The 57,671-nt window shown below is 57.1% G+C and carries 44 protein-coding genes, 1 tRNA gene and 2 pseudogenes (1 of these 47 running past the window's edge); 32 read left to right on the top strand and 15 right to left on the bottom strand.

The features are described 5' to 3' along the window. A protein-coding gene (locus H8709_RS03705; protein WP_262397035.1) for a DUF3427 domain-containing protein crosses the window boundary here: on the bottom strand, positions 1-1,034 show its 5' portion. The gene continues 202 nt to the left of window position 1, outside the view; only the first 1,034 of its 1,236 coding nucleotides appear in the window; the start codon lies at positions 1,032-1,034; its stop codon lies off the left edge, out of view. A gap of 260 nt (positions 1,035-1,294) precedes the next feature. Continuing rightward, positions 1,295-6,454, bottom strand: a complete 5,160-nt coding sequence (locus tag H8709_RS03700; RefSeq protein WP_262397034.1) for a cadherin-like beta sandwich domain-containing protein — start codon at positions 6,452-6,454, stop codon at positions 1,295-1,297. Positions 6,455-6,901: 447 nt separating this feature from the next. On the opposite strand from H8709_RS03700, the gene H8709_RS03695 reads away from it, so the two are divergent. The 6 genes from H8709_RS03695 (at position 6,902) to H8709_RS03670 (ending at position 15,302) form a co-directional block, all read left to right on the top strand. Further along, positions 6,902-7,096, top strand: a complete 195-nt coding sequence (locus H8709_RS03695) for a hypothetical protein (RefSeq protein WP_262397033.1) — start codon at positions 6,902-6,904, stop codon at positions 7,094-7,096. Between the two features lie 181 nt (positions 7,097-7,277). After that, entirely contained in the window at positions 7,278-9,092 is a 1,815-nt protein-coding gene (kdpA, locus tag H8709_RS03690) for a potassium-transporting ATPase subunit KdpA (protein WP_262397032.1), read from the top strand. An 11-nt stretch (positions 9,093-9,103) separates the two neighbouring features. Then, complete coding sequence (gene kdpB / locus H8709_RS03685; protein ID WP_262397031.1) at positions 9,104-11,179, top strand: potassium-transporting ATPase subunit KdpB; 2,076 nt, start codon at positions 9,104-9,106, stop codon at positions 11,177-11,179. Between the two features lie 13 nt (positions 11,180-11,192). Further along, complete coding sequence (gene kdpC / locus H8709_RS03680) at positions 11,193-11,801, top strand: potassium-transporting ATPase subunit KdpC (RefSeq protein WP_262397030.1); 609 nt, start codon at positions 11,193-11,195, stop codon at positions 11,799-11,801. Positions 11,802-11,917: 116 nt separating this feature from the next. Further along, positions 11,918-14,614: a DUF4118 domain-containing protein gene (locus H8709_RS03675; RefSeq protein WP_392391651.1), complete on the top strand. Its 2,697-nt coding sequence runs from the start codon at positions 11,918-11,920 to the stop codon at positions 14,612-14,614. Beyond that, positions 14,607-15,302: a response regulator gene (locus H8709_RS03670; RefSeq protein ID WP_262397029.1), complete on the top strand. Its 696-nt coding sequence runs from the start codon at positions 14,607-14,609 to the stop codon at positions 15,300-15,302. The genes H8709_RS03675 and H8709_RS03670 overlap by 8 nt, the downstream gene beginning before the upstream one ends. A gap of 97 nt (positions 15,303-15,399) precedes the next feature. Here the strand turns inward: H8709_RS03670 and H8709_RS03665 are convergent. From H8709_RS03665 to H8709_RS03655, 3 genes are all read right to left on the bottom strand, one after another. Beyond that, positions 15,400-15,475, bottom strand: a tRNA-Ala gene (locus tag H8709_RS03665). 106 nt (positions 15,476-15,581) lie between these two features. Beyond that, entirely contained in the window at positions 15,582-17,213 is a 1,632-nt protein-coding gene (locus H8709_RS03660) for a hypothetical protein (RefSeq protein ID WP_262397028.1), read from the bottom strand. After that, entirely contained in the window at positions 17,200-17,928 is a 729-nt protein-coding gene (locus H8709_RS03655; protein ID WP_262397027.1) for an ABC transporter ATP-binding protein, read from the bottom strand. Before H8709_RS03655 ends, H8709_RS03660 begins: the two co-directional genes overlap by 14 nt. 316 nt (positions 17,929-18,244) lie before the next feature. On the opposite strand from H8709_RS03655, the gene H8709_RS03650 reads away from it, so the two are divergent. The 3 genes from H8709_RS03650 to H8709_RS03640 all read left to right on the top strand — a co-directional run bounded on the left by H8709_RS03650 (position 18,245) and on the right by H8709_RS03640 (position 20,745). Next, the gene (locus H8709_RS03650; protein WP_262397026.1) at positions 18,245-18,514 is read left to right on the top strand and encodes a hypothetical protein; all 270 of its coding nucleotides are present in this window, start codon (positions 18,245-18,247) and stop codon (positions 18,512-18,514) included. Positions 18,515-18,643: 129 nt separating this feature from the next. Then, a complete protein-coding gene (locus tag H8709_RS03645; RefSeq protein ID WP_262397312.1) occupies positions 18,644-20,104 on the top strand; it encodes an NADP-dependent glyceraldehyde-3-phosphate dehydrogenase in 1,461 nt (486 codons plus the stop codon). A gap of 248 nt (positions 20,105-20,352) precedes the next feature. Continuing rightward, positions 20,353-20,745, top strand: a complete 393-nt coding sequence (locus H8709_RS03640; RefSeq protein ID WP_262397025.1) for a DUF1622 domain-containing protein — start codon at positions 20,353-20,355, stop codon at positions 20,743-20,745. Positions 20,746-20,958: 213 nt separating this feature from the next. On the opposite strand, the gene H8709_RS03635 is transcribed toward H8709_RS03640, so the two are convergent. Next, positions 20,959-21,759, bottom strand: coding sequence for an HAD-IIA family hydrolase (locus H8709_RS03635; protein ID WP_262397024.1), 801 nt, complete (start codon positions 21,757-21,759; stop codon positions 20,959-20,961). Positions 21,760-22,022: 263 nt separating this feature from the next. On the opposite strand from H8709_RS03635, the gene H8709_RS03630 reads away from it, so the two are divergent. Together H8709_RS03630 and H8709_RS03625 are read left to right on the top strand one after the other, a co-directional pair. After that, positions 22,023-24,128, top strand: a complete 2,106-nt coding sequence (locus H8709_RS03630; RefSeq protein ID WP_262397023.1) for an ATP-dependent helicase — start codon at positions 22,023-22,025, stop codon at positions 24,126-24,128. Positions 24,129-24,148: 20 nt separating this feature from the next. Next, on the top strand, positions 24,149-24,778 hold the full coding sequence (locus H8709_RS03625) for a trimeric intracellular cation channel family protein (RefSeq protein ID WP_262397022.1): 630 nt from the start codon (positions 24,149-24,151) through the stop codon (positions 24,776-24,778). Here H8709_RS03625 and H8709_RS03620 read toward each other — a convergent pair. From H8709_RS03620 to H8709_RS03610, 3 genes are all read right to left on the bottom strand, one after another. Continuing rightward, positions 24,768-25,052, bottom strand: a complete 285-nt coding sequence (locus H8709_RS03620; RefSeq protein WP_262397021.1) for a hypothetical protein — start codon at positions 25,050-25,052, stop codon at positions 24,768-24,770. The genes H8709_RS03625 and H8709_RS03620 overlap by 11 nt on opposite strands. Before the next feature lie 99 nt (positions 25,053-25,151). Continuing rightward, on the bottom strand, positions 25,152-25,766 hold the full coding sequence (locus H8709_RS03615; protein WP_262397020.1) for an ImmA/IrrE family metallo-endopeptidase: 615 nt from the start codon (positions 25,764-25,766) through the stop codon (positions 25,152-25,154). Positions 25,767-25,797: 31 nt separating this feature from the next. Continuing rightward, positions 25,798-26,304, bottom strand: a complete 507-nt coding sequence (locus tag H8709_RS03610; RefSeq protein WP_262397019.1) for a helix-turn-helix domain-containing protein — start codon at positions 26,302-26,304, stop codon at positions 25,798-25,800. 164 nt (positions 26,305-26,468) lie between these two features. On the opposite strand from H8709_RS03610, the gene H8709_RS03605 reads away from it, so the two are divergent. Further along, a complete protein-coding gene (locus H8709_RS03605) occupies positions 26,469-26,699 on the top strand; it encodes a helix-turn-helix domain-containing protein (protein ID WP_262397018.1) in 231 nt (76 codons plus the stop codon). A 107-nt stretch (positions 26,700-26,806) separates the two neighbouring features. Here H8709_RS03605 and H8709_RS03600 read toward each other — a convergent pair whose 3' ends face one another. Both H8709_RS03600 and H8709_RS03595 read right to left on the bottom strand, forming a co-directional pair. After that, positions 26,807-27,082 (bottom strand): hypothetical protein, encoded by a 276-nt coding sequence (locus H8709_RS03600; protein ID WP_262397017.1) that lies wholly within the window; start codon positions 27,080-27,082, stop codon positions 26,807-26,809. Then, positions 27,083-27,628 (bottom strand): glutathione peroxidase, encoded by a 546-nt coding sequence (locus H8709_RS03595; protein ID WP_262397016.1) that lies wholly within the window; start codon positions 27,626-27,628, stop codon positions 27,083-27,085. It abuts the gene before it with no gap. 210 nt (positions 27,629-27,838) lie between these two features. Between H8709_RS03595 and H8709_RS03590 the strand changes: the two genes are divergently transcribed. Further along, complete coding sequence (locus H8709_RS03590) at positions 27,839-29,926, top strand: sodium-translocating pyrophosphatase (protein WP_262397015.1); 2,088 nt, start codon at positions 27,839-27,841, stop codon at positions 29,924-29,926. A 274-nt stretch (positions 29,927-30,200) separates the two neighbouring features. Here the strand turns inward: H8709_RS03590 and H8709_RS03585 are convergent, their stop codons facing one another. Next, positions 30,201-30,653 carry a metal-dependent transcriptional regulator gene (locus tag H8709_RS03585; RefSeq protein ID WP_262397014.1) on the bottom strand — a complete coding sequence of 151 codons (453 nt, stop codon included), beginning with the start codon at positions 30,651-30,653 and terminating at the stop codon, positions 30,201-30,203. A gap of 159 nt (positions 30,654-30,812) precedes the next feature. Here H8709_RS03585 and H8709_RS03580 point away from each other — a divergent pair, with 159 nt between their 5' ends. The 7 genes and pseudogenes from H8709_RS03580 to H8709_RS03550 all read left to right on the top strand — a co-directional run bounded on the left by H8709_RS03580 (position 30,813) and on the right by H8709_RS03550 (position 40,418). Further along, positions 30,813-31,049 carry a FeoA family protein gene (locus tag H8709_RS03580; RefSeq protein ID WP_262397013.1) on the top strand — a complete coding sequence of 79 codons (237 nt, stop codon included), beginning with the start codon at positions 30,813-30,815 and terminating at the stop codon, positions 31,047-31,049. Positions 31,050-31,137: 88 nt separating this feature from the next. Next, positions 31,138-32,439, top strand: a pseudogene (locus H8709_RS03575) (FeoB small GTPase domain-containing protein); the annotation flags it as partial. A gap of 269 nt (positions 32,440-32,708) precedes the next feature. Then, positions 32,709-37,229 carry a fibronectin type III domain-containing protein gene (locus H8709_RS03570; protein WP_262397011.1) on the top strand — a complete coding sequence of 1,507 codons (4,521 nt, stop codon included), beginning with the start codon at positions 32,709-32,711 and terminating at the stop codon, positions 37,227-37,229. 175 nt (positions 37,230-37,404) lie between these two features. Beyond that, positions 37,405-37,545: a hypothetical protein gene (locus H8709_RS03565; RefSeq protein WP_262397010.1), complete on the top strand. Its 141-nt coding sequence runs from the start codon at positions 37,405-37,407 to the stop codon at positions 37,543-37,545. 63 nt (positions 37,546-37,608) lie between these two features. Continuing rightward, positions 37,609-39,198 (top strand): recombinase family protein, encoded by a 1,590-nt coding sequence (locus H8709_RS03560; RefSeq protein ID WP_262397009.1) that lies wholly within the window; start codon positions 37,609-37,611, stop codon positions 39,196-39,198. 101 nt (positions 39,199-39,299) lie between these two features. Next, positions 39,300-40,151, top strand: a pseudogene (locus tag H8709_RS03555) (nucleoside recognition domain-containing protein); the annotation flags it as partial. Between the two features lie 141 nt (positions 40,152-40,292). Further along, entirely contained in the window at positions 40,293-40,418 is a 126-nt protein-coding gene (locus H8709_RS03550; protein ID WP_262397008.1) for a hypothetical protein, read from the top strand. A 1-nt stretch (position 40,419) separates the two neighbouring features. Here H8709_RS03550 and xylB read toward each other — a convergent pair whose 3' ends face one another. Continuing rightward, on the bottom strand, positions 40,420-41,940 hold the full coding sequence (xylB, locus tag H8709_RS03545; RefSeq protein WP_262397007.1) for a xylulokinase: 1,521 nt from the start codon (positions 41,938-41,940) through the stop codon (positions 40,420-40,422). A gap of 19 nt (positions 41,941-41,959) precedes the next feature. Next, positions 41,960-42,664, bottom strand: coding sequence for a deoxyribose-phosphate aldolase (gene deoC, locus H8709_RS03540; RefSeq protein WP_262397006.1), 705 nt, complete (start codon positions 42,662-42,664; stop codon positions 41,960-41,962). 460 nt (positions 42,665-43,124) lie between these two features. Between deoC and H8709_RS03535 the strand changes: the two genes are divergently transcribed. The 11 genes from H8709_RS03535 (at position 43,125) to H8709_RS03485 (ending at position 55,595) form a co-directional block, all read left to right on the top strand. After that, complete coding sequence (locus H8709_RS03535; RefSeq protein ID WP_262397005.1) at positions 43,125-43,880, top strand: GntR family transcriptional regulator; 756 nt, start codon at positions 43,125-43,127, stop codon at positions 43,878-43,880. Positions 43,881-44,386: 506 nt separating this feature from the next. Further along, positions 44,387-45,595 carry a hypothetical protein gene (locus H8709_RS03530; RefSeq protein ID WP_262397004.1) on the top strand — a complete coding sequence of 403 codons (1,209 nt, stop codon included), beginning with the start codon at positions 44,387-44,389 and terminating at the stop codon, positions 45,593-45,595. Between the two features lie 83 nt (positions 45,596-45,678). Then, the gene (locus H8709_RS03525) at positions 45,679-46,542 is read left to right on the top strand and encodes a sugar phosphate isomerase/epimerase family protein (protein ID WP_262397003.1); all 864 of its coding nucleotides are present in this window, start codon (positions 45,679-45,681) and stop codon (positions 46,540-46,542) included. Between the two features lie 248 nt (positions 46,543-46,790). After that, positions 46,791-48,335, top strand: coding sequence for a cardiolipin synthase (gene cls / locus H8709_RS03520; RefSeq protein ID WP_262397002.1), 1,545 nt, complete (start codon positions 46,791-46,793; stop codon positions 48,333-48,335). A 284-nt stretch (positions 48,336-48,619) separates the two neighbouring features. Further along, positions 48,620-50,920 (top strand): ATP-dependent helicase, encoded by a 2,301-nt coding sequence (locus tag H8709_RS03515; protein ID WP_262397311.1) that lies wholly within the window; start codon positions 48,620-48,622, stop codon positions 50,918-50,920. 36 nt (positions 50,921-50,956) lie between these two features. Further along, a complete protein-coding gene (thyX, locus tag H8709_RS03510; protein ID WP_262397001.1) occupies positions 50,957-51,748 on the top strand; it encodes an FAD-dependent thymidylate synthase in 792 nt (263 codons plus the stop codon). Next, positions 51,741-52,415 carry a dTMP kinase gene (locus H8709_RS03505; protein WP_262397000.1) on the top strand — a complete coding sequence of 225 codons (675 nt, stop codon included), beginning with the start codon at positions 51,741-51,743 and terminating at the stop codon, positions 52,413-52,415. Before thyX ends, H8709_RS03505 begins: the two co-directional genes overlap by 8 nt. Next, on the top strand, positions 52,409-53,323 hold the full coding sequence (locus H8709_RS03500; protein ID WP_262396999.1) for a DUF2156 domain-containing protein: 915 nt from the start codon (positions 52,409-52,411) through the stop codon (positions 53,321-53,323). Before H8709_RS03505 ends, H8709_RS03500 begins: the two co-directional genes overlap by 7 nt. Before the next feature lie 150 nt (positions 53,324-53,473). Beyond that, entirely contained in the window at positions 53,474-54,388 is a 915-nt protein-coding gene (locus tag H8709_RS03495) for a GNAT family N-acetyltransferase (protein ID WP_262396998.1), read from the top strand. Positions 54,389-54,444: 56 nt separating this feature from the next. Beyond that, positions 54,445-54,984 (top strand): DJ-1 family glyoxalase III, encoded by a 540-nt coding sequence (locus tag H8709_RS03490; RefSeq protein WP_262396997.1) that lies wholly within the window; start codon positions 54,445-54,447, stop codon positions 54,982-54,984. Further along, positions 54,975-55,595 (top strand): 5-formyltetrahydrofolate cyclo-ligase, encoded by a 621-nt coding sequence (locus H8709_RS03485; RefSeq protein ID WP_262396996.1) that lies wholly within the window; start codon positions 54,975-54,977, stop codon positions 55,593-55,595. The genes H8709_RS03490 and H8709_RS03485 overlap by 10 nt, the downstream gene beginning before the upstream one ends. Positions 55,596-55,704: 109 nt before the next feature. On the opposite strand, the gene H8709_RS03480 is transcribed toward H8709_RS03485, so the two are convergent. Then, a complete protein-coding gene (locus tag H8709_RS03480; RefSeq protein ID WP_262396995.1) occupies positions 55,705-55,836 on the bottom strand; it encodes a hypothetical protein in 132 nt (43 codons plus the stop codon). A 173-nt stretch (positions 55,837-56,009) separates the two neighbouring features. Here H8709_RS03480 and mltG point away from each other — a divergent pair, with 173 nt between their 5' ends. Further along, on the top strand, positions 56,010-57,494 hold the full coding sequence (gene mltG, locus H8709_RS03475) for an endolytic transglycosylase MltG (RefSeq protein ID WP_262396994.1): 1,485 nt from the start codon (positions 56,010-56,012) through the stop codon (positions 57,492-57,494). Positions 57,495-57,671 lie beyond the last annotated feature (177 nt).

Below are 57,671 nucleotides of genomic sequence, written 5' to 3'. Positions count from 1 at the left end.
TATGTTTTTTCAAAATCGAAGCCACACACCGCGCATTTGGTTCCATGAATTTTGATACATGCTTTACGGTTTTTAGGGTCGCGTTCGTACCGCGTCGCATAGGATTTTTTCCCAGCTCCCTCCAGACTAGGAGCGGAGGTGGCATCACTGAAAGTCTCTCCTTCCAGAGCAATATCTGTTTCCAAGTGCTCAAAGCCGAGGAGTGTCAATTCATAAGCATCCTGGCCGCACTTTGAAAATCTGAGGAATGGAAACTGCGCAGGGGTGAAAGAATCACCCTCGGGGCAATAGGCTTGGAGCTTTTGTGCCAAATCGCCATGCCAAAAAAGCCGTGTCCTTCCGTTTTGAAGGCGAACGGTAGCTTTATAGGAAGCATCTTCCCAAAGAAAGAGGAGTTCTTTTTCCTCCTTTCCTTCCCAATGATCTACGCCCCAAAACCACCGAGCTTTTTTGGGAATTCCTGAACCGCGATACCGAAAAACAGACAAATCTGTTAGTTTAATTGCCACCCGATCATTGGGTATCTCCCAGGAGTAGTAATTGCCTTGCCTTTGTGTCTGCTCGGATACAGCCGATGGCAACATACACAGTCGCCGCACCTTTTCCGGCGGATCCCAATGGAGAATTTGCCACTGAAAATTGACGGGGCATTCCTTTTCAGGATCGTGGTTCACATAGGCGAGCTGTCCCAAGTAGAGATAGGAATTTTGTCTAGTATTTTGCCGGAAGAAGAGATAGATATGATTGCGGGCTGCATCGTGTTGGATCAGAGTGCGAATGACGGAGCTGGACAGACTTTGGTGGGGTTGTGATTGCCAGGATAGGATACCATCGGGGGTGATGGTTTCGATAAATTGATGTCCCGCTTGTTTACTGCCCAGAGTGACAAAGAAAACAAAGTCATCGGTACCCTTGATATGAACAATGCCGTGGAGGCCCCAGGTGCCGGATTGCGGTGTAAATTTTTCGCTTGGACAAAAGGTATGGTGCACTTTTTCTCGGGTGTATTTTTGGTATAAGGTAAAAGAGGGCATTCGATCAACTCCTCTCGGGAAACTAGGGAACTATAATTTCATTATATTTTTTTATTGGGTCGAAATTGGTCGTTCCTCAGAGGATTTATGGTAGTTTCCTCGATTTTGGAGGAGAATTGCATCACTTTAGTTAGTGCAGCCCCATGTTTCCGCAATAGAAGGCCGCCGCACCGTCATGTAAGTGACAGTGCGGCGGCCTTTGCACAGAATATTGTGGCAATCTGACCTGTTAAGATTACTTGCCATGGTATAACTGATGGCTATTTCTTCCGCTTTCTGGAGAGGAAGACCGCTGTTCCAGCAGCGCCCGCCATGAGCAGCAGCGCTATCGGCAGCGCCGACGCGTCGCCCGACTGCGGGTTCTCTTTCCCAGTGCCAGGCTTTGCCGTCCCTTCCGGCCACTTCCAGTCGGAGCTGTGTCCGCCCGGGATAGATGGCTTCGTGGTGGTAGGTTTCGTCGTGTCCGCGGGTTTTGCACGGGTGACGACAATCGTATAGATGTTGTCTTTCTCTCCCATGACGAGCTTCACTTCGATGGTGTTCTCTCCCACATCGAGAGCGATGGCCTCGGAGAAGACGCCGCTTTCCACAGCCTTGCCGTTCACAGTGACTGCCATCTCGCCGGAGTAGAAGGGTTTGACCTGGATGGAGTCGGTGGCATTGCCGACAGAGGCGGTGTAGGCGTTGACATCCTTGTCGAAGCTGGGTTTCAGTACGCCCTGAGAGAGTTCCAGGCCATCCAGGAAGGGAGTCTCGGTAACAGGAGGTTTCTTGTCCTCTCTGGTGACCTTGATGGTGTAGGTCTTCTCTCCTGCGACGACGGTGATGGCGTTCTCGCCGACGCTCAGGGAGATACCGGCGGAGTATTCACCGGAAGCCACTTCCGTGCCGTTCACGGTGACGGCCGCATCGCCGGTGTAGGTGGGCAGGACCTTGATGGAATCCACAGAGTTTGCCACAGTGGCGGTGTACTCTGTGACTTCAGTGCTAAAGTTGGGCGCTAAGGTGCCGGTGGAGAGAGCCAAACCTGTAAGCACAGTGGGAACCGGAGCTGGCTCCTCGCGGGTGACCTTGATGGTGTAGGTTTTCTCGCCCGCGACAACGGTGATGGTATTCTCGCCAACGCTCAGGGCAATATCGACGGAGTAAGCGCCGGAAGCCACTTCCGTGCCGTTCACGGTGACGGCCGCGTCGCCGGTATAGGTGGGCAGGACTTTGATGGAGCCCACGGAGTTTGCCACAGTGGCGGTGTACTCGGTCACATCGGCGGAGAAGTTGGGGGTGAGGAGGGCCGAGGACAGGGTCAGGTCGGTGAGAACCGTCGGAACCACAGGATCGGGTACGGTGCGGTCCATGGCCTTCATGGAATAAACGTCCAGATCCAGGGTGGCTGTGCCGTTACTAAAGAACTCCATGCCCGCATTGGAAAGATCGTTATAGAAAAATCCCTGGATGCCGACTTCGCCGTCGTTGCCGTAGACGTCGTAGCAAATCTGGTCTAAGAGCATCCGCAGCTTAATCTTGTTGCCGTCCATGACGGTCATATCCGGCGTATAGACGCCGGCGGCGCCGTCGCCGTCCGAGGTGGTTTTGTCCACATAGAGCTTGCCGTCGTTTTTATTGTAGGTGATCTTGAGCTGACGGCCGCCGCCTACCCGGAGTTTAAAGCCCACTTCGGTGGCGGTGCCCAGGGTGATGGTGGCGTCCATGTCGCAGTTAAAGGACTGGAAGTCCTTGAGCACATTTTCACTGCTCTCATCCACCTGGACGTCCTTGAGGGACAAAATCTTCTCATCCCGCATGGCGTCGACTTCTGCGGCGGGGTAATTGAAGAGCTGGGGCTTGCCGTTTACGGTGCGCAGCGTATTTTCGGTGGGCAGGGACTGGGCGGAATTCCAGATTCTGCCCGGTACATTGCCGCCTCGTTCACGAATCCAGCTCACGCCGATGCGGCGGCCGGAAGGCTCGTCGGAATAGGTCTGGGTGGCGTAGAGCTCCGGCTCCGGGATGCCGGGGAATTGGTCGGCGATGCCGTTGAGGGGACGGATGTTTTCAGTCTCCGGGACAAACATGACGGTGTCTTCGCCGGTCTTCTCCATGTGGCCGACGATGTAGAAGACGCCGCCGCCCCGGAAGACCCACTTGACATTATTCTGATCGCCGTCCAGGGCGAGGGGGTAGAGGTCGGGGCACTCGGAGCCAAAGGCAGCGCCATGGATGTCCATGACCTGTCCGCTGTGCTTCCAATCCTTGAGGTTGTGAGAGGTGAACAGGTGGACATGGGGGCTGCGGTAATCGACGGTGACCATGACCCAGACGCCGCCGTTTTCCATGGAAGCGTCTTCATACCAGAAGACGCAGGGATCGCGCATCTCGGGGCCGTAGACGCCGCCCGGGTTTGCGACGACGGGGTTGTTCGCGTATTTGATGAGGGTGCGGCCGTTGTCTTTGGAGTAGGCCATACTCTGGACAAAACCGTTGGTGTTGGTGTAGAAAAACACCATTCTCGCCCCCGGCGCCGTGTAATCCGGGCTTGTGGGGTCCTCCTCAAAGAGGCCGGAGGTGTTGTTCCAGTCGATGACGCCGGAGCCGGAGAAGATGACGCCCAGCTCGTCGGGGGTGATGGCCAGGGGCAGCTCCTTCCAGTTGACCATGTCCTTGGAGACGGCGTGGCCCCAGGAGGTGGTGCCGCCCACGCCGCTGTCAAAGGAGCGGTTACACTGGAAGAACATGTGATATTCCCCGGTGACGGAGTTGTAGACTAGGCCGTTGGGGTCGTTCATCTGATGGCGGAAGGGAGTAAAGTGGAAGGTGGGACGGTAGTCCTGATTATAAATGGTATCCTCGTCAAACATCTGCTGAATGTTGAGGGTGTAGATGGCGGAAAGTCCGGAATCGACGTCCCGGGCGACGATTTTGATGACATTCATGTCTTCGCCCAGCGCTACATCCAGCGCCTCCCCGCTCTTGGCGCTCTTGCCGCCGATGGTCAGCACCAGGCCCTCCGGGCACTCGGCGGTGATCTTGACGGAAGCAGTCCCATAGGGGACGCTGCCCATGTAGGTGGTCAGGGAGGGGTCGAACTGCTCGTTCATCTGAGCGCCCTCCACTGTGATGCCGATGACTTTGGGCTCTACGGCGGAATAATAGTTGACGTTGTCGAAGGTGGCGGTGGTGTTGTTGGCCACAATCAGGCCAAACTGGCCGCCCTCAAAGGAGGGAAGGGTAAAGGAGTGGTACAGGGTGCCGTTGATATAAAAATTGGCGGTCTGGGAACCCAGATACTCCACCCGCATGTGGTAGATGGTGGCGGCCTTGTCCGCGTCGGTCATGGCCTTGGTGTTGACAAATTCATCCTTGCCGTCCTTGTGAGCGAAGGCGAAGACGCTGCCGCCCCCTCTGACCGCCATCAGGCAGAACAGGTGGTCGGGCTCGCCCCGATCGTTGGTGGGATGGTCCGGATTCATGACGCCGAAGAGGATACCGGCGGCATCCTGGCCGGCTTTGATCTCCACATCCGCCTCATAAATGAAAGTGTCCTCTTTGGTGATGGCGGTATCTTTGGCATAGGCAAAGGTGTCCTTGCCCGCGTGAACGCCTTGATAGCCGTCCGCCACTTCGCTCCAGGTGCCGTTGAGCGGAGTCCATCCGGTCAGATTGCTGGTAAAGCCGGTGGTGGCGCCGTCGATGGTGTAGTTGACCTGATCAAAGGTGGCGGTGGCGTTGCAGGTGATCAGCCCGAAGTAGCCGCCGGCGAATTCCGGCATGTCTTTGGTATAGATGAGCTGACCGTCCAGATAAAAGCTGAGGGGGCCGTCTTTGACTGCCCGCTCCACCTTGAGCTGATAGGTGGTCTTGTTCTTCTGCTCCTGGGTCAGGGCCACGTCATGAATCCAGTCGGCCTTGGCGTTGGTCTCGGAGAAGATACGGGAGACCCCGCCCCGGTCGACGTTGATGCATATCCATTTCCCCGCGGGATTGCCGGGGTCCTTGACGCCAAAGGCGATACCGCCGGCCTGCTGGTCCAGGCCCAGGGTCATCTTTGCCTCATAGGTGAAGGGGTCGGAGCTGTTCACCGCCTTGGTGGACATAGCGAACACATTGCCGGAGCCGGAGCCCTGGTAGCCGCCGGGCACCTCGGTCCAGGCGCCGCTCACACCCCGCCAGCCGGGCAGGTTGGAGGTGAATCCAGTGCCGAAATCCCCTTCGTCGCTGTACCGGACGTCGGAGAAGGTGGACTGGGTGTCATAGGTCATAAAGCCGAGGTGTCCGCCAGTGTAATATTCGGCGAAGGAGGCGGGCACTTTGACGTCCACTTTTTTTCCGTCCACCGAGACGGAGAAGGCTTTGACAGCGTCCACCGAGATTTTTACGGTGTGGGGGGAGTCCAAGCTGACGCCGGAGGCTGCCAAGACGTTTGTAAACATCCACTCGGCGTTGGCGGGCGCCTTCTCACAGAACATGGTGAGATAGAGGTCATACTTGTCCCCATTTTGTCCGGCATAGAGCTCCACGCCGAAGAAGGGGTGGTTCATATCGCCGCCCGCGTTGGGCGCGCCGAAGGTCAACGTACTCTTGTTGGAGCCGCCCGGGGCGATGAGCATCTTCGCCTCATAAGTAAAGGCTTTGACGCTGGTGGAGGAACCGGCAAAGTTATTGCTGTTTGCGATTCTCTCCAATACATAGCCGTCCTGGGCGTTGCCGGTGACGTTATTTCCCGTCACGCCCGCCAACGGCAGGGTGCCGTCTGCGGCGGCAAAAGCGCCCTCGTCGGTGTACTTGACATTTTGAAAGGTGGTCTGGGTGTTATAGGTCATAAAGCCCAGTGTGCCGCCTTTGTAATAATCGGCGAAGTTCGCCTGGAATTTGACGGCTACCGGATTGCCGTTGACCCAGACGGAAAATTCCTTTTTGGGGCTGACGGAAACTTTTAAGGAATGAAGATCGGTGAGACTGACGCCGGTGCCGGCCAGAACATTCATGAACATATAGACCGGGGTCTGGGGGGCCGTCTCGCAGAACATGGTGAGGTAGAGGTCGTATTTTTCCCCATTTTGGCGGGCGGAAAGCTCCAAGCCAAAGAAGGGCTGGGTGATGCCGGCGCCTTCTCCCGCAGCTCCGAACATCAGCGTGCCAATGTTGGAGCCGCCCGGAGAAAAGAGCATCTGTGCTTCATAAGTAAAGGCTTCCACCTTGGTGGAGGAGCCTACGAAGTTGTTGGCGTTTTCCACTCTGGCCACCACGTAGCCGTCCTGGGCGTTACCGGTGACATTGTTGCCGGCAACGCCTTCTAGGTCGGCAGAACCAGCGGCCACGGCGGAGAGAGCGCCCATGGGGAGCAGGGATACCGCCATTATAATCGCCAGCAGCGCCGGCAGGATACGGCGGGATAAAAGTCCTCTGGATGTTTTGGAATGCAAACGCATGGCTTACTCCTTCTTCTCTTTACGTTTTTGTTGTTAGCCCCCGCAAAAGCGGGTGTCATCCGTTTTCTATTCACCTCCTTTTTTAAATGGGAAAAATGAACAAATTTTGAAAGTCCTTTTCATTATAGAAAAAATAACTTACAAACACAATCTTTGTCCTAGCAAATGCAAAAGTTTGTGGAAATAAGCCAGAAGAGCGGGAAAGGAATTGGTGGAAAAAATGAAAGGTTGTACGCAATAACGGAGGGATGGGCCCACACGGGCCCATCCCTCCCTTCCGTTAGGTTACGATTCGATAGCCTATCGCCAAAGGGAAAGCACCGTGGACGGGAGCACGGCGCTATCCTGGAGGCGCTTATGATATCTTAATTTTTCCGCCCCCATCCTTTCACCGCTTTAACCGGGTCGGTGCTAGGATAAAAGCAGGGAGGAGAGAGCGAGATGATGAACATGGCTTTTTCAGTGCGCGACACCCAGCGGAAGATATCCAAAAGGCTGGCGGTGTTTGAACAGAATCACCCGGACCTCTTTTATCTGTCTATGATTTTGGGGATGCCGCTTCTCATTTTGTTGGCCGTTTTCTCTTTGACCGCGGCTGTGATGTTCCCTTTGGGGTGGTTATTCGGATGGCTGTGAATACCTTTATGCCATCTTTATTTGCCCAGCGTCCCACTTACACCATTTTTATAGCCCGGATGCTAAAATCGGTAGTCGTAGGAGGAAGACACATGAATATTCTGCTTGGCTTTATCGGCTCAGTAGCAGCGGCGCTGCTTGTTTATTATGTCTACATTCTCATGAAGGGGGATGCGCAAAAATGAACGCGGTCATCCAGTACATCCTTTATCTGGGCATTCTCATCCTTTTGGCCATCCCGCTGGGGGGCTACATCAAAAAGGTGATGGCGGGGGAAAAGACCTTCCTGTCCAGAATCCTGACGCCTTGTGAAAACGCCGTTTACAAGGTGATGCATATTGACAGCGGCGAACAGATGAACTGGAAAAAGTATGCGGTGAGCGTGTTGATTTTTTCCGGCATCGGGCTCGTTTTTCTGTTTTTGCTTCAATTATTGCAGGGCGTCCTGCCCGGGAATCCCCAGGGGCTGCCCGGCGTCAAATGGGATTTGTCTCTCAATACCGCCATCAGCTTTATCACCAACACCAACTGGCAAGCCTATTCGGGGGAAAGCACCCTGAGCTATCTGACCCAGGCGCTGGGGCTGACGGTGCAGAACTTCGTATCCGCCGCCACCGGCATCGCCGTCCTGTTTGCCCTCATCCGAGGATTTGTGAAAGTGAAGACCGACGGCCTAGGCAGTTTTTGGGTGGACATAACCCGCATTGTCATCCACATCTTGATACCGCTTAACTTAGTGATCGCTTTGGCCCTGGCGGGGGGCGGCGTCATCCAAAACCTGAAGGGCGGGCAGACCGTGCCGCTGCTTGAACCGGTGGCCGTCAACGCGGAGGGTGAAATTATCGAAAACGCTGTCATCGACGTGGAGACGAACACCGTCACCGTGTTCGGCAAAGCGGTGGAGGACGCCGACATCGTCACCGAGCAGTTTGTCCCCATGGGACCGGCGGCCAGCCAGGTCGCCATCAAACAAAGCGGGACTAACGGCGGCGGATATATGGGCGTCAACTCCGCCCACCCGCTTGAAAACCCCAACGCCTTCACCAATCTCATCGAAATGATCTCGCTGCTTCTCATCCCCGCCGCCCTGTGCTTTACTTTCGGTAGGTGTGTGAAAAATAAGCGGCAGGGCGTGGCCCTCTTTATGGCGATGTTCCTGTGCCTCGTCGTAGCGCTGGGTTGCGTGGCGGTCCGGGAGCAGATCGCAACGCCCCAGCTCATACAGGACGGGGCAGTCGACGTCTCCGCCGTCGATCAGGCCGGTGGAAACATGGAGGGCAAGGAGACCCGGTTTGGCATCGCCGCCTCCTCCACCTGGGCGGTCTATACCACGGCGGCCTCCAACGGTTCTGTCAATTCCATGCACGACAGCTTCACCCCCTTGGGTGGCATGGTGCCCATGCTCCTGATGCAGTTGGGAGAAGTGATCTTCGGCGGCACGGGCTGCGGGCTTTACGGCATGCTGGCCTTCGCCATCCTGACGGTGTTCATCGCGGGACTGATGGTGGGGCGGACGCCGGAATTCTTGGGCAAGAAGATTGAGCCCTATGAGATGAAGTGGGCGACGCTGGTCTGCCTGGCCACGCCCATCGCGATTCTCGTGGGCAGCGGCATCGCGGCGGTCTTCCCCGGCATTGAAGCGAGCCTCAACAATGCGGGCGCCCACGGCTTTTCGGAAATCCTCTACGCTTTTTCTTCCGCCGGCGGCAACAACGGCTCGGCCTTTGCGGGTTTTAACGGGAATACCGTCTTCCTCAATCTGTCTCTGGGCCTTGTCATGCTCTTCGTGCGCTTTTTGCCCATCGTCGGCACCCTGGCTATCGCCGGGAGCTTAGCGCGCAAGAAGCTGGTGGCCGTTTCCGCGGGAACGCTGTCCACCCAAAACCCCATGTTCGTGTTCTTACTTATTTTTATCGTCCTGCTGGTCGGCGCTTTGAGCTTCTTCCCCTCGCTGGCGCTGGGCCCGATAGCAGAATTTTTGAGCAGTATCGGTTAGGAGGCACTGTGATGGCAGCAAAAACAAAGAGGGCTTTCGCCGGGCGGCAGATGCTCGGCAGAGCCGTCAAAGATTCCTTTCTCAAACTGAGCCCCAGAGCCCAGATTCAAAATCCCGTCATGTTCTTGGTCTTCGTTTCGGCCATCCTCACCACCCTGCTCTGGGCGGTATCCCTCTTCGGCGTCCGGGACGCGGACGCTTCCAGCGGCTATATTTTGGCCATCGCCGCGGTGCTGTGGCTGACAAGCCTGTTCGCAAACTTCGCCGAGGCCATCTCAGAGGGCCGGGGCAAGGCCCAGGCCGCCGCGCTGCGGGCTTCCCGCAAAGACGTGGACGCCCATAAAATCCCCTCTCCACAGGAGAAGGAACACTTTACCGCCGTTGCCTCGGCACTGCTCAAAAAAGGCGACCTGGTGGTTGTGCGGGCTGGGGAACAGATTCCCGGTGACGGCGATGTCATCGACGGTGCGGCCTCGGTGGACGAGAGCACCATCACCGGCGAGTCCGCCCCGGTCATCCGGGAGGCGGGAGGCGACCGCAGCGCTGTCACCGGCGGCACCACCGTCCTCTCCGACTGGATTGTGGTGCGGGTGACCAGCGAGGCGGGGGAGAGCTTTTTAGACAAGATGATTGCCATGGTGGAAGGGGCGGCCCGCAAAAAGACGCCCAACGAAATCGCCCTGCAAATCTTTTTGGTGGCGCTGTCTATCATCTTTATCCTGGTGACGGTGTCCCTTTATACCTTTTCCGTCTTTTCGGCCAAACAGGCGGGTATCACAAATCCCACCTCGGTGACTACCCTGGTGGCACTGCTGGTATGCCTGGCGCCCACCACCATCGGCGCGCTATTATCCGCCATCGGCATCGCGGGCATGAGCCGTCTCAATGAGGCCAATGTGCTGGCCATGAGCGGCCGGGCCATCGAGGCCGCCGGGGACGTGGACATTCTGATGCTGGATAAAACCGGGACCATCACCCTGGGCAACCGGCAGGCCTGCGCCTTTCTGCCGGTGGACGGGGTGAGCGAGCGGGAGCTGGCCGACGCGGCCCAACTTTCCTCCCTGGCCGACGAGACGCCGGAGGGGCGCAGCGTGGTGATCTTAGCCAAGGAAAAGTTCGGCTTGCGGGAGCGGCAGCTGTCCGGCAGTCAGGTCCGGTTTCTCCCCTTTAGCGCCAAGACCAGGATGAGCGGCGTGGACTATGCCGGCAGCGAAATCCGAAAGGGCGCCGCGGAGGCGGTCTTCGACTATGTGCGGGCGTCGGGCGGCAGCTGCCCCCAGCAGTGCGACACCATCGTCAGATCCATCGCCTCCCAAGGCGGCACACCGCTGGTGGTGGCCAAGGACCGCCGGGTCCTCGGCGTCATCCACCTCAAGGACATCGTCAAGCAGGGGGTCAAGGAGAAGTTCGCGGACCTGAGAAAGATGGGGATCAAGACCATTATGATCACCGGAGACAACCCCATGACCGCGGCGGCCATCGCAGCGGAGGCGGGGGTGGACGACTTCTTGGCGGAGGCGACGCCGGAAGGAAAGCTCCAGCGAATCCGGGAGCTCCAGGCGAAGGGACACATGGTGGCCATGACCGGGGACGGGACCAACGACGCCCCGGCGCTGGCCCAGGCCGACGTGGCGGTGGCCATGAACACCGGGACCCAGGCGGCCAAAGAAGCGGGGAACATGGTGGACCTAGATTCCTCGCCCACCAAGCTCATCGACATCGTGCGCATCGGCAAACAGCTCCTTATGACGAGAGGCAGCCTGACCACCTTCTCCATCGCCAACGACGTGGCCAAATATTTCGCCATCATCCCGGCGCTGTTCGTGGGCCTTTATCCGGGGCTTTCGGCCCTCAACATCATGGGGCTCCACTCCCCGCAGAGCGCGGTGCTCTCGGCCATCATCTATAACGCCCTCATCATCGTGGCCCTCATCCCGCTGGCGCTCAAGGGGGTCAAATACCGGGAGGTATCCTCGGGTAGGCTCCTCTCCCGCAACCTGCTTATTTACGGCCTGGACGGTCTCATCGCGCCGTTTGTCTGTATCAAGCTCATCGATCTGCTCTTAGTTTTCTTCGGATTGGCATAAAGGAGGCTTTCTCATGCAAATTCTCAAAAAGGCGCTGCCCAAGGCGGCCCTCATCTTTCTGATCTTTACCCTGCTTTGCGGCGTTGTCTATACCGCCGTCGTCACGGGGCTTTCCCGGCTGCTTTTCCCCCACCAGGCAAACGGCAGCATCATCGAGGTGGATGGCAAGCAGTACGGCTGCGAACTCCTGGGTCAGCAATACACCGACGACGCCCACCTGTGGGGGCGCATCATGAAGCTGGACGTCTCCACCTATGTGGATGAAGATGGGAAGAGGCTCCTCTACGCCGCCCCGTCCAATTTGAGTCCGGCCAGCGAGGAGTATGAGGCGCTGGTGGCCGAGCGGGTGGAGAAGCTGCGGGCGGCCAATCCCGATCGGGACACTTCCGCCGTGCCGGTGGATCTGATCACCGGCTCGGGCAGCGGCCTCGATCCACACATTTCACCGGCGGCGGCCGAATATCAAGTCCCCCGCATCGCGAAAGCCAGCGGCAGGACACAAGACGAGGTCCGGCAGATCATAGAGAAGTGCACCGAAGGCCGGTTCCTGGGACTGTTTGGGGAGGAGACGGTCCACGTCCTCAAGGTAAATCTGATGCTCGACGGCATCCTAACGGCATAGAAAAAAGAGGGAAGCGTGTTTTCACGCTTCCCTCTTTATGCAATCTTAACGCCGGCATGCCCCTTTCTAATGGAGCGTTAAATCAGAAACTGCTATACTTTTTCATATTGGAGGTGATGGGCGTGGAAGCACCCAGAATGGAGCCGGAAGAATTTCTGCGGCAGCTGAGACAGGAGGAAAGTACGGCGGGCCGGGGATCCCTCAAGATCTTTTTCGGCTATGCGGCGGGGGTGGGGAAGACCTACGCCATGCTCCAGGCGGCCCACGCCGCCAAACGCCGGGGCATCGATGTGGTGGCCGGGTACGTGGAGCCCCACGCCCGTCCCCAGACGGCGGCCCTCCTCAACGGCCTGGAGGAGCTGCCCACCCGGGAAGTGAAGCAAAACGGCGTCACCCTGCGCGAATTTGATCTGGACGCCGCCATCGGGCGCCGCCCCCAGCTCATCTTGGTGGATGAACTGGCCCACACCAATGCCGACGCCTGCCGCCACCGCAAGCGGTACCAGGACATCCACGAGCTTCTCGACCAGGGAATCGACGTCTATACCACTCTCAACGTCCAGCACATCGAAAGCCTCAACGATCTGGTGGCCTCCATCACCGGCATTACGGTGATGGAGCGCGTCCCCGACTCGGTCTTCGACAAGGCCGGCCAGGTGGAGCTGGTGGACATCGAGCCTAGGGATCTCATCGAGCGTCTGAGCGAGGGGAAGGTCTATGGGAAGACCCAGGCGAAGAGAGCGCTGGGCAACTTTTTTACCCTGCAAAACCTGGTGGCTCTACGGGAAATTGCCCTGCGCCGGTGCGCCGACCGGGTCAATCGGATGTCCCATTTGGGCGGAGGACGGATGAGCTCCTTCTTTACCGAGGAGCACATCCTGGTCTGTCTGTCCTCCTCCCCGTCAAACGCCAAGATCATCCGGACCGCCGCCCGGATGGCCGGCGCCTTCAATGGCAGCTTCACCGCCCTGTTTGTGGAGACGCCGGACTTTGCCTCCATCACTGAGGAAAACAAGGAGCGGCTGCGGCAGAATATCCACCTCGCCCAGCAATTGGGGGCGGCCATCGAAACGGTGTATGGGGAGGACATCGCTTTTCAAATTTCGGAGTTCGCGCGGCTTTCCGGTGTCTCCAAAATTGTCCTGGGTCGCAGCAGCACCCGGCGCAGCCTGGTGCCGGGCCGCCCCTCCTTGACCGAGCGCATCACCCAGCTTTCCCCCAACCTGGACATCTACATCATCCCCGACCAGGATGCGCCGTCCTACCGGGCCCGGCGTCCTTCCTCTCGAAAAGCGGGACTGAGCGGAATGGATCTTCTTAAAAGTGCTGCGGTGCTGGTGGCCGCTACGGGCATCGGGTATCTCTTTTTTCTGTTGGGCCTCAGCGAAGCGAATATCATCACCGTCTATATTCTGGGCGTGCTGGTGACGGCGATCCTCACTTCCCAGCGGGTCATGAGTCTGGTAAGCTCCGTCATCAGCGTCATGCTCTTTAATTTCCTCTTCACTGAGCCCCGCTTTACCCTCAACGCCTACGACCCCCAATATCTTGCCACCTTTCCCATCATGCTGTTGGCGGCGTTTCTCACAAGCTCCTTAGCCGTGCGGATTCAGCAGCAGGCCCGGCAGGCCGCTCGGACGGCCTACCGGACCAAAATCCTGTTTGATTCCACTCAGGCCCTGAGCAGTGAGAAGGACCCTGCGGGCATCATCTCCGTCACCTGCCGTCAGCTGACGAAGTTACTCAATCGGGACCTCCTATTTTATAAGGTACAGCAGGGCGCCCTGCTGCCGCCCCTGCTCTTTCCCGTACACAGCGAGCAGAGTATGGAAGGGTACGCCACCGAAAATGAGCGGGCGGTGGCCGCTTGGGTCTATCAAAACAACCGGCACGCCGGTGCCACCACCAACACCCTGGGCAACGCCAAGTGCCTGTATCTCTCGGTGCGGGTGGCCCGGGAGGTTTATGGCGTCGTCGGCATCGCCATTCCCGACGCCCCTCTCGACGCGTTTGAAAACAGCATCATGCTCTCCATCCTAGGGGAGTGCGCCTTGGCGCTGCAAAACGAGCGGGTGTCCCGGGAGCGGGAGGCAGCGGCGCTCCTTGCCAAAAACGAGCAGCTGCGGGCCAATCTGCTGCGTTCCATCTCCCATGATCTCCGCACGCCCTTGACCTCCATTTCCGGCAACGCGGGCATCCTTCTCTCCAGCGGGGACGATATTCCCAAGGAGAAACGACGCCAGCTCTATACCGATATCTACGACGACTCCTTGTGGCTGATTAACTTGGTGGAGAACCTGCTCTCTGTCACCCGCATCAAGGACGGCACCATGAAGCTGCGTCTGACCACCGAGCTACTGGACGAGGTGATCGCGGAGGCGCTGCATCATACCGACCGGCGACGCAACGAGCACCGCATCCAGATGAGGAGTGGGGATACCTTTATTCTGGTCAAGGTGGACGCCCGGCTCATCACTCAGGTCATCATCAACCTGGTGGACAACGCCATCAAATATACGCCTCCGGGCTCCGAAATCGTCATTGAGACGAAACAGGTAGGCTCCCAAGCGGTGGTGACCGTCTCCGACGACGGGGAGGGTATCCCCGACGACGCCAAGACCCACATCTTTGAGATGTTCTACACCGCACAAACCAAGATCGCCGACAGCCGGAGGAGTCTGGGACTGGGCCTTGCCCTGTGTAAGTCCATCGTCACCGCCCACGGGGGATCCATTGCCGTTTCCGATCGTGCGCCCCACGGCGCCGTTTTTACCGTTACCTTACCTGTGGAGGAGGTCCATTTACATGAATAAACCACTGATTTTGGTAGTCGAGGACGATGCCGCCGTGCGCAACTTGATCGCGACCACCTTAGAAACCCATCAATACCGTTTTCACACCGCACCCACGGGGGAGGCCGCCATTTTGGAGGCGGTCTCCCACAACCCGGAGGTCATCCTCTTGGACTTAGGGCTGCCCGATATGGATGGCATCGAGATCATCCGAAAAATCCGCTCTTGGGCCAAGACCCCCATCATCGTCATCAGCGCCCGCAGCGAGGACACCGATAAAATCGACGCCCTGGACGCCGGCGCGGACGACTATCTGACAAAACCCTTCTCGGTGGAAGAACTGCTGGCCCGGCTGCGGGTCACCTTCCGCCGCCTCAACGACGGGGGCGCGGTCCAGATGGCGGCCGCGGTCTTCCAAAACGGGGCGATGAAGATTGACTACGCAGCCGGATGCGTCTACTTGGATGGGAAAGAACTGCATCTGACGCCGATTGAATATAAGCTGCTGTGCCTGCTCGCCAAGAACGCTGGGAAGGTATTGACCCACACTTATATTACCAAGGAAATATGGGGCACGGCCTGGGACAACGACGTGGCGTCCCTGCGGGTCTTTATGGCCACGTTGCGCAAGAAGATTGAGCCGGACCCCTCCAACCCCCAGTATATCCAGACCCACATCGGAGTGGGGTACCGGATGCTCAAAGTGTAAAAGAAAAAGCCTGAAACGACAGTCATCGTTTCAGGCTTTTTTATGGAGCTGAATACGCAAAATCCGAACCCATCTCTGAGTTCGGATTTGCACTGTTTGGTGGAGACGAAGAGGATCGAACTCTCGACCTTACGGATGCGAACCGTACGCTCTCCCAGCTGAGCTACGCCCCCATATTTTTGAGTGCTTTAATATTATACAATATCTTTTTCAAATTGTAAAGAGAAAAATTGACAAAAAAAGCCCCGTGCCAACAGCACGGGGCTTTTCGCTTAAAAGCTATTTAATGCGGAAGGTTTTGGGCGCGAATTTGTAGACGAGCGCCAGGGCTACTACCATATAGGAGAGGGTGGCGCCCAGCACGATAAAAGCGAAATTGGAGGGCACGGTGTGGATCTGTAGGCACATGTAGCACACCATGTACACCACCACATTGATGATGTTAAACAGCGGATTTTTCATGTCGAGCTCAGTGGTGTAGGGCTGGCAGACGTAGTACAAAAACAGATGGTGCACCGAGAAGAAGAGGGATAGAAACAGGATACAGAGCATGAAAAAGATCATGTCTTTGGGGGACCAGGTGACGCCGCTGAGGAAGATAAGCCCTCCCACCGCCAGGCAGATGGCGGCGGCCAAAATCAGGTTGAGTCCCGCGATGCGGGCCAAACGGATCTGGAAGTTGCGCAGGATGGCGCCACGCTCCCGGTAATAGCTGTACCGAAGCAAACTGATGTCGCAGTTATAAAACATGGCCCGGCAGATTCGCTCGCCGATGGAGGCAAAGTACATAACAAAGCAAAAGGCGGGGAGGAGCCGGGAGAGAACCTGGGAGAAGGTGGGGCGAAACTCGGGAAAGAACAGAAGCGCCGCCCCGCATCCCACGAAAAGAACCGCCACAATCAGCAGCCGCCGGTAGAGGGGGAGCACCAGCATCCGCCGGTGGCGCTCAAAAAAGATGGTGTTGAGGTACCGGTAGCCCTTCTGGTTGCCGTGCTTGCCCGCGATGAGTTCCTCGCCGGTAAAATCGGAGTCCCGGAGCTTGACGTCACGGAAGCGGTTTTGCGCCGCCGTTTTCTGGGGGTCGGCGGAGATTTTGTCATGGACCAGCACGTCCTGTGCCGCCGCCCGGTAGCCGGGATAGCGAAGGATATACCGCAGGGACAAAGCGCCGAGAATAAGCGCCGCGAGGACCGCGGGGAAGAAGAACGCCCATCTCCCCACGGCATAAGCGGATCCCGCCGCCAGAGGCGCATAGGCCAGGATGGCGCCCGCCACCAGCAAAATGCTGATGAGGACATAGCTTGTGCTCAGCACCCGTTTGGTGCGCCGGTAGACGATAAGCTGCAAGGCCTCTCCCATCAGACGGTAGCAGGGGAATGCCAGAATGAGGCCGATGAGCTGCCAGGCGTTGCAGCCGGCAATGATGCCGCCGATGAGGAGGCTGGGCAGGAAGTAGAGAAACTCGCTGCCGTGGTAGAAGAGGACCATAGAGCGGGTGTATTCCTCCGGGTCCATCCCCACTAAACGGATACAGATGAATTTGTTGGGCTTTGCTTCCAGCGCCTTGGGGGCCTGGACGGCGCCCGCCAGACAACTGAGGAAGAAAAATATGTGGAGGAACAAGTCCCCCTGCTGGGCGCGGGTAAAGCCGTCCTCCATCGCCAGCAAGAGGGGGAGGAGCACCATGAGTCCCACATACAGCGCCTTGCAGAAGAGGCGGTAAAGGGCGTAGAAGAGAGCCGCCACCACGGCCAGGCCCTGCTTGAGCTCCATCTGGGCGTAGATGCCGTCGGGGACCGCCTTGCCGATGAGGGGGATACGCTTGACAAAGTAGATCAATCGGTTCGCCATCGACGCCGTGCTGATGTGAAAGACGCCGAGGAGGGTGTTTTTCATATTATTGATGTTCATGGCCGTCCTCATCCTTCAAAATCTCGATGATCTTCTCCTCAAATTCCTTGCTGTGGAGCATGGAGCTGTCCACTGGTTCTAACTGCCCGCCGGTGAGTACCACGATTTCGTCGCACAGGTCGGTGGCCAGCTGCAAGATATGGGTGGAAAAGATGATGATGTGGTCCTTCTTGATTTCTCTGAGCAGTTGCTTCATTTCCAGCGCCACCACCACGTCAAAGGAGGTCAGCGGCTCGTCGAGAAGCATAATCGGGGGCCGGGTGATCATATAACAGAGCAGCTGGATTTTGTTCTTCATGCCGTGGGAATAGCCCTTGATGAGGCGGTGCCGGTCCTCCTTCTCAATCTTGACCAGATCAAAGTAGAAGTCGATGGGCTTGGGGTCGGTGATTTTGTCCTTGTTAATGTCCATGTAAAACTTGAGAAACTCATAACCGGTGAGAAAATCGGGGAGAATGGGGGTGGCAAAAACATAACCAATGTCAGAGGGCAGCAACTCCTTGCGCTCGCCGTTTTGCACAAGCCATGCTTTGCCGGCGTCAGGGGTGAGTTCGTCGCTCAGACAGTTGAAGAGGGTGGTCTTACCCGAGCCGTTGCGGCCGAGTAGACCGTAGATGTTGCCCTTTTCAAAGGTAAAAGACGCGCCCTTGAGCACTTCTTTGTCCCCAAAGGACTTCTGGATACCTTCTAAGATGACTTGCGCCTGACCTTCCATGTGTTTTCTCCTTTTCTTGATAAATGGTTAACAAACTAAATTATCGAAATTTTACCATAGTTTACCCTCCGCCGCAAGGCGGAAAAGGGGGCAAAAAGCCGAAATTCTGCCCGGAAAGGGGCGTGGGAGATAAGGGCATCCCCCGCTCCCCTATTTGCGGGACGGGGGATCATCAGGCTTGGGTAGGAAAGGTCTTGCAATCGGGGAAAAGCAGTGACATAATAAAAGAATCAATCCATAGGGAAAAGATACGCCGGGGGCTGGTATGTCCCGAGGCGCAGATGCCGCGATGAAAGCGGGGAAAGTGAGGATCATGATGCCGATTCGCATTATTGGATATGAGCCGGAGGATATCGAGGACCCGAAACCGGACGTGGTCAACGTCTGGTACGACGATTATGTCAACAAATGGACCGTCCAGGTCATCGACGAGGCGGGAGATCAGTTCGGCGATCTGGAATTTATGGTCGACGAGGCCGCCGCATTGCAGCGTAAGCGGGCTCTGGAAGGGGAGATCGTTTTGCAGCGCCACGTCTGGGAGCAAAAGCAGATGATCTACGGCGGCTCCTTTGAAGAGGACGAATAGAGCACAATAACATCATAGAAACAAAGACAGCAGCCTTTTGTACTAAAAAGTTTTTCCGGCTACTATTATTGGGAGTGGGTTCGGAGAATACTAGCAGTAGATTTGTACAGGAAAGGTTGCTGTTTTATGATGTTTGAGTCTATGCACGAAGGCCACCCGGTCTATGGCAATCTCATCGGCGGGGAATGGAAAGTCTCCCAGTCCGGCCAGTTCATCGACATTCATTCGCCGGTGGACGGCTCCCTGGTGGGGAAGATTCCCGCCATGACCCAGGAGGAAGTAAAGGAGGCCATCGCGGGAACCAAGGAAAACCAGGCGGCGTGGGCGGCGCTGCCGGTCTATGAGCGGGCCAACATCCTCCACAAAGCGGCCAGTCTTTTGGAGGAGCGCTCCGAAGAGATCGCCGACATTTTGGTGATGGAGATCGCCAAGGATAAGAAGTCCGCCCTCTCCGAGGTGACCCGGACGGCGGACCTCTTGCGCTATACCGCCGACATCGGCAAGGGGATGGAGGGCCAGGCCGTCAGCGGTGAAAACTTCCCCGGCGGGTCCCCGGACAAAATTTCCTATGTCAATCGGGTGCCGCTGGGCACAGTGCTGGCCATCTCCCCGTTTAATTACCCGATTAACCTCTCGGCCTCCAAGATTGGCCCCGCCCTCATCGGCGGCAACGCGGTCCTCTTAAAGCCCGCCACCCAAGGGGCCATCAGCGCCCTGCACCTGGCGCGAGCGCTCAATGACGCCGGTGTTCCGGCGGGCATTCTCAATACCGTTACCGGCAAGGGCAGCCAGCTGGGCGACTTCATCGTCACCCAGGAGGGCATCGATTTCATCAACTTCACCGGCAGCACCGAGGTGGGCATGCGCATCTCCCAGCTCTCCTGCATGAAGCCGCTGCTCATGGAGCTGGGCGGCAAAGACGCGGCCATCGTTTTGGAGGACGCGGACCTAGATTTTGCCGCTGACAACATCGTCTCAGGCGCCTACGCCTATTCGGGACAGCGGTGTACGGCGGTCAAGCGGATTCTGGCCACCGACAAGGTGGCCGACGCGCTGGCCCAGAAGCTCAAAGAGCGGATCGAGGCGCTCAAAATCGGCGACCCCAGGGAGAATGCGGTCATCACGCCTCTCATTAGCGACAAAGCGGCGGACTTCGCTCAGGAGCTCATCGACGACGCCTTAGAAAAGGGAGCAACCCTGGTCACCGGCGGGGAGCGGGTCAAGAACCTGTTGTCCCCCACCCTTTTAGACCATGTGACCGCCGATATGGAAGTGGCCTGGGAGGAGCCCTTCGCGCCGGTGCTGCCCATCATCCGGGTCAAGGACGTAGACGACGCCATCGCCATCGCCAACCGCTCCGAATACGGGCTGCAATCGTCGGTCTTCACCCACAATATCGACGAAGCCTTCTATGTGGCCAAGCGCCTGGAGGTGGGCACGGTGCAGATCAACAACAAGACCGAGCGGGGCCCCGACCACTTCCCGTTCTTAGGCGTCAAGGCCTCGGGCATGGGGACCCAGGGGGTGCGCTATTCCATCGAGGCCATGACCCGGCCCAAGGTCATCGCCCTCAATCTGCAAAACAGCTGAGACGGCGGGGATGCCCTTCGGGGCATCCCCTTCTTAGGCGGACAAGCTTTGTGGGGTTTCCACAAGAAAACCTGCCGGCCTTTGACGGGTGAGATAAATTCGCAGAGGAAAGCCCGGTGGAAGAAAATAGGGCTTGTTCCCGCCGGGCCCCGCCTGTTATAATAAAAAAATAGACGGCTCTGACGCCGGAGAATCGCCGGACGAGAAAAAGAGAAAGCCCGGCGGGGAGGAACAAGGGGGAAGACAAAATGGAAATGATGCACAGCCTGCTTAACAATATTGTGGACGTGGCCATCGTGTTTTTTGAGTTTATGGGGGTCATCGTCATCATCGTATCGGGCATCCGGGGCATCATCAGCTATGTTCGCCGGGATCCGTTGACGCGGCTCAATTTGGCCAAGGGCATGGCCATGGGACTGGAATTTAAGCTGGGCAGCGAGATTTTGCGCACCGTGGTGGTCCGTCAGTTCTCCGAAATCCTCACGGTGGCCGGCATCATCGCCCTGCGGGCGGCGCTGACCTTCCTCATCCACTGGGAAATCCGCAACGAGGAGGCGGACAACCACCTGGAAACCATCGACCGCAAGTCCTGGAAGGGACGCCACGACAGCGGGGAGGACGAGGAGAAAGCTGAAAAATAGCCACGGCCTACAAGATGGACGGGCTGCGGAAAAATTGTCAACCGGACAGTCTAGGACAAGGTGCGGGTTTACATTGACGATAGCCCCCATGAAAGGGCCGGGTTGGACTGCATCCACAAAAGAAACAGGGTGCGGGAGAATCGTTGTGCGATATAAAAGAAAAGAAGGCGAACCGCCACAAAAGCGGTCCGCCTTTTAGTATGTCAGAGGGATTTAGCGGGGCAGCGGCCCCAGATGTTCCGCAAGCTCCCCCAAATCTTTAAAGATAAAGTTGGGACGAACATCGCTCGTCTTTAGATCCTCCAGCGTCGTCTCTCCCGAGAGGACCAGGATGGAAGTGATACCGGCGTTTTGGCCCATGGCGATGTCGGTATAGAGCCGGTCGCCCACCATGGCGATCTGTTCCCGGGGAAGCCCCACCTTTTGCAGGATGGCGTCGACGATCTCCTTGTGGGGTTTGCCGATGACCTTGGGACGCCGGCCGGTGGAGGCTTCCACAAAGGCGATGGTGGCCCCGATATCGGGCATGTAGCCGGTTTCGATGGGGCAGTTAAAGTCGGGATGGGTGGCGATATAGGGCAGCCCCGCCCGCACAAAGTCGCACAGCTTCCAGAGCTTATCATAGGTGAGGGCCGTGTCGAAGCCCAGGACCACCAGTTCCGGGTCCTCCTCCACTAAGGGAATGCCCGCCTGCTCAAATTCCCGGGTCAGGGAATCGGTGCCCACCAGAAACACCCGTTTGCCGGGAAAGGCATCCTGTAAATAGAGAGTGGTGGCCTCCCCGGACGTAAAGATTCGCTCGGGGGCCACGTCAAAGCCCATCCGCGCCAGCTTCTCCCGGTAGGCGAACCGGTCCTTGGAGGAATTGTTGGTCAAAAACAGAAAATCCCGCCCTGTTTCCTTCATCTTTTCCACAAAGGCGTAGGAGCAGGGGAAAATCTGGTTGCCCAGATAAAAGGTGCCGTCCATATCCAGTAAAAACATGCGGATGTTTTCGAGTGTGTTCAAGTTCATAGGGCCCTCCCTTTGTGCCGCCAAGGTAATGTGAAAACTAAGTGCCGCGCGTCGCCCACGCCTGTACGCGCTCTTGGGGCGCCCACCGTGCTGGAACGCCGGAGCAGGCGGGCGCTTTGACCCGCCTTCGGTGCTGACCGAATGTTTGGCGGCGAATTTGCCTTGTCCATCATACCCCGACCGGACAAAGGCTGTCAACACCCTTTGCAATTGTTACGGGATATGGTAGGATAAAAGAAACAAAGGAAGGGCAGGGGAACCGGATGGAGGAACAGGCGCTGTTTGCGCATTTGAAGGAGCGCTTCGGCATCGTTTTCAGCGCCCAGCAGTACGAGGCCGTAGTGTCTGGGGGAAAGCCCATTTTACTGCTGGCGGTGCCCGGCGCTGGGAAGACCACGGTGCTGGTGACCCACACCGCCCATCTCATCGCTTGCCGGGGCGTGGACCCCACCCAGATCCTTACGCTCACCTTCAACCGGGAGGCGGCCCGGGACATGGAGGCCAGATTTACGCGGCTCTTCGGCGAGCGGATGCCGGCGCCCCGCTTTCAGACCATTCACAGCTTTTGCTACCAGGTGGTGATGAACAAAAGCCGCCGGGACGGCGTAAGACCCCCGAAACTTGTGGAGACGGTGCTGGGCGGCAAGGTCAACCGCCTGTTTTCCGAGCTTTTCCGCAAGTACAATAACCTTTCCCCCTCCCAGGAGGAGATCGAGGAAGCCAAACAGGCCATCGGCTACGCCAAAAACATGATGCTGGAGCCGGAAAAGATCAAAGAGCTAGACGTCTGCGATCACTTTATGGAGATATTCAATGGCTATGAAAGTTATAAGCGGGAGACGGGGCTCATCGACTTTGACGATATGCTCACCCTCGCCTATGAATATCTCTGCTGCGATCCAAAGCTCCTTGCAAGCGTCCAGGACTGCTACCGCTATGTGCAGGTGGACGAGGCACAGGACACCTCCAAAATCCAGCACGCCATCATCAGCGTCCTCGCCATGAAATCCCGGCAGCTCTTTATGGTGGGGGATGAGGACCAGAGCATCTACGGCTTTCGGGGGGCCTTTCCCGAGGCCCTGCTCCGCTTTCAAAAGGACTACCCCGACGGCCGGATCCTCAAGATGGAGCGCAATTTCCGCAGCACCGACGCCATCATCCGGGACGCTTCCACCCTCATTTCCCACAACAAGGACCGCTATGACAAACAGATGCACGGCGTCCGGGGGGAGGGAAGAGCGGTGGAGCACCATCTCGTCACCTCGGTGGGGGAACAGTATAGGTTTGTCTTACAGGAGATGCGCGCCCTCCCGCCCGGGCGGACGCTGGCGGTGCTCTACCGCAACAACGATTCCGCCATCCCCCTCATCGACCTGATGGAGCGGGAGGGGGTGGGTTTCCGTCTGTGGTCGGGGGCCATCAACCCCATGGACAACGCCGTCACCGCCGACGTGATGGCCTTCCTCTCCTTAAGCGCCGACCCCTCCGATCTGGCGGCCTTTGCCCGGGTGTTCTTTAAGACCTCCTGTTTTATCTCCAAGGAAGTCTACGCCTTTGTCAAAGGGAATCACCGCCCCGGCGTCAGCGTCTTTTCACTCATGCAGGACGCGCCCTACAAGGGGCGGTGGGACGATTTAAGGCAGCTCTCCGAGCGGATAGAACGCCTCAAGCTGCTGCGCCCGGCCGACATGATCGACAGCGTGCTGTGGGACATCGGCTACGAGCGGTATCTCAGCCGCACCACCCGCTCGGGCAGTCGGTACGAGGCCATGCTCTACAAGATGGACATGCTTCGGGAGCTGGCCAAAGGCTACCGGGACGTCTACGCCTTCGCCGGGTGCATCGAATCCTTCGGTGCGCTGTGCAAAGAGAAAAACAAGGTCCAAAGCCCAGTGACATTGTCCACCGTCCACGCCAGCAAGGGCCTCGAGTACGACGAAGTCCTTCTCATCGACTTGTTGGAGGGGCGCTTTCCCTCCGATGTGGCCATCCAAAGCCATGTGGAAGGGGAGCGCGGGGCCATTGAGGAGGAGACGAGACTCTTCTATGTAGCCATGACCCGGGCCAAGGACCGGCTTGTCCTGGTTGTCAGCGACGAGATTTCGAGGAAAAACAGCAAGGTGTCCCGGTTTGTCCAGATGACCAAGACCCCGCCCGAGCGCCCTTTACCCAAGACGGCCCCCCGGCCTCAGTCCACCCAGCCGCCCCCTCAGCTCGCCGGCGGGGAGCGGGTGCGCCACCCCCTCTTTGGGGAGGGGGTTGTCCAGGCGGTAACCAGGGAGCGGATCACGGTGTCCTTTGACGGCCGAGTCCGGGAACTGGACGCGGATATGTGCGTCAAAATGCGGCTGCTGACCCTCATCACTTAGATTAGAAAGGAAGCGGGAACATGGGAATCGACATCATCAATATCATGGAATATATCGGCATCGTATCCTTCGCCGCTTCCGGGGCGTATGTGGCCATGGGGAAGCGGATGGACGTCTTCGGCGTGTTTGTCATCTCCGTGGTGACTGCCCTGGGCGGCGGCATGATGCGGGACGTGATCATGGACGTGGGCGTGCCGGTCTTCTTCCGCAGCTATACGGGCATCCTGCTTGTCCTTATCACGGCTACCGCCGTCATGATTTTGGGGGACAAGCTGCGCTATCTGCTGCTCATCCCCCTCTTTGACACGGTGGGGCTGGCGGTTTTCGCCATCGATACCGGCGTCAAAGCCATCGAGACGGGGTACAGTCTGCCCGAATTCGTCTTTGTCTCCGTTATCACCGCCGTGGGCGGCGGCGTCCTCCGCGACCTGCTCTGTCAGCGGGTGCCGGTAATTCTCCGGCGTGAAATCTATGCGCTGGCCGCCCTGCTGGGCACGCTGGTGCTGTGGTTTTTGCACCCCTATCTGGGACTGATGCCGGCGGCCTATGTTTCCATTGGCGTCATCGTGGTGGTGCGGATGGTGTGCGCCTACTTTAAAGTGAACTTGCCCATCGCGAAGCTGAGAAAGTCCAAGCGGTTTACTCGATGATTTCGATGGTGGCGCCCCGATTGACCGACCGCTGGGTTAGCATGGAGCGGAGGTTGGCAGTGACCAAGGAGAGAAGGTTGATCAGCGTTTCCAGGTCGCGGTGGGTTTTGTCCTTGCCCAGGCTCAGCGCCAACAGGGAGGCCAAAGCCACCACATCCTCCTCACTCAAACGGATTTTGCTGGTGCGGGTGGGGCGGTTGCCCCCGCCGTCTCCCTCAGTGGCCGCGTGATCGTAGTGGGAGGAAGCCACATAGGCGATGGAATTATCGAGCAATGGACCACCCCCTTTCGGAGTAGTATATGAAAAACAAGAGAAAAACGCCCCTTGCCGGTTCCCCGGCAGGGGGCGTTTTTGGCATTGGAAAGGGGAGGGTTACACGGTGACGTCGATGTCCACCTCCCGAACACTGGTTTTTTTGGCGATATAGCCGGTGATAAAGGGCTCAAACTGAAGAAAAAGCCGCAAATCCTCCCGGGAAGCCAAAGCGCTCGGACGCGCCCGGAAGGCACAGAGCTCCTGGAAGCGATAGCCCGCCGCCTGGTGGGAAAATCCGGTGAGGCGTCTGAGCTCCGTCACCGAGTCCACCGCGCAGAAGTGAAGCACCACCAGCGGGCCCAACAGCTCCTTGGCAAGGGCGTCGGCCTGCGCTTCCAGCGGGTCCTTGCCCCCTGGGAGGGGCGCCCTGGAGCCAAAGGCATCCTCTTTCCCGTAGTGGAGCAGGATGTGGCTGAGCTCATGGCAGAGGGTCCACCGGATGCGCCCTTCCGCAGCCAGGTCGTTATAGAAGACGGTGAGCTTCCCGTCGATGGGGAAGGTCATGCCGTCGGGGCCAAAGCGCTCGAGCAAATAGGGGAGGCTCTTCCCCGAAGCCTCGCTGTACTGGCCGTAGGTGAGGACCGGCACGCCCATGTCCCGGAGAATTTGGAGGGGGGAGACGGGCAGGGAGCGGATTCCCGCCTTTTGAAAGACGTCCAGGGCATGGAGCATGGCGTCGGCCTCCTTTTAGGAAAGTGTCGCGTTATTCCTTGTCCTTTCCCTCCTCGGAAAAGAACATCCGGCTGATCTTCTCGGCATCCCGCTGATCCTCCTCGCTGATGGGGCTGACGCCGCCCCGGGCCGCGATGGGGGCACTGGCGGGTAGATGCAGGTGGGTGATGGCGTCGAAGCCGCCCTTGGAGACGGGAATGGCGCCGCCGCCGCTTTCGCAGTAGGAGAGCTGGGAGGCGGTGGAGGCGTTGACGGTGGCCTTCCCCCGGCTGTCCAGCCGCCGGAAGTTGAGAATGAGCCGGCTCTCCTCCTCGTCGAGCTGCAATGCCGGCTGACGGATGTCGGTGCGGCAGAGCAGGTAATCGGTGGAGACGTTGAGCACGTTGGCGATCCGGCACAACACGGCGTATGCCGGCTCCCTGGCGTCGGCCTCGTAGTTGCGGTAGGTGTTGTAGGGCAGTTCCACCTTTTGACAAAACTGTTGACGGGTGTATCCCTGCTCCTCGCGGAGCTCGACCAGACGTTGTCCGAATGTCATGGAAAAACACTTCCTTTCTCTCTGCCATCATTATACTACATGTAAATTCAGAACGCAATATTATTTTTTCATTTTTGGAGAATATTTTTCAAAAAAGACTTGATTTTTGTTCGTAACGAGTTATAATAGAGTCAAAGAGAAAACAAAACGAGGAGGAAAGCACCATGACGATCTATAAAAATATGGAACGGATGAGAATAGAGCACAATATGACAAGAGAGGCGCTGGCTAGAGAGCTTGGCATCACTGCCAGTAAGCTCCGCGGTTGGGAGATCGGCCGGGAGCCCATTCCCTCCGACAGCCTGATGGCCATGGCCGACCTGTTCGATTGCAGCGTGGACTACCTGTTGGGCCGCAGCGGCCGGGTGGAATACGTTGTCCGTTACGCATCATAATCTCCGATCCCCCTTGGAGTGCTATATGATGAACCTTTTGCAGCATCCCGCAATTCTCTCACAAACAGAGCAAACGCCCCGCACTTAAACGTGCGGGGCGTTTGCCTTTATTCCACCAGGCCGTCGATATACCGGCCCAAGAACTGCCTGGCAAAGTCGGAGAGCTGCCCGGCGCACTCCCCCCGGCGCAGCCTTGTGACCACCAGGCGCTCCTCGTGGGAAAGGTGACCGGCGAGGCGGCGGCGGATTCCCAGCGCCGTGTAGCGGGAGTGGAGCAGATGGCAACCACAAAAAATTTCGATGGTTTCCCCCAGTTCCTCCAGGGCGGCAAAGAAGCCGGGGTGCTCCTCATCGGTGAGGAGGACGCAAACAAGGTAGAGCATTTAGATGAGCTTTTCGATGGAAGAGGCGATGTCCTCGGGCAGGGTGGTGGGCTCGAAGCGGGAGACCACGTCGCCGTCCCGGCTGATGAGGAACTTGGTGAAGTTCCATTTGATGGCGCTGTCGTTTTGGTAGTCGCCCAGCTCCTGGCGGAGGATTTCGTCGAGTTTGGCCGCGATGGGGTGGCGCTCATCAAAGCCCGCGAAGCCCTTCTGGGAGGTCAGATAGGCGAAGAGGGGGGAAGCGTCGGGGCCGTTTACCTTGACTTTGGCAAACAGGGGGAAGGTGACGCCGTAGTTTTTCTGGCAGAACTGCTCGATGGCATTGTTGTCCTCCGGGTCCTGCTCGTGAAACTGATTGCAGGGAAAGCCCAGGACGACGAAGCCCTTGTCCTTGTATCGCTCATAGAGCGCTTCCAGCTCTCCCAGCTGGGGAGTAAAGCCGCATTTGCTGGCGGTGTTGACGATGAGCATCACCTTGCCGCGGTAGGGGGCCAGGGTCGTTTCCGTCCCCCCGATGGTCTTGACGGGAAATTTAAAAATATCCATGTAACACACTCCTTTCCGATAGTTTTTGAAAAAAAGAGGTGTTTATGCAAAAAGTGGGAGGTCGCGCCATACAATTGAAAGGAGTCCGCCTTGTTGTACAGCGAAAAGCGAGGCAAATGCTCGTACAATTTGAATAAAAATTTAAATAATTGTTGAAATTTTTAAGAAGAAGAATATAATAAAGGTGGACCATAGAAGGGAGGTCTTATGATGAGTATCACATTGCTGGCACCGCTTGGTTCCGTGCTTGCGCTGCTGTTCGCACTGTACCTTGCCAGACGGGTGCTCAAGGAAAATGAGGGAACGGATCAGATGAAAAAAATCGCGGACGCGGTGAGGAAAGGGGCCAGTGCCTTTCTCAAACGGCAGTATGCGGGCGTAGGCATCTTTTTTGCCGTGATGTTCGTCATCCTGCTGATTCTCGCCCTGACCGGACATTTGACCATTTTTGTTCCCTTTGCATTTGTCACCGGCGGTTTTTTCTCCGGCCTCTCCGGCTTTATTGGGATGAAGATCGCCACGGCGGCCAACAGCCGCACCGCCAACGCCTCCCGACTGAGCCTCAACTCCGGGCTCAAGGTTGCCTTTTCCGCTGGAGCGGTGGTGGGCTTCGTGGTGGTGGGTCTGGGATTATTGGACATTTCCTTCTGGTACTATTTCCTCAAATTCTGGTACCGTGACCTGGCGGCCACCGCCCAGGTGCAGGCCATCACCTCGGCCATGCTGACCTTTGGCATGGGCGCTTCCTCTATGGCGCTGTTCGCCCGTGTGGGCGGGGGCATCTTCACCAAGGCCGCCGACGTGGGCGCGGACCTGGTGGGCAAGGTGGAAGTGGGCATCCCGGAGGATGATCCCCGCAATCCGGCGGTCATCGCCGATAACGTGGGGGACAACGTGGGCGACGTGGCCGGTATGGGCGCGGACCTCTACGAGTCCTATGTAGGCTCCATCATCTCCACCGGGGCGCTGGCGGTAGCGGCGGGTCTGGGATTTTCAGGTGTTTCCATCCCCATGGTGCTGGCGGCCATCGGCATCCTCGCTTCCATTATCGGCTCCCTCTTTGTCAGCACCAAGGAAAACGCCAGCCAAAAACAGCTCTTAACTTCCTTGCGCCGGGGGGTCTGGGTGAGCGCCGCCCTCATTGCGGTCGCCGCCTTCCCGTTAATCTACTTTGTGCTGGGCAAGGAGCATCTGGGGCTCTATTTCGCGGTGCTGTGCGGCCTCATTGCCGGTATCCTCATCGGCTTTGTCACCGAATACTTTACCTCCGCCGACTATAAGCCAACCAAGCGCCTCTCCTCCACGGCGCTGACTGGGTCGGCCACCGTCATCATCGGAGGACTCTCATTGGGGATGCTCTCCACCGTGCTGCCGGTACTCATCGTGGGGGCGTCCGTCCTCATCAGCTACTTTGTTTCGGGCGGCGGCGCGGCCTTTAATATGGGGCTCTACGGCATCGGCGTCTCGGCCGTGGGCATGCTTTCCACCCTGGGCATCACCCTAGCCACCGACGCGTACGGCCCGGTGGCCGACAACGCCGGCGGCATCGCGGAGATGGCGGCGCTGGGTGACGATGTCAGAGCCCGCACCGACGCGCTTGACTCCCTGGGCAACACCACGGCGGCCACCGGCAAGGGCTTTGCCATCGGTTCGGCGGCCCTGACGGCGCTGGCCCTCATCGCCTCCTACATCGCGGAAGTGAAGGTCATCGCTCCCAACTTCGCCTTTGATATGAACATCACCAACCCCTCGGTGCTGGTGGGGCTCTTTGTGGGCGGGGTGCTGCCCTTTATGTTCGCGGCGCTGACCATGGAATCGGTGGGCCGGGTGGCCCAGAGCATCGTCCGGGAGGTGCGGCGGCAGTTCCACGAAATCAAAGGCCTCATGACGGGCGAGGCGGAACCGGACTATGCCCAGTGCGTGGACATCTGCACCCGCAGCGCCCAGAAGGAAATGATGTTGCCAGCGCTTCTGGCGGTCATCGCCCCCATCGTGGTGGGCATCATCCTGGGGCCCAACGGCGTGATCGGCATGCTGGCCGGGGCCACAGTCACCGGATTTATCATGGCGGTGATGATGGCCAACGCGGGCGGCGCCTGGGATAATGCGAAGAAATACATCGAAAGCGGCGCCCACGGGGGCAAGGGCAGCGACGCCCATAAGGCCTCGGTGGTGGGCGACACGGTGGGGGACCCGTTCAAGGATACCTCCGGCCCCTCCATCAATATCCTCATCAAGCTGCTCTCCATGGTGTCGATTGTCTTTGCAAGCGTCGTCATCGCGTTTCATATTTTATAATTGGGAAAAAAGAGCCGCGCTTTCAAGCGCGGCTCTTTTTCTGCTTGCCGATGGGGGATATCGGGCCGCGGCGCAGGGGAGGCAAGGCGCGCATATCGAGGCGGCGCGAAGGGCATCGAAGATCACGTCCTGCGGGAGGGTGCCGGCCCATCGGACTGACGCGCCGCAGGGTAGGAAAGACAAAGGCGCGGTTTTTATCGGCGGCCGTATAAAGCAGTTCATGGGTCGCGCTTTATGGGTCGCGGTGCGGATACAACAAAAGAATCCCTCCGGCTTAATTGCCGGAGGGATTCTTTTGTGTGGTGCTTTCTGCTTTTAAAGAGAGGACTAGCCGCTCTAGGTTGTGAATGGTCTTTTCGTCAAAGAAGTGTTCAATTTGTTCCACCTGTTCGATTTCGTCCTGGGTGTGGTTGAGCAGGCAGAGAAAATCGTGGAGGACGTCGTGGCGGTAGAGCAGATAACCTCCCAGCTCCCAGCCCTTGGCAGTGGGCTTGACGATGCCGTATTTTTCCGAGTCCACGTACCCCAGGTCCTTGAGGTTGCTCACCATTTTGGAGGCGGAGGAGGGGCGCACCCCCAGGGTGGAGGCCAGATGATTGATGCGGGCGTAGCCGTCAAGCCGGGCGGAACGGCAGATCATTTCTAAATAATCTTCCATGGCATCGGTGATCTCTTTGTTGTTTTTTAGTTTGTAGCCCTTGATGGTGCGGTATTCATTTTGGTCCATATGTCATCTCCAAAAAAGTTGTAGCAACCCCTATGCCATGGGAATAAATTAGTACAAGGAAACACAATTTCCTTCTGCTAAGTTTTCTACTGATGGGCGGAGGCCGTGTGTTTTAAACGGGCCTCTCCTTATTATGGTTATGAATAGGAGCTTTTGATTATGAATGAACATCTCTTGACACTCAGCGGCATTACCGAGGGCCAGACCGCCCGGGTTAGCGGCCTGCTTTCCACCGGCAGTATGCGCCGGAGGCTGCAGGACATCGGCCTCATCGAAGGAACCGACATCACCTGCCTGCAAAAGAGCCCCGCCGGGGACCCGGTAGCTTACTTAATCCGGGGAGCGGTCATCGCGCTGCGCTCGGAGGATTCCTCCCAAATCGTGGTGCAGTGCTAGCTGAGCGGCAGTCAAATAAATACTTAAGGTAATACGGCGCGGATGCACAAGAGCCATCCGCGCCGCGTGATGAATGGAGGGGTATGTAATGGGTCTGACGGCCAATTCGACAGGAATGGGCGCTGTGGACCACGGTTTGGTCATCGAAAAGGCGGACCTTCATGATCGGGTGGTGGCCCTGGCGGGCAACCCGAACGTGGGAAAAAGCACCGTCTTCAACGAGCTGACTGGGCTCAATCAGCACACCGGCAACTGGCCGGGCAAGACCGTCACCAACGCCCAGGGAAGGGCGGTACATAAGGGCGCCGGCTATATCATGGTGGATATTCCGGGGACCTATTCGCTGCTGGCCCACTCCGCCGAGGAGGAAGTGGCCAGGGATTTCATCTGCTTCGGCGACCCGGACGCGGTGGTGGTTGTGTGCGACGCCACCTGTTTGGAACGCAACATGAATCTGGTGCTGCAAACTATCGAGATCACCGATCGGGTAGTGGTTTGCGTCAATTTGATGGACGAAGCCAAAAAGAAGAAAATCCGCATTGATTTTGACCAACTCTCCCGCAACCTGGGGGTTCCGGTGGTGGGAGCCAGCGCCCGCAGCCGCAAGGGGCTCGGGGAGCTGATGGACCAGGTATCTGCGGTCATCGGGGAGAGTGGGCCTCGCAAGACGGTGGAAATCCGTTATACCAAGCCCATCGAGGACGCCATTGCGGTGCTCGAACCGGTGATGGAGGAGAAGCTCCACGGAAGGCTGAGCGCCCGCTGGATTTCCCTCAAGCTCCTCGACTACGACGAGACGCTTTGTACCGCCATGACCGAATATCTCGGGGAGGATCTTCTCTCAGACCCCCAGGTCAGCGAGAAGCTGGTGGAAGCCCAAAGGAAGCTGTCAAACAGCGGTGTCTCCCAGGAAAAGATGAAGGACGACATCGTGTCCTGCCTGGTGATGACGGCGGAAAACGTCTGTGGCGACGCGGTGTTTTTCGATCGGGGTAACTATAACGCCAGAGACCGGAAGCTGGATAAGATCCTCACCAGCAAATGGACGGGAATCCCCGTCATGCTGCTACTGCTAGCGGTCATCTTCTGGATCACCATCACCGGGGCCAACTATCCCTCCCAGCTACTGTCCGACGGACTGTTCTGGCTGGGGGACCGGCTGGGAGACTTCATGCTCTGGTGCGGTGCGCCCAGCTGGCTCTATGGCGCCGTGATTATGGGCGTCTATCGGGTGCTGGCCTGGGTGGTTGCCGTCATGCTGCCGCCCATGGCCATCTTCTTCCCCCTTTTCACCCTGCTGGAAGATTTGGGCTACCTGCCGCGAGTAGCGTTTAACCTGGATAAGTACTTTAAAAAAGCAAGCGCCTGCGGCAAGCAGGCCTTAACCATGTGACAGGGGAAATCAATGCAGCAGTCTCGTATTCGGATCAACATTGGTGTGATATTGAACCGATGGATATAGTCATACATATCGTTTCGATGGAATTTTAGTATTAATTTTTGTGACTAATTCTATTGTCTTTTTATATCGAAAGTTGTATGATGGACTTACTTGGAAAATTTGTGCGCTCTTTTTTGAACGCATGATGGAAAAGTCTGGAATAGTAAAGGGGAAACCCGGTACAACCAGCAGAAAAGCAACCGAAAGGATGAGAAAGTATGGTGAGTATCAGAAAGAAGATACTATCTGTCCTCTTGTCATTGGCCCTCATCGTCGGCGTTATGGCGCCAACGGTCGTGGCACAAGGGGAGACAACCACAACCCTGACCGTAACAAGCGCGGCCCCGGATGCGAAATATCACATCATCGGGGAAGACCCCATTTGGGGAGCGTACGATTATTACGGCAAGGAATACGATGGCAGCGCGGTCATCGACGTCGCCCTAACCTTGTCCGGCGCAGAAGCAGGGGATACGGTGGCGGCCACCGCCACGGCGACCCTTTCGTCGGCCAACAAAGGAGATTACAACACGGTAGATCTCACCGACATCACCCTGACAGGCAACCCCGATGGCAAATATTCCATCGCTGACAGCCAGGCGGGGGTCACCCTGACCGAAGAGTTTACCATCGATCCCAAAACCTTCCCGCTCATCGTGACGGCGGAGAGCAGGGAGTATGACACCTCCAACTCTGTGACCATTGCTTCGCTTTCCTTTACGAAGCCTGCGGGCTACGACGGTACCACCGAAAGCCTGTCCGCGTCCGACGTCATGTTTGCTATGTTGACCGATGGCGTCGACCAAGTGGAGGGTCCCGGTATCACCGACGTGGGCGACATGCAATATGCGGATCTTGCGCTCAATAGCGGCTTCAACTTCGGCAATTTTGAGCCGGAAACCATTGCGAAGCTCTCCGGCGGAAAAATTACCCCGAGCCCCCTGTCCTTCTCGGTGAGCGCCACCGCGGGCGCCGCCAAAGTCCTGCCCGGCGTCAAGCTGACGGCAGAAGTTAAGGATGTGACGCTCTCCCAGGCAATTTTGGGCCAGCTTACTGAGGAAGCCGCGGTCGCAGCGGAGCTCAAGAAGGCCACCGACGGCCTTACTTACCAGTGGCTGCGCGATGGCACCGCCATTGAAGGCGCCAACACCGCGACCTACACGGTGGCGGAGGAAGACCGCAATCATGAAATCAGCTGTAAAGTCAGCGCCAGCGGCAACTACGCCGGCGATGTGACCAGCACCGTATTTACGGTGTCCGACCGGGAAATGCTCACCGGTTCCGTTGCAATTACCGGAACTCCGGCGGTAGGCAACACCCTGACGGCTGCCGCTACCCTCAATAATTCCGACCCCACCTATACTTGGCAGTGGTACCGCGGCAACGACAAGATTGCCGACGCTACCAATGCCGCCTATGAGGTGACCAAGGACGACCGGGGCCAGACCCTGCGCGCCGTTGTGGTCGGCACTGGAAACTTCCAGGGCGGACCGGAGGGCGCCATGGCAGTACCGGCGGAGAAACCGGCAGCGCCCGGCAACATCCAGGTTGATGCGAAAAGCAATTCCTGTACCGTCACCTGGGACGCGCCGGCAGACGACGGCGGATCTCCTCTGACGGGATATGAGGTCCAGTTTGGACTGCCGGGGCAGAGCACCGGCTATATCGTGGGCCTTGTCAACTCCTATGACTTCCGCGACCTGCAGCCCGAAACCCAGTATGAAGTTAGGGTGCAGGTTAAAAACGCGGTGGGTTCCACCACCAGCGCTCCTGTCACCTTCACCACCCCCAAGCGGGCGATGGACGAAACTACCACCACCGTGGAGGGACTGGAAGCCAGCTATCCCTATACGGGCAGCCAGATCGCGCCGGTTATTGTTGTCAAGGACGGCTCGACGCCCCTGACCGTAGGTACCCATTATGATCTGGTATACGGTGAGAACAAAGAAGTGGGAGAAGGCACCATCACCATTAACTTTAAAGGCGCCTACACCGGTTCGGTCATCAAGACCTTTACCATCGTGCAAAATGCCCCCAGCCTGGCCGCACCTACGGCCAAGGGAGCCGTCACCTTTGACGGACTGGCCCTCGTACCCGGTGAGGACTTTAACGAGGCAGTTCTTTCCGGCGGCACTTCAGTCAGCGGCTCGGTCTTCTATGTGGCCACCGAAGCTAATACGAAGCCTGCCGATGTGCCCACGAAAAATGACCTGCCCTATATGGCCGGCACTTATTATATTTGGGCCTATTTCACGGGAGATGATCATAACGCTTCCACTTGGAGCGATGCAAGCCTCGCGCTGACTATCGGGAAAAAAGCGCTCGATCCCTCTGTGATTCAGTGGCCCACCACCCAGGGCGGGGTTTATGATCCCAATAAGACCCTGGCGGATTATCCTCTGGCCATGAATTCCTACGGCACTTTCGCTTGGAGTAATCCGGATACGGTACCCACCGTGGCAGTGACCAGCTATGAGGTCACTTTTACTCCCAACGCCTACACCCTGCAAAACTATAATCTGACCGGCGTGACCACCACTCAAAATGTGGCCCTCGCCATCACCGCGGCTCAGGGCAGCGGCAGTGTGACGCTGGAAGGCTGGACCTACGGCGACGCGCCGAAGACCCCGGTTCCGGTGTCCGCCACCAACGGCACCGATGGCGTCACCTATCAGTACAAATCCACCGCCGAGGGCGCACAGTTTACTAGCGACGTGCCCACCGATGCGGGCGAGTATCTGCTGGAAGCTACCTTCCCCGCATCGGGCAATTACCAGTCCGTCACCGCGCAGACCTTCTTCACCATCGCAAAGAAAGCGCTCACCGACGCGGACATCATCTGGCCCACGGCTCAGGGCGGCGCATATGACCCCAATAAGACCTTGGCTGATTATGTCTTGAACGGCACCAGCGCATACGGCGCCTTCGCTTGGAGTAATCCGGCGACGGTACCCACCGTGGCGGTGACCAGCTACTCCGTTACCTTTACTCCCAATGCGGCTGACGAGAAAAATTATGACTTTACCGGCGTGACTACCACTCAAAATGTGGATCTCGCCATCACTGCGGCCCAGGGCAGCGGCAGTGTGACGCTGGAAGGCTGGACCTACGGCGATGCGCCGAAGACCCCGGTTCCGGTGTCCGCCACCAACGGCACCGAAGGCGTCACCTATCAGTACAAGTCCGCCGCCGAGGGCGCACAGTTTAGCGACACAGTACCCGCCGACGCGGGCGACTATGTGGTGAAAGCAAGCTTCCCGGCATCCGGCAATTACGCGGCTTGCATGGCGGAAGCGAATTTTACCATCGCAAAGAAAGCGCTCACCGACGCGGACATCACCTGGCCCACGGCCCAGGGCGGCGCATATGACCCCAATAAGACCTTGGCTGATTACGCCTTGGACGGCACCAGCGCATACGGCGCCTTCGCCTGGACTAATCCGGCGACGGTACCCACCGTGGCGGTGACCAGCTACTCCGTTACCTTTACTCCCAGCGAGGACGCCAAGAAAAACTATGACTTTACCAATGTGACGCTGACCAAGAATGTAGATTTGTCCATCGGGACCCTGGAAGGCAGCGGCAGTGTGACGCTGGAAGGCTGGACTTACGGCGATGCGCCGAAGACCCCGGTTCCGGTGTCCGCCACCAACGGCACCGATGGCGTCACCTATCAGTATAAGTCCGCCGCCGAGGGCGCACAGTTTAGCGACACAGTACCCACCGACGCGGGCGACTATGTGGTGAAAGCAAGCTTCCCGGCCAAAGATGGCTACGCGGCTTGCACGGCGGAAGCGAACTTCACCATCGCGGTCAAAGAGATCACCGTGACTCCCGACGCCGGTCAGAGCAAACGGACCGGCCAGGATGATCCTTCCTTCACCTATACGGTAAGCCCCGCATTGGTGGGTGACGATTCCCTGACGGGTGCGCTTGGCCGTGTTGCCGGTGAAGAGCCCGGCACCTACGCCTTTACTCTCGGAACTTTGGCCAATGGAAACTACCGTCTGGTGCTGGCCGATGCGGTCTTCACCATCACCGATCCCCAGGTGGAGGTCATCGGTAAGGCTCCCGCCGCTGATGAATCCTTAAAAAATGATCCCAATAAGGGGACCATTGTCGAAGGAATGCTGAATAACGCGGCGGCGCAGGCCGCTCCCACGGGTCTGGCAGAGGCTGCCGCAGGCAATCTGGAAATTACCGGCGACACCGATCTGTTTATAGACGTGGAGATCACCGATGTGACCCTCAAGAATGGAAAAGTGGAAAGTGTTATATTTGAAGCGGCTCCTTACTGGGCAGGAGAGGACGGCGTTCCCCATCTGCTGACAAACGACCAGTTAAACGGCGGCGAAATCACTTTCCGCCTGCCGGTACCGGCCGAAGTCACCCAGAAATATGCCAAAGTGGTTCACTATCTGTCCAATGGAACCACCGAGACTATGTATCTCACCATCCAGGAGGAGAACGGCGGCAAGTTTGTCGTTGTGAAGACCAAATCCTTCTCTCGGTTTGAGATGAGCTTTACCAATGTCAAACCCAACGGCTCCACCGATAAGCCCTCCATACCGGGCGGCGGCTCCGATTGGAAATGGCCTACCGGCAGCGGCAGCTCTTCCGATACGAGCGGCAAGGGCAACCCGAGCACCGGCGCCAACGACTTCCTTGCGGGAAGCATCGCGCTGGCGGCAATCGCGGGCCTGACAACGGCATTGAGCATCAAACGTAAAAAGAAATAACCGCATCTGATCCATCAAAGGCCGGGCATATCGCCCGGCCTTTTTGCGCGCGTAAATAGGGAAGCAAGGGGACTCCCCGCCGACGTGGAGCATGGGGAGAGCCTCCATTTTTCACTTAGCCCCAGAGAATAAGGTACAAGCAGCCTCGCATAAATTCTTGCTGGGGGTGTTTGGGATGGAGAAGAAGACAATCTATGAAATTAAAGACACCACAATCGAAGTCGAGCGCGTCTTTTCCGAGGAAAAGCGTCTGAAAGACGTGCTGATCGAATGGCTCATCCAAGAAAAGACGCCGGTGTGGCGGCCGCCTTTTTGATCTATAAGCCGGGGCATATCCAAAAGATATGGTCGTATCTTGGAGAAAAAAGGGGGGCGCGTATTGGAAGAAAAGAGGAAAACCTATCGGGCCGCGCTCTATCTGCGCTTATCTCGGGACGACGGAGCGGGGGAGAGCGCCAGCATCGGCACTCAGCGAAAGATTCTGCGGGGCTATGCGGCGGAACACGGCTTTGACGTGTACGGGGAGTATGTGGACGACGGCTACTCCGGCACCAATTTTGAGCGCCCTGAGTGGAAACGGATGATCGCGGACATCGAGAACAGACGGGTCAATCTGGTCATCACCAAGGACCTGTCCCGGTTGGGCCGCGATTATATCACCGCCGGGCAGTACACGGAAATATATTTCCCCACCAAAGGGGTGCGGTATATCGCGGTCAATGACGGATACGACTCGGACAGTCCCTATACCGACATCGCCCCGTTTAAAAATGTCATCAACGAGATGTACGCCCGGGACACCAGCAAGAAAATTCGCAGCGCCTTCCAGGCCAAGATGCGGGAGGGCGCTTTCATCGGAAACTTTGCGCCCTATGGCTATCAAAAAGACCCGGAAAACAAAAATCATCTGGTAGTGGACCCGGTGACAGCGCCGGTGGTCCGGGGAATTTTTGAAATGGCCGAAAAAGGGGAGACTCCCGCCGCCATCGCGCATACTTTAAATGGGGAAGGCATTGCGACGCCTTCCCTTTACCGCCGCTTCCAGCGCCTGACGCTCCCTGCGGGGATCGAGACCCGGGGCTGGACCTCCTCCGCTGTCTGCAAGATGCTGGCAAACCTCGTATATCTCGGCCATATTGTCCAGGGAAAGACGACCAAGGTATCCTTTAAAAGCCACCTGACTCTACAAAATCCCCGGGAGGAATGGATTGTCGCCCGCTATATGCATGAGCCGCTGGTCTCCCAGGAGACCTTTGACAACGTGCGCAGGCGAAGCGTGGCCCGACGCTCGGGGGTGAAAACCGGGTTTCGCAACATTTTTTCCGGCATTGCCCGCTGCGCCACCTGTGGCAGACCTCTGTCGGTCACCGGCAGCCGGAGAAAGGACAGCGCCTACAACCTGGTCTGCGGTGGCTACAAGCTCTATGGCAAAAGCGTGTGTACCAACCATTTCCTGGACTACGACATCCTATATCAGGTGATTCAACGGGAGATCGAAAAACTTCTCTCCCTGAATGAGGAGGATAAAGAGACCATTGTGGAGGCCCTGCAAAAGGCCCGGGCACCACAGGAGGGGACGGGGGAAGGCGGGGAGTTATCCTCACTCAAACAAAGGGATGCAGAGCTTGACTGCCTCATTGCCCGGTTGTATGAAGACAGCGTCAGCGGAAAATTGGACGAGGCCCGGTTTTACAGGATGCTGGAAGGCTACGAGACGGAACACCGTCAGATTCAGGCGCGACTAGAAGCGGGCAGGTCCCCCAAAAACGAGAAGCGGACGCCGGAGGATACCGGTGTGCCTCAGCTTTTGGCTCAACTCGATGAGATGACCCGGCCCGAAGTGCTCTCCCCAGAGCTCATCCGAAGACTGGTGGAGAAGATCGAGGTCTGTCAGGGCGTCTACGAGGAGGGGCCGGGCCGGGGCCGCAAGCGGCAGAGGGTCATCATCCACTTCCGATTCGGCAAATGATGGAGATCCCGGCCCATTAGACGGCCCTATTTGGATACCCCCACACGCGAGGAGAGGCGGATACAGCTCCGTGGCCGATGCGTGCACTGATTTCCGCTGTCATGTGCATGGGCTTTGGATGCAACGCGGCGGGCATTGTGGGCTGCCGCATCATCGACTCCCCCAGGGAGCGGCTCATCGCCACCATCACCAATAACTTTGTACCCTGCAACGGGCGCTTTCCCACCCTCATCGCCATCATTACCATGTTCTTTGTGGGAGGATTTGCCGGGGCATTCCAGTCCGTGCTTTCCACCCTCTTACTCACCGGTGTCATTGTCCTGGGGGTCCTGATGACCTTCCTTATTTCGAAAATCCTCTCCATGACCATTTTAAAGGGTATTCCCTCCTCCTTCACCCTGGAACTGCCGCCCTACCGGCGGCCCCAGATCGGCAAGGTCATCGTCCGCTCCATTTTCGATCGGACCCTGTTTGTGCTGGGGAGGGCCGTGGTGGTGGCGGCGCCTGCCGGACTGATCATCTGGCTGCTTGCCAACATCACGGTGGGAGACATGAGCCTGCTGGCCCACTGTGCCGGATTTTTGGACCCCTTCGGCCGGCTGCTGGGCCTGGACGGCGTGATCGTCATGGCCTTTATTCTGGGCTTCCCGGCCAATGAAATCGTCATTCCCATCATGATCATGACCTACATGGCCACCGGCCACATCACCGACTTTGCCAACATGAACCAGCTGCACGCCCTGCTCGTCAATAACGGCTGGACCTGGGTGACGGCGGTGTCCACCATGCTCTTCTCCCTGATGCATTGGCCCTGTTCCACCACCTGCATGACCATCCATAAGGAGACCCAGAGCAAAAAGTGGACGGCAATTTCCTTCTTGGTGCCCACAGTGACCGGAATCCTCATCTGTTTCCTCTTTACGTCCATCGTCCGGCTGGTGGGCCTGGCGTAGCGAAGATATGAAAAAAGGCCGCGCTCCATGGTGGAGCGCGGCCTTTTTTATTGTAGAGGAAAAAACGGAACGCATGGCATCAAGGACTTTTGTGTTTCGTCCCTCACGCGAGAAAAAAGCGGCAGCGCAGATTTTTATCGTATGGCAGCTGTTGCGCCGAACATCAACGACCCTTGCGGTTCGATCCTCAGCATGGAAAACGTCAGCGCCATCATCGATTCGTCCTCACGCGTCAAAAACAGCCGCATTATGCGGCTGTTTTCCTAAGTTAAAGATGAGCCAGTTTGTCGTAGACGCCGACGAGGCCTTCGTAACACTCGTCAAAGATGGGTTTGAGCCGGTCGTAGATCCGGGCGTTTTCCTCGATGGGGGAAAGCTCCGAATCAATGGTCAAGAACCGGTCGATGACGTCAAAATCATCAAAGGCGCCCACGCCCACGCCGCCGGTGATGGCGGCGCCCATGGAGGTGGCTTCCTCCAGGACGTTGGGCTTTTGGATGCGGCAACGGTACATGTCGGCAAAAATCTGCCGCCACGCCGCGCTCTTCGCGCCGCCGCCGATGAGGGTCATCTCGTCGATCTTGACGCCCTTTTTCTGAAAGCAGTCCATGACCACGCCCAGATTGAGGGCTACGCCCTCCTGGACTGCCCGGACGATGTCGTCCTTGGTGTGCTCCATGGTGAGCCCCACAAAGGCGCCCCGGGCGTTGGGGTTCCAGCGGGGACTGCGTTCCCCGATGAGATAGGGGAGGAAGAGGAGGCCCCGGGCCCCCACCGGTGAGCGGTTGGTCTCCTGTTCGATGATATCGTAGACGGAGACCTTCTGCTCTTGCGCCAACACACCTTCGTAGGCGCAGAGGGTATTCTTGAGCCAGCTCATGGAGCCGCCGCCGCACTGCATGGTGCCGGTGGGAAGGACATAGCCAGGCACGATGTGGGCCCAGGTGAAGGTGCGCATGGCGTCGTCGTAGACCGGCTCCTTGGCGGTGATGGAAATCCAGGAGGAAGTGCCCATGCAGCTGTGGGCGATACCCTCCTTGACGCAGCCGGTGCCCACGGCGGCACAGACGCCATCCCCGCCGCCGCAGACCACGGGGATGCCTTCGATGAGCCCGCACGCGGCCGCGGCCTCCCGGGTGACGGTGCCCGCCACGTCGGTGGAGCGGCACAGCTCCGGCAATTTGTCCCGATCGAGTCCCATGACCTCCAACAGTTGATCGGACCACTGAAGCTTTGCCAGGTCCAGAAGACAGGTGGAGGAGGCGTCGGTGTATTCGGTGACAAAGCGCCCGGTGAGCTTGAGGATGATGTAGTCCTTGGCGTTTAAGATCTTGTAGGTCTTCTCATACACCTCCGGCTCGTGATCCTTCACCCACATCAGCTTCTGCCCGCCGTAGGAGGGGCTGATGCGGTGGCCGGTGATGTGATAAAAGTCCCGCTCGCTGATACGCTCGCGGATCTGTCCCATCTCTTTGGTGGCGCGCATGTCCGCCCAGATGAGGGACTCTCGAAGGGGGACTCCGTTACTGTCAACGCACAGACACCCCATCATCTGGCCGCTAAAGGAGATGGCGGCGATATGGCTGACGTCGATGTCCGCCACCAGCTCTTTGGTGGTGACTGAGACTGCCCGCCACCAGTCCTCCGGGTCCTGCTCCACCCAGGTGGCGTTTTGCACATGGGTGTCGTAGTGGTAGACCCGGCTGCCGACGAGCTTACCGTCGGTGGTGTACAAGGTGGCCTTGTTTCCGGAGGTGCCCAAATCGTGGGCCAGAAGATACTGAGGCATAAGTCTTCCCTCCTGTCAGTTATTTGTTGATGTAGGCCTGATAGGCTTCGGTCAGCGCCACCGAGCTGGAACTGCCGATGCGCTCAGCTCCCGCCTCCACCATGGCAAGGCAGGTTTCCAGATCCCGGACGCCGCCTGCCGCCTTGACTTTCACGAGGTCTCCCACCGTCTCCTTCATAAGCTGGACGTCCTCCACGGTGGCGCCTCCTGTGCCAAAACCGGTGGAAGTTTTGATAAAGTCGGGGCGGACCTCCTTGGCGATGAGGGCCGCGGTTTTGATTTCCTCCTTGGTCAGATAGCAGTTTTCAAAGATGACCTTGGAGATGACGCCGTGCTTGCGGCAGACATCCACAATGGCGCGCATTTCTTCTCTAATATAATCGGTGTCGCCCATTTTGAGCTTGCCGACATGGAGGACATAATCGATCTCATCGGCGCCGTTTTCGATGGCATCCACCGTCTCCGCCAGCTTGACTGGCAGGGTGGTCTGTCCCAGGGGAAAGCTGATGGCCGCACCCACATGGACGTCGGTGCCTTTTAAATATTCCTTGCACAGCTTTGTTTGGCAGGAATTGATGGCCACCATCCGAAAACCGTAGTCCGCGGCTTCCCGGCATAGTTTTTGGAAGTCCTCATCGGTGGCGTAGGCTTTGAGGTTGGTGTGGTCAAAGAGCTTGGCAAACTGCGCGACCGTCAGTTCGCATTTCGGTTTTGTTCCTTCCATTCCAGTCTCCATTCCGCCGCTGCGCTCGGCTTTCACAAAATTTTACCCGCCCGCGCAGAAAAAAACAAGGCGGGAGGACAGCCGGAGGCCGCGGAACCGCGAAGCGCCATCCAAAGATGGGGGCTTAAGCTTCGCGGTAATCCTCCTTTGAAAGAAGGATGCGGCCGCCGGTAAGATTGGCTATGTGTTAATGTAATTACATAATAGCGGATGAGGGAATACTTGTCAATAGTTTTCGAGGAAAAAAGAAATCGATTGTTCGAATTGAAGGGAAAATGGAAAGTTACCGGAAATATACTTCGTATCTTTTGGACAACTTACGATAAAATAGAAAGCTTGTATCGGCATTCTTTGTGAGTGTCCATAGACGATGCCGGTGAAAATTGTGGAATTATAGAATTGATCTTCTCGTTTTTATGTGCTAACATAATAGCAAGGATATGAGATGTGAGGAAGAAGTATGGAAAACAGAATGGACGATTTCAAACTGGACCGGGATACGCCGGTACCGCTGTATTATCAATTAAAGCAATATCTCATTGGGCAAATTCGAGGTGGGAAGTTGAAAGTGGGGGACATGCTGCCCACGGAATTTGATCTTTGCGAGAAATTTGGAGTCAGCCGTCCCACGGTCCGGCAGGCCATGAGCGAGATGGTGGCGGAAGGCTACCTGTACCGCCACAAAGGGCGGGGAACTTTTGTCTCCAAGCCTAAGTTGGAGGGACGTTTCTTCCAAAAGCTGCAAAGTTATAATGTGGAGATGACCCAGAAGGGCCTGGAGCCGGCAACCGAGGTGCTCAACCTGAAGATGGTGGAGGATGCGGAGGACGCCTGCGTTCATCTAGGGCTGGAACCCCAGTCCAAATGCATTCTTCTCGAGCGGCTGCGTTTTGCCGACGGGGAGCCCATGGTCTATCTAGAGACCTTCATGCCCTATGATCGCTTCGGAGAGCTGTTGGAGGTGGATTTCTCCACGCTCAACCTCTATCAGGAGCTGGAGGAGCGCTTTCACATCAAGATTTATCGGGCCCGCCGGGTGCTGGAAGCCATCGCGGCCAATGAAGTCGAGGCAAAGCTCCTCCAAATCAAGGAGGGGGAGCCTATCTGCTATGTGACCACGGTGGCCTACACCAAGGACGAAATTGCGGTGGAGTATTCCCGGGCAAGGTACCGGGGGGACCGGAACAAGTTTAGCATCGACCTGTATACCGAGTAGACAAAAGCCGGCCGTCTTTTGACGGCCGGCTTTTTTGGGCGCGCGGGGCATACCCGGCCGGCGGGGTCACCGGCGGGGGAGGCGGTCAAAGGAGGGGGCGGGCTCCCATGGGGGTAAGATTGTACCCAGGGGGTTAAAACTTTTGCAGAGAAGACGACCGTACAACTTTTTCGGGCGGGGAGCAGATTCGGGGTCAGAGGGAAGAAAAATTATGCAAAGCGCCGGGAATGGGGCGCAAGTCTTATGAAAAGCGCTGGCTGTACGCCGGAATATGGGGAAAATAGATGTAAATACAACTTGATTTTTGTGGAAAATTCATGTTGCAGAGTGATGAATATGGACCGATGACACGCCCAAGTTTTGTTGACATCTACCTAATTATTTGCTAAAATGAGGATAAATTCGGGCTGACTTTCAGACCGGACCTGCGCGCGGCAGCGCAGGGCGTTTTAAGGAACCGACAACGCTCCTTATCTGACACAATTTACTGTTTGAGGAGGTATATTATGGACAAAGCGGCAAGAATCAGAAAAGCATTTGCGGACGGCGAGGGCGTACTGAGAATGGTGCCCAACTTCGTTCCCAGAAGTTTCAACCAGCCGGGCAGAAGACTGAAGCTGCATCCGGACGATTACTATGCATTGGGTATGGACCGCGGCGCGATCACCGAGCGGTGGTTCTCCTCGGTGTGCCCGGCGGCCAACGGCCCCTTGGCTCCCGCAGACGAGGGCCTCAGCTACGTTTCCCTGTCCGAGGACAAAGAGGACAAAATCCTCTTTAAAGATTTTATCGCGGAGCTGGGCGCGGAGATCGTGGGCCAGAAGCTCTACGACGAGTACGGCACCTTCCCGATGTACGCCAAGTTCTTCGACAATAACGGCCCGCTGTTCCATCATATCCATCCTGCGGAGGAGACGGTCAAAGCGGTGGGCAACCACCAGAAGCCCGAGGCCTACTACTTTGCCCCCCAGATGAACAACCACATGGGCACCGCCCCCTACACCTATTTCGGCTTTGACCCCGAGGTCACCAAGGAGGATGTCAAGGAGCGCCTGCTGCAGTTTAGAACCCGTGACAACAAGATCACCGAGCTTTCCCGCGCTTACCGCGTCCAGTTGGGCACCGGCTGGTACACCCCGCCGGGAGTCATCCATGCGCCGGCCTCCGTGTGCACCTATGAGCCCCAGTGGAACGCCGACTGCAACGTGGTCATGGAGAACGTGACCGCCGGTGAAGTCAACAAGTACGATTCCCTCTCCCAGCAGTGCCCCGAGGACAAAAAAGAGGACATCGACTACATCATGAACTTCTTAGACTGGGAGAAAAATGTGGACCCGGAATACCGCAAGCATTATTTCCGCGCCCCCGTCACCATCCATGAGGACGAGAAATACATAGACAAATGGGTCTGCTACGCCAACCCCTTTGTGGCCGCCAAGGAGCTGACCATCCTGCCCGGCCAGTCGGCGCTGATTCAGGACGACGCCTGCTACGGCTGCATCCTGGTGGAAGGCCACGGCAAGTTCGGCAAATATGACTGCGAAGCGCCCACCATGATTCATTACGGCGATCTGACCGCCGACGAGTTCTTCGTCAGCGAGGCCGCCGCCAAGAAGGGCGTGCTCATCGTCAACGACAGCAAGTTTGACCCGCTGGTCATCCTCAAGCACTTCGGCCCCAACAATTCCGGCCCCAAAGAGGTACCGACAAAATAAAAATGATACCATCCAAGCAGCCGTCGGGCGGGGACGTCCCGTCCGCGGCTGACTGATAAAAACAACGAAGAGGAGGAGAAATTATGGCATATTTTAAATTCGGCGTCGATTCCTTTATCTGGACCGAGGTGTTTTCCGTCAAGGACCTGTGGATTATCCAGAAGGCCAAGGATTTAGGCTTTGAGGTCATCGACTTCGCCATCGCCCATCCCGAGACATTCCCGTTGGAAGAGGTCAAGAAGGAGATCGACCGGGTCGGCATCGAGTGCGTGACCACCACCACCTTAGATGATGAGAGAAACCCCATTTCCCCCGACCCCGCCATCCGCGCGGCGGCCGTCAAGTCCATGAAGCTGCTCGTGGACATCAACTACGCTTTGGGCTCCAAAGTGATGGCGGGCGTCAACTACGCCTCTTGGGGCTATCTCACCAAGAAACCCAGAACCCAGCAGGAGTGGGATTGGTCGGTCGCTTACATGAAGGAAGTCTGCGAGTACGCCAAATCCAAGGGCGATCTCAATATCTGCGTCGAGTGCGTCAACCGGTTTGAGACCCACTTCCTCAACATCGCCGCGGACGCGGTCCAATACTGTAAGGACGTGGGCACCGGCAACATCAAGGTGCATCTGGACTGCTTCCACATGATCCGCGAGGAAACCAGCTTCCGCGACGCGGTGCTGACCTGCGGCAAGGAATATCTGGGTTACATCCACGTTTGCGAGTCCAACCGTGGCATCCCGGGCACCGGCCTCGTCCCCTTCAAAGAGTTCTTTGAGGCGGTTAAAGAGGTGGGCTACGACGGCCCGCTGGTCATCGAATCCTTCGACCCGAGCTTTGAGGAACTAAACGGCAACTGCGCCATCTGGAGAAAGCTGGCCGAGTCCGGCGAGCAGCTGGCCATCGAGGGGCTGGCCAATCTGAAGAAGATTGCGGAGACCGTGCAGTAACTATCGCCCCCAATCCTCTAGGACGCCGGGTGGATAAAAACAGTCTATCATAATGACAGCAACCGCCGAAATTTTCGGCGGTTGTTTGTATTTTGAAGGATTTCTTGCTATAATAAAATGCAATAAGACAACGAGGACGCTTTTGTTCAAACTGCCGAAGGGAGCGGGAGCCGCCGCGGCAGAAAAGGAACAGGAACGCGGGGATTCAAATGCGGGGGTGCGGGATGTCAAAAAATCAACAACAGAGTATGGGCTTTTTTAAAAAGCTGTTTAAACTGATTTTCAGCCGGATGGTGCTGGTAGGACTGCTTTTGGTCCTCCAGGTGGCGGTCATCGTGGTGGGCATTGCGTTTCTCAGCAATTATTTTGTCTATTTCTACGCCTTTTTCTGGCTGCTCAGCCTGGGCGTCGTCATCTGGCTCAACAGCCAGAAATATAACCCCTCCTTTAAACTGGCCTGGACCATCGTGATATTGCTCCTGCCGGTGTTCGGCGGGCTCTTTTACATCATCTGCGGCACCAACCGGCCCACCCGGAAATTTGCCAACCAGATGAACAGCATCTGCCGGCAGACCAATTCCCTTATGGTCCAGGACCCTGCCATTATGGATAAACTTCGAGAGCGGGATGAATCGGCGGCAATCCAGTCGCGGTATATCACCAATATTGCCTCCTTCCCGGTGTACGAGAATACCGCTACTGAGTATCTCTCCCCGGGGGAGAAGAAATTTGAGCGGCTCAAAGAGGAGCTGGAAAAGGCCAAGCACTATATCTTTTTAGAGTATTTCATCATCGAAGAGGGTATTATGTGGGACAGCGTCTTGGAAATCCTCCGTCGGAAGGTGGAGGAGGGCGTGGAAGTCCGGGTGATTTACGACGACGTCGGCTGCCTGCAGACCCTGCCCTATCGCTATGATGAAAAGCTGAGAAAGATGGGGATCAAGGCCAAGGTTTTTAACCCCTTTACCCCCTCCCTGGCGATCAAGATGAACAATCGAGACCACCGCAAGATTGTGGTCATCGACGGCCACACCGGGTTCACCGGCGGCATCAATCTGGCCGACGAGTACATCAACGCCTATGAAAAGCACGGACATTGGAAGGACGCCTCCATTATGCTACAAGGCGAGGCGGTCTGGAACCTGACGGTGATGTTCCTCCAGGCATGGAACTTCGAAAAGCGGGAGGACGAGGACTTCGAGCAGTTTAAGCCCCGCATCCACTGGGAAAAGGAATTTCCCGATGACGGCTTTGTCCAGCCCTATGGGGATAGCCCCATGGACGGGGAGACGGTGGGGGAATCAGTGTACATGAACCTGATTTCCCGCGCCAAGCACTATGTCTATATCAACACCCCCTATCTGATCGTGGATAACGAGCTCTACACCACCTTGTCCCTGGCGGCCAAAAACGGCATCGACGTGCGGATTGTGACGCCCCATATCGCCGACAAGTGGTATGTGCACATCGTCACCCGAGCTTATTATAAGCAGCTCATCAAGGCGGGGGTCAAGATCTACGAGTACACCCCTGGGTTCATCCACTCCAAGACCTTTGTGTGCGACGACCACTTGGGCACGGTGGGCACCATCAATATGGACTTCCGCAGCCTCTATATGCACTTCGAGTGCGGTGTTTGGATGTACGATTCCAGCGCTGTGATGCAGGTCAAGGAGGACTTTTTAAAGACGCTGGAAATTTGCCAGCCCATCAGTCTGGAGGACTGCAACAAGGTGAGCGTCATAACACGCTTCCTGCGCGGGGTGCTGCGTCTCTTCGCCCCCCTGATGTAAATAGGTTAAAAAAGCAGCCGCTGTTGCGGCTGCTTTTTTGGCGCTGGCATGGGGGATGGTTGTGTACAGTGGCCCCACGGTTCGGCAATCGAGAGTGAAAGAGGATGCTCAAGGCGATTGTTAAATTTCCTCACATCCTTTCAGATAGACGTCTTTTGTGTTATAATAAATACATATTTGCATTTTTAGAACGCTCTTTGTATAAGAAAGGAATTTGCTTCGTGAATCCACTGGAAATAGACAATCAGCTCAAAAAGCGGGCCCTGGAAAAGGTGTTTTCCCGCATGAACGACCGACAAAAAAAAGCGGTCTTCCAAATCGGCGGTCCGGTGCTCATTCTGGCCGGGGCGGGCAGCGGCAAGACCACCGTCCTTGTCAACCGCATCGCCAACATGGTCCGGTTCGGCGACGCCTACAGCGCTCCCAACTTAGAGGAATATACCCAGGAGCAGCGCTCCTTTTTGCAGGACTTGATCGACGGCAGGACCGAGGATTTAAATGCTCTGGCAGAGATCGTGGCCCACTATCCGGTGAAGCCCTGGAATATCTTAGCTATCACCTTTACCAACAAAGCGGCCGGGGAACTCAAGGCCCGGCTCTCCTCCATGCTGGGGGAGGACGCCCAGGACATTGCGGCGGGCACCTTCCACAGCGCCTGTGTGCGGATTCTCCGGCGGGAAATCGACCGCCTGGGCTACAAGAGCAGCTTTACCATCTACGACACCGACGACTCGGTGCGGGTGATCAAGGATTCTCTCAAGGAACTGAATATTAACGACAAAAACTTCGCGCCCAAAAGGATTTTGGGCCAGATCAGCCGCAGCAAGGACACCATGGTCACCCCGGCGGAGTTTACCAAACAGGCCGGGAGCGACTACCGGTTGAGCACCATCGCCAAGGTGTATGAACTTTACCAAAAGAAGCTCAAAGCCGCCAACGCCGTGGACTTTGACGACATCATCTGTCTGACGGTCCGGCTCTTTGAAGAAAACGAGGACGTGCTGGAGCACTACCAGAACCGCTACAAATACATATTGGTGGACGAGTATCAGGACACCAACCACGCCCAGTACCGGTTGGTGAGCCTGCTTTCCCAAAAGCGGCAGAACATCTGCGTGGTGGGCGACGACGATCAGAGCATCTACAAGTTCCGGGGCGCGGACATCGAGAATATCCTCAGCTTTGAGCAGCAGTTCCCCGGGGCGCTGGTCATCCGTCTGGAGCAAAACTACCGCAGCACCCAGAACATTCTGGACGCGGCCAACGAGGTCATTGAGAACAACGTCTCCCGCAAGGGGAAAACCCTTTGGACCGACAGCGGCGCCGGGGAGAAGATCGCGGTCCACCGCTTTTACAGCGAGGCGGAGGAGGCCCAGTTCATCGCCGACACTATCGTCTCCGACGTGGCAAACGGCCAGAAGTACGCCGACCACGCCGTCCTTTACCGGATGAACGCCCAGTCCAACAGCGTGGAGAAAACGCTGGTCAAATCGGCCATCCCTTACCGCATCATCGGCGGCCTGCGCTTTTATGAGCGCAAGGAGGTCAAGGACATGGTGGCGTATTTGAGCGTCATCAATAACCCCGCCGATGCGGTGCGTTTAAACCGCATCATCAACGAACCCAAGCGGGGCATCGGCGCGGCCACGGTGGCCGCCGCCCAGCAGATCGCGGCCCAGACCGGCGAAAACCTCTTCGACGTCTTCGCGGCGGCCGACGAATATGCCGCCCTCTCCCGGAAGGCGGGCGGGCTCAAGGCCTTCGCCGCCATGATCGGGGAGCTTTCGGATACCGCCATGACCGGGGAGCTGTGCGAGCTCTTCGACGAGGTGCTGGAAAAGACGGGCTACCGCATCATGCTGGAAGCCCAGGGGGACGAGGGGAGAACCCGGCTGGAAAACGTGGAGGAGCTGCGCTCCAACATCGTCAAATACTGCCAGGAAAACGAGGAGCCTACCCTCTCCGGTTTTTTGGAGGAAATTAGCCTCTACACGGATCTCGACAACTTTGACCCCGACGAGGACAGCGTCATTTTGATGACCATGCACTCGGCTAAGGGGCTGGAATTTGAAAACGTCTTTCTCATTGGCATGGAGGAGGGGATTTTCCCCGGTATGCAGTCGATCTACAACCCCGGCGAGATCGAGGAGGAGCGACGGCTTGCCTATGTGGGCATCACCAGAGCCAAACGGCGGCTCTACCTCACCAGCGCCTCCCAGCGGATGATCTTCGGCTCCACCGCCCGCAACCGCCCCTCCCGCTTCATCACCGAAATCCCTAAGAACCTGTGCGACTTCGAGGATAAGACGGTCATCACCCGGCCGGCGGTGGAAGCGAGAAGCTTTGTTAAACCCGGCGTGCGTGAGGGCGTGCGCAGTTCCATCGGCATCGGAAGCGCGCCCAAGCCCGCCCAGAAGGGGGAGACCGGCTTCCTGCCCGGCGACCAGGTGCTCCACAAGGTGTTCGGCGCGGGAGTCATCCTGTCGGCCACCCCCATGGGCGGGGACCGGCTCTTAGAAATCGCCTTTGACAAGGTGGGAACCAAGAAAATCATGGAAAATTTTGCCCGGCTCCAGCGCGGATAACGTCTGAGGCCCCGCCATCGGTAAGGAGGATTTTATATGGCTTATGTCACCCTGCTCGCCCACACACCCATGCCGGAAAAGATCGTCGCGTCGGCGGCCAAGCTCTGCTATGCACAAAGCGACATTGAAACGGTGATGGACAATCTGGACGAAAAAAAGACGGCGGCCTTCGTCGATATGTTATCGGAGCTGGGCCACGAAAGCCCCATCGAGCACGCCAGTTTTACCTTTGGCATCCAGAACGTGTCCCGGGCGCTGCTGGCGCAAATTACAAGGCACCGGCTTGCATCTTTTTCCGTTCAGAGCCAAAGATATGTAAAGGAAAATCACTTTGAATTTGTAACGCCCCCCGAGATCGCGGCGGACCCCGAAGCGGCGGCCGTCTTCCAGGGATCGATGGAAAACGCCCTGCGGGATTATCTGCGCCTATCCGACATTCTCCAGCGCCGCCACGAAAAGGCGCTGCTGGAAGAGGGCGTGGACGAAAAGACCGCCCGGAGCAAAGCCGAAAAGATGGCCATCGAGGACGCCCGGTTTGTCCTGCCCAACGCCTGCGACACCAAGATGATCGTCACCATGAATGCCAGAAGCCTGCAAAACTTTTTCCGGCACCGCTGCTGCAGCCGGGCCCAGTGGGAAATCCGGGACGTGGCCAACCAGATGCTTGTCCTGTGCAAGGAGGCGGCGCCCGCCCTGTTTAAAAAGGCCGGGCCCTCCTGCGTGGCGGGACAGTGCCCCGAGGGCAAGATGTCCTGCGGAAAGACGCGGGAGATGCGGGAGCGCTATCTGGGCAAAGAAAAAGAACAACGGGGGGAGAACCTTGGGTAATCTGATTGTCATGGACGGGCTCGACGGCAGCGGCAAGGCCACCCAGACGTCCCGTCTGATGCAAGCCCTCCAAGCGCGGGGAAAGTCCGCCCGGGCCATCTCCTTTCCCGATTACGGCGACCCTTCCTCGGCGCTGGTGAAGCTTTACTTAAACGGGGAGCTGGCCGAGAACGCCGACGAAATTAACGCCTACGCGGCGTCGAGCTTCTACGCGGTGGATCGTTACGCCAGCTTTAAGCGCTTTTGGGAGCGTGACTACCGGGACGGGAAGCTTATGGTGGCCGACCGGTATACAAGCTCCAACGCCATCCACCAGATGGCGAAGCTGCCCCGGGAGGAGTGGGACAGTTTCCTCGCGTGGCTCGACGACTACGAGCACGAAAAACTGGGGCTGCCCCGGCCTGACTTGGTCCTTTATCTGGACATGCACCCCGATACATCGGCAAAGCTGCTGGCCAAGCGGTACGGCGGGGACGAAAATAAAAAGGACATCCACGAAAAAAATGTTTCCTATCTCCTGCGCTGCCGGGAGACGGCCCTTTATGCGGCCGAAAAGCTTCACTGGCAGGTGATCGGCTGTTGCGACGGCCGGGACCCGCTGCCGGTGGAAGCGATTCACGGGAAAATCATGGATCTATTGCGGAAGGAACTGAAATTTTTATGGTAGACTTTAAGGACATCGAGATTCGCGACAAACAGTGGATTGACCCACTGCTGCGCATGTCGGACTATCGCGGTTCGGAGTATGTATTTAGCAATAACTACAACTGGAAGGACATCTATCACATCCAGGTCGCCCAGGTGGGCGGCTACTATTGCGTCCGCTCGGGGCTTGGGGAGGAGAGAAGCTATCTCTATCCCGCTGGAAGCGGGGACGTGAAACCCGTCATCGAGGCCCTTATCCAGGACGCCAAAGACCGGGGCTGTCCGTTTTGGATGCACGGCGTGACCAAGGAAAATGTGGCGCTGTTGGAGACTTTGTTCCCCGGCACCTTTTCTTTTGAAGAAAACCGAGACGGTTTTGACTATATCTACAATGCGGTGGATTTGGCTACCCTGGCCGGGAAAAAATATCACGGCAAGCGCAACCACATCACCAAGTTTAAGTCGAATCACCCCGATTGGACCTACGAGCCCATCACGCCGGAGAACATCGAGGAGTGCCGGGCCATGAATAAAATCTGGTGCGAAAAGCAGGGGGACTGTGAGGACCCCAGCCTGAAGCAGGAGATGTGCGCGGTGAAGAAGGCGCTGGATCACTTCTTCGAGGAGGGGCTAAGCGGCGGCATGATCCGCACCAGCGACGAGGGCATTGTGGCCTATTCCATCGGCGCGCCCCTTTCCAGCGACACCTTCATCGTCCACATCGAAAAGGCGTTTGCCGAGGTGCAGGGCGCCTATCCCATCATCAACCAGGAATTTGTCCGCCACAACTGTATGGATTACCAGTACGTCAACCGGGAGGACGACGTGGGGGACGAGGGCCTCAGGAAGGCAAAGCTCTCTTATAAGCCCGCCATTCTGCTGGAAAAATATCTGGTGCGCCTCAAAAGTGAGATGAAAGACGCCCGCTAGAGGGGCAGATCCCGAAGGGAAAGGCATCGAAGCCAAAGCGAGAGCGGTAACGAAAATAAACGGAGAGCGGCGAAAAATGGACAAAAGGCGCCAACGTGGCAAATCGCCGCGGCGTCCCAAACGGCCCCGCGCAAGAGGAGGGAAAACAAGATGATACAGTTTGCCACGAAAGAGATGCTTCCCGCCCTGAAGGGCATCTGGAAGGCGTGCTTCGGAGATCCGGACGCCTATATCGACCTATACTTTTCCCACCGCTTCCGTCCCGAATATACGCTGGTGGAAGTCGTTCATGGGGAGCCGCTTGCCATGCTCACCATGCTCCCCTGTGAAATTTCCACGGACAACGGCCTTTTTTCCGCCCGGTATATCTACGCCGTGGCTACTTTGCCTAAGGCGCAGGGCAGGGGATATTCCAGCGCGCTGCTCGAATACGCCCACCGCTGGATGCGCAAAAACGGCGTGGACGTGTCTCTGCTGGTTCCGGCGGAGGAAAACCTCTTTCAGTTTTACCGCAAACGGGGCTATCTCCCCGCCTTTTCGGTGCGGGAGGTGACCCTCTCCCGGGCGGATCTTGTCCGCCTCGCGTCGGAGGGGCCGGCACTAGGCCGGACGGTGGAACTCAAAGCCTTGGACGCCGCGGGGCTCTATGCGCTCAGGGAAGAATTTTACGGTAAACAGGGCATCTTTGTCCGATGGGACGAGGAGGCGCTTGCTTATGTGGCGGAGGAAAACGCCTTTACCGGTGGAAAAATATTAAGATTTTCTACAGACTATGGACATGGTTATATGGTATGTTATAAAATAGGAAGCATCATAGCGGTCAAGGAATGCGGGACGAGGGATGAGACGCTCCTATGCCGGGCGCTGCTCAGCGCGTTTGACGAGGACAGCTTTCTCTTGCGTTTGGCCGCTGACAGCCCCCTCTTTGCGGGGATGGGAGAAAAGCGGGAATTCGGTGCGGCCGTCTATCTCCGGGATACACGGGACAAGGCGCTTAAAAGCCTGCCGGAACGGTTGACAGGCCGGGCGCTGGACGAGCCTTATTTAGGCCTTGTCCTCGATTAACGGAGTTGGCCGGGCCCTTTTCACGCAAAGACTGCAACTGACAGGAGGAATCCATCGTGATCTATGTGTTTTTGTCCAGCGGCTTTGAGGAGACGGAGGCCATTGCCCCCATCGACATTTTGCGCCGTGCGGAGTTGGATGTGCAGATCGTGGGCGTACAGGACGACGTCGTCGTCGGCTCCCATGGCATTGCCGTGGGCTGTGATACGACGGTGGCCCATATCGACTACGACAATTTGGAGATGATCGTGTTACCCGGCGGCGTGCCGGGAACCCTGGGACTGGAAAAATCGCCGGGGGTCCAGCAGTGCATCGATTACGCCGTGGCCAACGGCCTTTGGATCGGCGCCATTTGTGCCGCCCCCTCCATCCTGGGCCACAAGGGCTTATTGGAGGGCCGGGAGGCCATCTGTTTCCCGGGCTATGAGCAGGAGCTCTCCGGCGCTACCATCAGTGGACAGAGGGTGTGTGTGGACGGAAAGTTCATCACCGCCAAGGGAGCGGGCGCGGCGGTGGAATTTGGGCTCAAACTGGTCGAGTGCCTGAAAGGTGAGGACCGGGCTAAGACGGTGGGAGCGTCGATGCAATGCTGGTAGCCGATATCCGACAGTACAAGCGCCAGTTGAGGGAAAAAGTCAAGCAAAAGCGCCGGGACATGGACCCGGAAGTCAAGAGACAAAAGGATCTGGCCATCAAAAAGAGGGTGGAATCGCTCTATCAGTATAAGCGGGCCAAGCTTCTGCTCTGTTATGTCTCCACCGATATCGAGGTGGACACCAAGCGGCTCATGGAAGACGCTTGGAGGGCGGGGAAAAAGGTGGCGGTACCCTGTTGCATTGATCCGGGAAAAAGTCTGATGGAGTTTTACTACATCCGCTCTTTCCAGGATCTTAAACCCCGCACCTTCGGGGTCTTGGAGCCCGACCCTGAGCGGGCGGAGAAGGTCACCGATTTTTCCGGCGCGCTGAGCATAGTCCCGGGACTTTGTTTTGATTATAACGGCTATCGCTTGGGATACGGCAAGGGTTATTACGACCGTTTTTTGTCCTCTCACCCCGGACCGCGGGTGGGCATTGTGTACAGTGAATTTGTCAGATACCGGCTCTATCATGGCCGCTATGACGTGCCCATGGACCTGATTGTCACCGAGCGGTATCTCAGAGCCACGTCAAAGAGGTCTAAAGTGGAAACGGCGCGGGTAAAATAAATTGACACAAGGCAAAAGCCCTTGTAATTTCTTACAAGGGCTTTTGGTCGGGATACGGTGATGTTTGCATATGTTTTCTTGCCGGGGCATCATAGCCCATTTGAAGGAACTAGCAGCCGCAGTTGTTGCAGCCACAGTTGTTGCAGCCGCAGTTATTACCGCAACCACAGTCGTTACCGCCGCAGCAGAACAGGATGATGATTAAAAGGATAATCCAAGTACAACCGTTGTTACCACACATATTGAAGTCACCTCTTTGAGTTGATTTGCTTTATACTATGTAAGAAAACGAAAGCTGGTTACAGCTTTTTGAAAAGATTTTTTGTCACAAGAGAAGAACCCATTTCCATGCGCCGGAATCTTTCGTCTGAAGTGAGAGGCGTATGAGGACTGAGAATGAGGAGGTGGAAGCACTTGGACAATCGTGATGATTTCGATGAACTGATGAAGAAGTTTAGTCAAAGCGACGACCAGGCTCCCCACGACGAGGAAGCAGAGGGCTTCACATTCCAAAGCGGCGTGAGCTCGGACAAATACGAGGATCTTCCGCTGTTTCAGGAGGAATACTCCGGCCCCGCCCAATCCCCCAAAGAGAAAAAAGCGCCGTTCAAGCTCAATATCACCGACCGGGAGTACTATGAAATTCCCGATACCGGGGAAGGGACAGCGGAAAAGCGCCGTCCGTCTCCAGGAAAGAGCGGTCCAGGTGAAAAAAGCGCCTCTGTGGGTAAGACGCCGGGTCCCGTTCCACGGGCAGTGGGCGAGACTGGCAAGGCGCAAAGTAAATCCCGGATCCGCCGCCGGTATGAGAGTTTGGGAAGAACAGCCCGGGTATTTATCTACATCGGCTTCGTGATGGGCATTTCCCTGTTTTTATCCTATTTCATCCTGCAGGGGGCCAACGACCTGTTCGGCTTTAATAAGCAGGATATGCAGGTGGAAATTACAGTGCCCGAAAACGCTTCCGTCTCCGATGTGGCCAAGATCCTCAAGAAAAGCGGGGTCATTAGCGAGCCTACGATCTTCACCCTCTATGCCCAGTCCCGTAACGACGAGGAAACCAAAACGGAATTTAAGCCCGGAACCTATGTACTCAACCCCAAGATGGCTTATGATGAGATCATCATTACCTTGAGTTCCGGTCTCTCCGACGATTCGGTGGTGAGAATTACCTTCCCTGAAGGCCTGACCGCCCGGGATATCGCGGACCTGTTGGAAGAAAACGGGGTATGCACAGCATCCAACTTTATTACCGCCCTCAACGAGCACGATTATTCCCGGTTCGATTTTGTGGGCAAGATCCCGCCCAGCGAGAATCGTTACCTGAAGCTGGAGGGCTATATCTTCCCCGACACCTATGAATTCTTCACCAATGAAAACGTGGATTCGGTGGTCAGCAAGTTCCTGCGCGCCTTTGACGCCAACTGGACCAACGAGCTGTCGGTCCAGGCGGAAAAGATGGGCATGACCACGGACGAGGTGGTCACCCTGGCCTCCATCATCCAGAAGGAGTCCAGTGCCATCGAGGAGATGAACATGGTGTCCGGCGTTTTCCACAACCGCCTCAACAACGCCGATACCTATCCCAACCTCCAGTCGGACGTCACCATCAACTATGTGGAGACCGACATCAAGCCCTATCTCAATATTGCAAATCAACCCATGTATGACAGCTACAACACCTATAAATGCACCGGCCTTCCTGTGGGACCGATCTGCAGCCCGGGTGTGGCGGCCATGAAAGCGGCCATCTATCCGGAAAAGACCAACTATTTCTACTTCCTCACCGACTCGGAAGGCAAGTATTACTATGCCGCCACGCTTGAGGAACATGAGAAAAACGACGCTGCGGCCAGCAAGGTGGGCGACGGCAAGACCCACGGCATCGCGACCCAGTAAAAAGGTATGCAACGGCAGCCGCCGCTTGAAAGCAAGCGGCGGCTGTTTCTGCGAGAGGAAGACCTGCTAATAAAAGTCAAGTAGAAATTTCAGATTTTTAGTGAAGCAAAAAAGGCAACACAAAATCAAGCCGCTGAGCGTTTCAAAATTAAAACGGCGGCCAGCCAGATGGTATAA

Origin of the sequence: Zongyangia hominis (assembly GCF_014385095.1) — a bacterium.
GTDB classification, from domain to species: domain Bacteria; phylum Bacillota; class Clostridia; order Oscillospirales; family Ruminococcaceae; genus Zongyangia; species Zongyangia hominis.
The sequence above is the reverse complement of the archived record's forward strand: the minus strand, read 5'-3'. Positions and strand labels throughout refer to the sequence as shown.

Excerpts from the sequence above, each read along its gene's own strand:
- H8709_RS03515 (WP_262397311.1), top strand. The coding sequence starts at position 48,620 with ATGAACGACCGACAAAAAAAAGCGGTCTTCCAAATCGGCGGTCCGGTG.
- H8709_RS03530 (WP_262397004.1), top strand. The coding sequence starts at position 44,387 with ATGGACAAAGCGGCAAGAATCAGAAAAGCATTTGCGGACGGCGAGGGC.
- H8709_RS03500 (WP_262396999.1), top strand. The coding sequence starts at position 52,409 with ATGGTAGACTTTAAGGACATCGAGATTCGCGACAAACAGTGGATTGAC.
- H8709_RS03655 (WP_262397027.1), bottom strand. The coding sequence starts at position 17,928 with ATGGAAGGTCAGGCGCAAGTCATCTTAGAAGGTATCCAGAAGTCCTTT.
- H8709_RS03590 (WP_262397015.1), top strand. The coding sequence starts at position 27,839 with ATGAGTATCACATTGCTGGCACCGCTTGGTTCCGTGCTTGCGCTGCTG.
- H8709_RS03580 (WP_262397013.1), top strand. The coding sequence starts at position 30,813 with ATGAATGAACATCTCTTGACACTCAGCGGCATTACCGAGGGCCAGACC.
- H8709_RS03570 (WP_262397011.1), top strand. The coding sequence starts at position 32,709 with ATGGTGAGTATCAGAAAGAAGATACTATCTGTCCTCTTGTCATTGGCC.
- H8709_RS03525 (WP_262397003.1), top strand. The coding sequence starts at position 45,679 with ATGGCATATTTTAAATTCGGCGTCGATTCCTTTATCTGGACCGAGGTG.
- H8709_RS03675 (WP_392391651.1), top strand. The coding sequence starts at position 11,918 with ATGGGCGTGGAAGCACCCAGAATGGAGCCGGAAGAATTTCTGCGGCAG.
- H8709_RS03695 (WP_262397033.1), top strand. The coding sequence starts at position 6,902 with ATGATGAACATGGCTTTTTCAGTGCGCGACACCCAGCGGAAGATATCC.
- H8709_RS03670 (WP_262397029.1), top strand. The coding sequence starts at position 14,607 with ATGAATAAACCACTGATTTTGGTAGTCGAGGACGATGCCGCCGTGCGC.
- H8709_RS03485 (WP_262396996.1), top strand. The coding sequence starts at position 54,975 with ATGCTGGTAGCCGATATCCGACAGTACAAGCGCCAGTTGAGGGAAAAA.
- H8709_RS03495 (WP_262396998.1), top strand. The coding sequence starts at position 53,474 with ATGATACAGTTTGCCACGAAAGAGATGCTTCCCGCCCTGAAGGGCATC.
- deoC (WP_262397006.1), bottom strand. The coding sequence starts at position 42,664 with ATGGAAGGAACAAAACCGAAATGCGAACTGACGGTCGCGCAGTTTGCC.
- kdpB (WP_262397031.1), top strand. The coding sequence starts at position 9,104 with ATGGCAGCAAAAACAAAGAGGGCTTTCGCCGGGCGGCAGATGCTCGGC.
- H8709_RS03605 (WP_262397018.1), top strand. The coding sequence starts at position 26,469 with ATGACGATCTATAAAAATATGGAACGGATGAGAATAGAGCACAATATG.
- H8709_RS03595 (WP_262397016.1), bottom strand. The coding sequence starts at position 27,628 with ATGGATATTTTTAAATTTCCCGTCAAGACCATCGGGGGGACGGAAACG.
- H8709_RS03650 (WP_262397026.1), top strand. The coding sequence starts at position 18,245 with ATGCCGATTCGCATTATTGGATATGAGCCGGAGGATATCGAGGACCCG.
- H8709_RS03600 (WP_262397017.1), bottom strand. The coding sequence starts at position 27,082 with ATGCTCTACCTTGTTTGCGTCCTCCTCACCGATGAGGAGCACCCCGGC.
- H8709_RS03660 (WP_262397028.1), bottom strand. The coding sequence starts at position 17,213 with ATGAACATCAATAATATGAAAAACACCCTCCTCGGCGTCTTTCACATC.
- H8709_RS03615 (WP_262397020.1), bottom strand. The coding sequence starts at position 25,766 with ATGCTCCATGCCCTGGACGTCTTTCAAAAGGCGGGAATCCGCTCCCTG.
- H8709_RS03480 (WP_262396995.1), bottom strand. The coding sequence starts at position 55,836 with ATGTGTGGTAACAACGGTTGTACTTGGATTATCCTTTTAATCATCATC.
- H8709_RS03645 (WP_262397312.1), top strand. The coding sequence starts at position 18,644 with ATGTTTGAGTCTATGCACGAAGGCCACCCGGTCTATGGCAATCTCATC.
- H8709_RS03535 (WP_262397005.1), top strand. The coding sequence starts at position 43,125 with ATGGAAAACAGAATGGACGATTTCAAACTGGACCGGGATACGCCGGTA.
- cls (WP_262397002.1), top strand. The coding sequence starts at position 46,791 with ATGGGCTTTTTTAAAAAGCTGTTTAAACTGATTTTCAGCCGGATGGTG.
- kdpC (WP_262397030.1), top strand. The coding sequence starts at position 11,193 with ATGCAAATTCTCAAAAAGGCGCTGCCCAAGGCGGCCCTCATCTTTCTG.
- H8709_RS03565 (WP_262397010.1), top strand. The coding sequence starts at position 37,405 with ATGGAGAAGAAGACAATCTATGAAATTAAAGACACCACAATCGAAGTC.
- H8709_RS03610 (WP_262397019.1), bottom strand. The coding sequence starts at position 26,304 with ATGACATTCGGACAACGTCTGGTCGAGCTCCGCGAGGAGCAGGGATAC.
- xylB (WP_262397007.1), bottom strand. The coding sequence starts at position 41,940 with ATGCCTCAGTATCTTCTGGCCCACGATTTGGGCACCTCCGGAAACAAG.
- kdpA (WP_262397032.1), top strand. The coding sequence starts at position 7,278 with ATGAACGCGGTCATCCAGTACATCCTTTATCTGGGCATTCTCATCCTT.
- H8709_RS03635 (WP_262397024.1), bottom strand. The coding sequence starts at position 21,759 with ATGAACTTGAACACACTCGAAAACATCCGCATGTTTTTACTGGATATG.
- thyX (WP_262397001.1), top strand. The coding sequence starts at position 50,957 with ATGGCTTATGTCACCCTGCTCGCCCACACACCCATGCCGGAAAAGATC.
- H8709_RS03585 (WP_262397014.1), bottom strand. The coding sequence starts at position 30,653 with ATGGACCAAAATGAATACCGCACCATCAAGGGCTACAAACTAAAAAAC.
- H8709_RS03550 (WP_262397008.1), top strand. The coding sequence starts at position 40,293 with ATGGCAGCTGTTGCGCCGAACATCAACGACCCTTGCGGTTCGATCCTC.
- H8709_RS03630 (WP_262397023.1), top strand. The coding sequence starts at position 22,023 with ATGGAGGAACAGGCGCTGTTTGCGCATTTGAAGGAGCGCTTCGGCATC.
- H8709_RS03640 (WP_262397025.1), top strand. The coding sequence starts at position 20,353 with ATGGAAATGATGCACAGCCTGCTTAACAATATTGTGGACGTGGCCATC.
- H8709_RS03625 (WP_262397022.1), top strand. The coding sequence starts at position 24,149 with ATGGGAATCGACATCATCAATATCATGGAATATATCGGCATCGTATCC.